This is a genomic window from Nocardia sp. NPDC046763 (assembly GCF_040645495.1).
Lineage (GTDB): Bacteria > Actinomycetota > Actinomycetes > Mycobacteriales > Mycobacteriaceae > Nocardia.
This window is the reverse complement of record NZ_JBEYYI010000001.1, coordinates 396190-452252: the sequence shown is the minus strand read 5'-3', so window position 1 is coordinate 452252 and position 56063 is coordinate 396190. Positions and strand designations below refer to the sequence as shown.

Annotated in this window: 54 protein-coding genes and 2 pseudogenes (2 of these 56 only partly in view); 27 read left to right on the top strand and 29 right to left on the bottom strand. The window is 68.0% G+C overall.

The genetic code is table 11. The features are described from left to right. The 3 genes from ABZ909_RS02150 to ABZ909_RS02140 form a co-directional block, all read right to left on the bottom strand. Positions 1–559, bottom strand: partial view of a hypothetical protein gene (locus tag ABZ909_RS02150; protein ID WP_356995758.1) — the 5' portion only. 293 nt of this gene lie to the left of the window's left edge; the window shows 559 of its 852 coding nt (coding positions 1–559); its start codon is at positions 557–559; its stop codon lies off the left edge, out of view. Between the two features lie 233 nt (positions 560–792). Next, complete coding sequence (gene ychF, locus ABZ909_RS02145) at positions 793–1887, bottom strand: redox-regulated ATPase YchF (RefSeq protein WP_356995757.1); 1095 nt, start codon at positions 1885–1887, stop codon at positions 793–795. A gap of 63 nt (positions 1888–1950) precedes the next feature. Further along, a complete protein-coding gene (locus ABZ909_RS02140; protein WP_356995756.1) occupies positions 1951–2580 on the bottom strand; it encodes a TIGR03086 family metal-binding protein in 630 nt (209 codons plus the stop codon). Between the two features lie 100 nt (positions 2581–2680). Here ABZ909_RS02140 and ABZ909_RS02135 point away from each other — a divergent pair, with 100 nt between their 5' ends. Continuing rightward, entirely contained in the window at positions 2681–3628 is a 948-nt protein-coding gene (locus tag ABZ909_RS02135) for a transcriptional regulator (RefSeq protein WP_356995755.1), read from the top strand. A 54-nt stretch (positions 3629–3682) separates the two neighbouring features. Here ABZ909_RS02135 and ABZ909_RS02130 read toward each other — a convergent pair whose 3' ends face one another. From ABZ909_RS02130 to ABZ909_RS02120, 3 genes are all read right to left on the bottom strand, one after another. Further along, positions 3683–4018, bottom strand: a complete 336-nt coding sequence (locus tag ABZ909_RS02130; protein WP_356995754.1) for a PIN domain nuclease — start codon at positions 4016–4018, stop codon at positions 3683–3685. A 71-nt stretch (positions 4019–4089) separates the two neighbouring features. Then, complete coding sequence (locus ABZ909_RS02125; RefSeq protein ID WP_356995753.1) at positions 4090–4308, bottom strand: type II toxin-antitoxin system VapB family antitoxin; 219 nt, start codon at positions 4306–4308, stop codon at positions 4090–4092. A 70-nt stretch (positions 4309–4378) separates the two neighbouring features. After that, a complete protein-coding gene (locus ABZ909_RS02120; RefSeq protein WP_356995918.1) occupies positions 4379–4507 on the bottom strand; it encodes a hypothetical protein in 129 nt (42 codons plus the stop codon). 324 nt (positions 4508–4831) lie between these two features. Here ABZ909_RS02120 and ABZ909_RS02115 point away from each other — a divergent pair, with 324 nt between their 5' ends. Further along, positions 4832–5773 (top strand): acyl-ACP desaturase, encoded by a 942-nt coding sequence (locus ABZ909_RS02115; RefSeq protein WP_356995752.1) that lies wholly within the window; start codon positions 4832–4834, stop codon positions 5771–5773. A gap of 54 nt (positions 5774–5827) precedes the next feature. Here the strand turns inward: ABZ909_RS02115 and ABZ909_RS02110 are convergent, their stop codons facing one another. Genes ABZ909_RS02110 through ABZ909_RS02100 form a run of 3 tightly spaced genes read right to left on the bottom strand, consistent with a single transcriptional unit; the run spans position 5828 to position 8855 of the window. Continuing rightward, entirely contained in the window at positions 5828–6667 is an 840-nt protein-coding gene (locus ABZ909_RS02110) for a carbohydrate ABC transporter permease (protein ID WP_356995751.1), read from the bottom strand. After that, complete coding sequence (locus tag ABZ909_RS02105) at positions 6664–7560, bottom strand: sugar ABC transporter permease (protein ID WP_356995750.1); 897 nt, start codon at positions 7558–7560, stop codon at positions 6664–6666. The genes ABZ909_RS02110 and ABZ909_RS02105 overlap by 4 nt, the downstream gene beginning before the upstream one ends. After that, entirely contained in the window at positions 7557–8855 is a 1299-nt protein-coding gene (locus ABZ909_RS02100; RefSeq protein ID WP_356995910.1) for a sugar ABC transporter substrate-binding protein, read from the bottom strand. Before ABZ909_RS02100 ends, ABZ909_RS02105 begins: the two co-directional genes overlap by 4 nt. Before the next feature lie 325 nt (positions 8856–9180). On the opposite strand from ABZ909_RS02100, the gene ABZ909_RS02095 reads away from it, so the two are divergent. The 5 genes from ABZ909_RS02095 to ABZ909_RS02075 all read left to right on the top strand — a co-directional run bounded on the left by ABZ909_RS02095 (position 9181) and on the right by ABZ909_RS02075 (position 14185). Further along, positions 9181–11508, top strand: coding sequence for a carbon starvation CstA family protein (locus ABZ909_RS02095; protein WP_356995749.1), 2328 nt, complete (start codon positions 9181–9183; stop codon positions 11506–11508). A gap of 7 nt (positions 11509–11515) precedes the next feature. Further along, the gene (locus ABZ909_RS02090; protein WP_356995748.1) at positions 11516–11755 is read left to right on the top strand and encodes a YbdD/YjiX family protein; all 240 of its coding nucleotides are present in this window, start codon (positions 11516–11518) and stop codon (positions 11753–11755) included. 67 nt (positions 11756–11822) lie between these two features. Continuing rightward, the gene (locus ABZ909_RS02085; protein ID WP_356995747.1) at positions 11823–13325 is read left to right on the top strand and encodes an Ada metal-binding domain-containing protein; all 1503 of its coding nucleotides are present in this window, start codon (positions 11823–11825) and stop codon (positions 13323–13325) included. After that, positions 13322–13840, top strand: a complete 519-nt coding sequence (locus ABZ909_RS02080) for a methylated-DNA--[protein]-cysteine S-methyltransferase (RefSeq protein ID WP_356995746.1) — start codon at positions 13322–13324, stop codon at positions 13838–13840. Before ABZ909_RS02085 ends, ABZ909_RS02080 begins: the two co-directional genes overlap by 4 nt. 72 nt (positions 13841–13912) lie before the next feature. Further along, on the top strand, positions 13913–14185 hold the full coding sequence (locus ABZ909_RS02075) for a DUF2277 domain-containing protein (RefSeq protein WP_356995745.1): 273 nt from the start codon (positions 13913–13915) through the stop codon (positions 14183–14185). 39 nt (positions 14186–14224) lie between these two features. On the opposite strand, the gene sigJ is transcribed toward ABZ909_RS02075, so the two are convergent. Next, positions 14225–15115: an RNA polymerase sigma factor SigJ gene (gene sigJ / locus ABZ909_RS02070; protein ID WP_356995744.1), complete on the bottom strand. Its 891-nt coding sequence runs from the start codon at positions 15113–15115 to the stop codon at positions 14225–14227. A 136-nt stretch (positions 15116–15251) separates the two neighbouring features. On the opposite strand from sigJ, the gene ABZ909_RS02065 reads away from it, so the two are divergent. Beyond that, on the top strand, positions 15252–15836 hold the full coding sequence (locus tag ABZ909_RS02065) for an NAD(P)H-dependent oxidoreductase (RefSeq protein WP_356995743.1): 585 nt from the start codon (positions 15252–15254) through the stop codon (positions 15834–15836). Between the two features lie 10 nt (positions 15837–15846). Further along, positions 15847–16314, top strand: coding sequence for a nuclear transport factor 2 family protein (locus tag ABZ909_RS02060; protein ID WP_356995742.1), 468 nt, complete (start codon positions 15847–15849; stop codon positions 16312–16314). A 54-nt stretch (positions 16315–16368) separates the two neighbouring features. On the opposite strand, the gene ABZ909_RS02055 is transcribed toward ABZ909_RS02060, so the two are convergent. Further along, positions 16369–19719, bottom strand: a complete 3351-nt coding sequence (locus ABZ909_RS02055; RefSeq protein ID WP_356995741.1) for an SMC family ATPase — start codon at positions 19717–19719, stop codon at positions 16369–16371. 421 nt (positions 19720–20140) lie between these two features. Further along, positions 20141–21259: pseudogene (locus tag ABZ909_RS02050) on the bottom strand (exonuclease SbcCD subunit D); the annotation flags it as partial. Between the two features lie 324 nt (positions 21260–21583). Here ABZ909_RS02050 and ABZ909_RS02045 point away from each other — a divergent pair. Continuing rightward, entirely contained in the window at positions 21584–22726 is a 1143-nt protein-coding gene (locus ABZ909_RS02045; RefSeq protein WP_356995740.1) for a DNA recombination protein RmuC, read from the top strand. 296 nt (positions 22727–23022) lie between these two features. Further along, on the top strand, positions 23023–24180 hold the full coding sequence (locus tag ABZ909_RS02040) for a DUF6542 domain-containing protein (protein WP_356995739.1): 1158 nt from the start codon (positions 23023–23025) through the stop codon (positions 24178–24180). 137 nt (positions 24181–24317) lie between these two features. Here ABZ909_RS02040 and ABZ909_RS02035 read toward each other — a convergent pair whose 3' ends face one another. Further along, positions 24318–25334, bottom strand: a complete 1017-nt coding sequence (locus ABZ909_RS02035; protein ID WP_356995738.1) for a 4-hydroxy-3-methylbut-2-enyl diphosphate reductase — start codon at positions 25332–25334, stop codon at positions 24318–24320. 114 nt (positions 25335–25448) lie between these two features. Here ABZ909_RS02035 and ABZ909_RS02030 point away from each other — a divergent pair, with 114 nt between their 5' ends. The 3 genes from ABZ909_RS02030 (at position 25449) to ABZ909_RS02020 (ending at position 27991) form a co-directional block, all read left to right on the top strand. Next, positions 25449–26144, top strand: a complete 696-nt coding sequence (locus ABZ909_RS02030; protein WP_356995737.1) for a lipid droplet-associated protein — start codon at positions 25449–25451, stop codon at positions 26142–26144. A 322-nt stretch (positions 26145–26466) separates the two neighbouring features. Further along, entirely contained in the window at positions 26467–27696 is a 1230-nt protein-coding gene (gene xseA / locus ABZ909_RS02025) for an exodeoxyribonuclease VII large subunit (RefSeq protein WP_356995909.1), read from the top strand. 70 nt (positions 27697–27766) lie between these two features. Continuing rightward, entirely contained in the window at positions 27767–27991 is a 225-nt protein-coding gene (locus ABZ909_RS02020) for an exodeoxyribonuclease VII small subunit (protein ID WP_040861248.1), read from the top strand. Between the two features lie 3 nt (positions 27992–27994). Here ABZ909_RS02020 and ABZ909_RS02015 read toward each other — a convergent pair whose 3' ends face one another. Next, complete coding sequence (locus tag ABZ909_RS02015; protein ID WP_356995736.1) at positions 27995–28339, bottom strand: DUF4440 domain-containing protein; 345 nt, start codon at positions 28337–28339, stop codon at positions 27995–27997. Between the two features lie 48 nt (positions 28340–28387). Then, entirely contained in the window at positions 28388–28969 is a 582-nt protein-coding gene (locus ABZ909_RS02010) for a DUF4245 domain-containing protein (RefSeq protein ID WP_356995735.1), read from the bottom strand. Positions 28970–29097: 128 nt separating this feature from the next. On the opposite strand from ABZ909_RS02010, the gene glpX reads away from it, so the two are divergent. Together glpX and ABZ909_RS02000 are read left to right on the top strand one after the other, a co-directional pair. Beyond that, positions 29098–30129 carry a class II fructose-bisphosphatase gene (glpX, locus tag ABZ909_RS02005; protein ID WP_356995734.1) on the top strand — a complete coding sequence of 344 codons (1032 nt, stop codon included), beginning with the start codon at positions 29098–29100 and terminating at the stop codon, positions 30127–30129. 155 nt (positions 30130–30284) lie between these two features. After that, complete coding sequence (locus ABZ909_RS02000; protein WP_356995733.1) at positions 30285–31691, top strand: class II fumarate hydratase; 1407 nt, start codon at positions 30285–30287, stop codon at positions 31689–31691. Positions 31692–31754: 63 nt separating this feature from the next. Here the strand turns inward: ABZ909_RS02000 and ABZ909_RS01995 are convergent, their stop codons facing one another. Beyond that, on the bottom strand, positions 31755–32939 hold the full coding sequence (locus ABZ909_RS01995) for an FAD-dependent monooxygenase (RefSeq protein ID WP_356995732.1): 1185 nt from the start codon (positions 32937–32939) through the stop codon (positions 31755–31757). 105 nt (positions 32940–33044) lie between these two features. Here ABZ909_RS01995 and ABZ909_RS01990 point away from each other — a divergent pair, with 105 nt between their 5' ends. Together ABZ909_RS01990 and ABZ909_RS01985 are read left to right on the top strand one after the other, a co-directional pair. Beyond that, positions 33045–33773, top strand: coding sequence for a TetR/AcrR family transcriptional regulator (locus ABZ909_RS01990; RefSeq protein ID WP_356995731.1), 729 nt, complete (start codon positions 33045–33047; stop codon positions 33771–33773). A 74-nt stretch (positions 33774–33847) separates the two neighbouring features. Beyond that, a complete protein-coding gene (locus ABZ909_RS01985; protein WP_356995730.1) occupies positions 33848–34270 on the top strand; it encodes a limonene-1,2-epoxide hydrolase family protein in 423 nt (140 codons plus the stop codon). A gap of 108 nt (positions 34271–34378) precedes the next feature. Here ABZ909_RS01985 and ABZ909_RS01980 read toward each other — a convergent pair whose 3' ends face one another. The 4 genes from ABZ909_RS01980 to ABZ909_RS01965 form a co-directional block, all read right to left on the bottom strand. Further along, entirely contained in the window at positions 34379–35236 is an 858-nt protein-coding gene (locus ABZ909_RS01980) for an acyl-ACP desaturase (protein WP_356995729.1), read from the bottom strand. 115 nt (positions 35237–35351) lie between these two features. Continuing rightward, positions 35352–35873 carry an esterase gene (locus ABZ909_RS01975; protein ID WP_356995728.1) on the bottom strand — a complete coding sequence of 174 codons (522 nt, stop codon included), beginning with the start codon at positions 35871–35873 and terminating at the stop codon, positions 35352–35354. Between the two features lie 194 nt (positions 35874–36067). Beyond that, positions 36068–37411 carry a PhoH family protein gene (locus tag ABZ909_RS01970; protein ID WP_356995908.1) on the bottom strand — a complete coding sequence of 448 codons (1344 nt, stop codon included), beginning with the start codon at positions 37409–37411 and terminating at the stop codon, positions 36068–36070. Positions 37412–37699: 288 nt separating this feature from the next. Further along, positions 37700–38086: a DUF488 family protein gene (locus tag ABZ909_RS01965; protein WP_356995727.1), complete on the bottom strand. Its 387-nt coding sequence runs from the start codon at positions 38084–38086 to the stop codon at positions 37700–37702. Positions 38087–38108: 22 nt separating this feature from the next. Here ABZ909_RS01965 and ABZ909_RS01960 point away from each other — a divergent pair, with 22 nt between their 5' ends. After that, positions 38109–38381: a hypothetical protein gene (locus ABZ909_RS01960; protein WP_356995726.1), complete on the top strand. Its 273-nt coding sequence runs from the start codon at positions 38109–38111 to the stop codon at positions 38379–38381. 178 nt (positions 38382–38559) lie between these two features. Next, complete coding sequence (locus tag ABZ909_RS01955) at positions 38560–38868, top strand: glutaredoxin domain-containing protein (protein WP_356995725.1); 309 nt, start codon at positions 38560–38562, stop codon at positions 38866–38868. A gap of 95 nt (positions 38869–38963) precedes the next feature. On the opposite strand, the gene glyA is transcribed toward ABZ909_RS01955, so the two are convergent. Both glyA and ABZ909_RS01945 read right to left on the bottom strand, forming a co-directional pair. Continuing rightward, positions 38964–40259: a serine hydroxymethyltransferase gene (gene glyA, locus ABZ909_RS01950; protein ID WP_354833434.1), complete on the bottom strand. Its 1296-nt coding sequence runs from the start codon at positions 40257–40259 to the stop codon at positions 38964–38966. Between the two features lie 572 nt (positions 40260–40831). Then, positions 40832–42031 carry a DUF885 domain-containing protein gene (locus tag ABZ909_RS01945; protein ID WP_356995724.1) on the bottom strand — a complete coding sequence of 400 codons (1200 nt, stop codon included), beginning with the start codon at positions 42029–42031 and terminating at the stop codon, positions 40832–40834. Positions 42032–42404: 373 nt separating this feature from the next. On the opposite strand from ABZ909_RS01945, the gene coaA reads away from it, so the two are divergent. Next, on the top strand, positions 42405–43337 hold the full coding sequence (gene coaA, locus ABZ909_RS01940; RefSeq protein ID WP_354833430.1) for a type I pantothenate kinase: 933 nt from the start codon (positions 42405–42407) through the stop codon (positions 43335–43337). Between the two features lie 193 nt (positions 43338–43530). Here the strand turns inward: coaA and ABZ909_RS01935 are convergent, their stop codons facing one another. Together ABZ909_RS01935 and ABZ909_RS01930 are read right to left on the bottom strand one after the other, a co-directional pair. Further along, on the bottom strand, positions 43531–44136 hold the full coding sequence (locus ABZ909_RS01935; protein ID WP_356995723.1) for a hypothetical protein: 606 nt from the start codon (positions 44134–44136) through the stop codon (positions 43531–43533). A gap of 80 nt (positions 44137–44216) precedes the next feature. After that, positions 44217–44996 carry an isoprenyl transferase gene (locus tag ABZ909_RS01930; protein WP_356995722.1) on the bottom strand — a complete coding sequence of 260 codons (780 nt, stop codon included), beginning with the start codon at positions 44994–44996 and terminating at the stop codon, positions 44217–44219. A 142-nt stretch (positions 44997–45138) separates the two neighbouring features. Here ABZ909_RS01930 and ABZ909_RS01925 point away from each other — a divergent pair, with 142 nt between their 5' ends. The 3 genes from ABZ909_RS01925 (at position 45139) to ABZ909_RS01915 (ending at position 48180) form a co-directional block, all read left to right on the top strand. Beyond that, the gene (locus ABZ909_RS01925) at positions 45139–45846 is read left to right on the top strand and encodes a hemolysin III family protein (RefSeq protein ID WP_356995721.1); all 708 of its coding nucleotides are present in this window, start codon (positions 45139–45141) and stop codon (positions 45844–45846) included. A gap of 58 nt (positions 45847–45904) precedes the next feature. Next, positions 45905–47479 carry an adenylate/guanylate cyclase domain-containing protein gene (locus ABZ909_RS01920; RefSeq protein ID WP_356995720.1) on the top strand — a complete coding sequence of 525 codons (1575 nt, stop codon included), beginning with the start codon at positions 45905–45907 and terminating at the stop codon, positions 47477–47479. A 224-nt stretch (positions 47480–47703) separates the two neighbouring features. Next, a complete protein-coding gene (locus ABZ909_RS01915) occupies positions 47704–48180 on the top strand; it encodes a hypothetical protein (protein ID WP_356995719.1) in 477 nt (158 codons plus the stop codon). A gap of 26 nt (positions 48181–48206) precedes the next feature. Here ABZ909_RS01915 and ABZ909_RS01910 read toward each other — a convergent pair. Continuing rightward, a pseudogene (locus tag ABZ909_RS01910) lies at positions 48207–50318 on the bottom strand (thioredoxin domain-containing protein). Between the two features lie 488 nt (positions 50319–50806). Between ABZ909_RS01910 and ABZ909_RS01905 the strand changes: the two are divergent. Beyond that, positions 50807–51769: an acyl-CoA desaturase gene (locus tag ABZ909_RS01905; protein WP_356995718.1), complete on the top strand. Its 963-nt coding sequence runs from the start codon at positions 50807–50809 to the stop codon at positions 51767–51769. Positions 51770–51825: 56 nt separating this feature from the next. On the opposite strand, the gene ABZ909_RS01900 is transcribed toward ABZ909_RS01905, so the two are convergent. From ABZ909_RS01900 to ABZ909_RS01890, 3 genes are all read right to left on the bottom strand, one after another. Beyond that, positions 51826–52815, bottom strand: coding sequence for an alpha/beta hydrolase (locus tag ABZ909_RS01900; RefSeq protein WP_356995717.1), 990 nt, complete (start codon positions 52813–52815; stop codon positions 51826–51828). A gap of 5 nt (positions 52816–52820) precedes the next feature. Then, the gene (locus ABZ909_RS01895) at positions 52821–53663 is read right to left on the bottom strand and encodes an alpha/beta hydrolase (protein WP_356995716.1); all 843 of its coding nucleotides are present in this window, start codon (positions 53661–53663) and stop codon (positions 52821–52823) included. 86 nt (positions 53664–53749) lie between these two features. Then, positions 53750–53992, bottom strand: coding sequence for a hypothetical protein (locus ABZ909_RS01890; protein ID WP_356995715.1), 243 nt, complete (start codon positions 53990–53992; stop codon positions 53750–53752). Between the two features lie 131 nt (positions 53993–54123). Between ABZ909_RS01890 and ABZ909_RS01885 the strand changes: the two genes are divergently transcribed. Then, entirely contained in the window at positions 54124–54318 is a 195-nt protein-coding gene (locus ABZ909_RS01885) for a hypothetical protein (RefSeq protein WP_356995714.1), read from the top strand. A 514-nt stretch (positions 54319–54832) separates the two neighbouring features. Next, entirely contained in the window at positions 54833–55531 is a 699-nt protein-coding gene (locus ABZ909_RS01880; protein WP_356995713.1) for a hypothetical protein, read from the top strand. Between the two features lie 10 nt (positions 55532–55541). Here ABZ909_RS01880 and ABZ909_RS01875 read toward each other — a convergent pair whose 3' ends face one another. Next, positions 55542–56063: the 3' portion of a helix-turn-helix domain-containing protein gene (locus tag ABZ909_RS01875; RefSeq protein WP_356995712.1), read on the bottom strand. The gene runs 501 nt beyond the window's last position; the window shows 522 of its 1023 coding nt (coding positions 502–1023); the start codon falls outside the window, past its right edge; its stop codon occupies positions 55542–55544.

Genomic DNA, 56063 nt, shown 5'->3' with positions numbered 1-56063 from the left:
CTCCGACTGGAAACCAAACACCTTTCTGACCCGGAGAGTCCGGAAACGATACGTTAAAGGTTGCATCCGGCGGTTCGCTGTCGAACGCTTTTACGTCGACACCCAGAAGACTTATCAGATATGCCCAATATCCGCGCCCAGCTCCTATTTCAAGCAAGCCGCCTTGTCTGCATATATCGGAAATCCAAGCCAACGTATCCGGCGACGGTATGGCATAGGCATACACTTCCTGAAGCGCCATCTGCGCGAACGCCAAACGAGGGCTTCCTTGAGGGAATCCACCGTTTACTTCTCTCCGATTATCCCGTTCGTTTGGCCCAGCGTTAACTAGGGGTGCGACAATTTCCCAATAAGGATTTACGCTTTCACCGCCAGCCAAATAGTGAATCAAGCGAATATCGAAATTGTTGTCAATATCGATATTTCCCGTTCCGGGTATATTTGGAGCCGTGGACAAATAATCAGCCAGCTTGGGAAACTCAGTCTTTAGCCGCTGTTCGTTGCCAAGGAGCGAGGTGAGCTCCTCCCGACGGTCCGGTGAGAGCGCAAACTCAGTCATGACAGCCATTCTGCCCGTAGAGCTTTCACTCAGGCCACCAAATGCACGAGTGCCTATGTCCTAATCTCCAGAGACGACTCATTGCACCACCGTCGGCCGAGCACGCACGCATACCGGACTACCCGGCTGACCGAACCGGCCTTCGGGCGGCGCCGACGAAACGGCTGAGCCCCCACCCAGACACCGGGTGGGGGCTCAGCAGAGTCTCTACCAGCAGCGATACGCGCGCTGCCCTACTTCTTCGCAGAGGCTAATCCGCTTCGGAACTCGACGACGTCGCCGTCGGCCATAACGTAGTCCTTGCCTTCCATCCGGACCTTGCCGGCGGACTTGGCGGCGGCCATGGAGCCGGCCTCGACGAGGTCGGTGAAGGCGACGATCTCGGCCTTGATGAAGCCGCGTTCGAAGTCGGTGTGGATGACACCGGCGGCCTTGGGGGCGGTGTCGCCCTGGTGGATGGTCCAGGCGCGGGCTTCCTTGGGACCGGCGGTGAGGTAGGTCTGCAGGCCCAGGGTGTGGAAGCCGGCGCGGGCCAGGGCGTGCAGGCCCGGCTCGGTCTGGCCGATGGACTCCAGCAGTTCGAGGGCGGATTCCTCGTCCAGCTCGAGCAGTTCGGCCTCGACCTTGGCGTCGAGGAAGACCGCGTCGGCGGGGGCGATGGCGGCCTTCAGCTCGGCCTTCTTGTCCTCGTCGGTGAGGATCGACTCGTCGGCGTTGAAGACGTAGAGGAACGGCTTGATGGTGAGCAGCGAGAGTTCCTTCAGCAGGTCGGTGTCCAGCTGGTCGCGCGCGGCGAACAGGGTCTTGCCACTGTTGAGGATCTCCTGCGCCTGCTTGGCGGTGTCGGCGACCGGCTTGCGGTCCTTCTTGACCTTGGCTTCCTTGTCGAGGCGGACCACGGCCTTCTCGAGGGTCTGCAGGTCGGCCAGGATGAGCTCGGTCTCGATCACCTCGATGTCGGACAGCGGGTCCACCTTGCCGTCGACGTGGATCACGTCGTCGTCGGCGAAGACGCGCACCACCTGGCAGATGGCATCGGCCTCACGGATATTGGCGAGGAACTTGTTGCCCAGGCCCGCACCCTCGGAGGCGCCCTTCACGATGCCCGCGATGTCGACGAACGACACCACCGCGGGGACGAGGCGCTCGGAGCCGAAGATGCCGGCCAGCGTGTTCAACCTCGGGTCCGGCAGCGGCACCACACCGACATTCGGCTCGATGGTGGCGAACGGGTAGTTCGCGGCCAGCACGTCATTGCGCGTCAGAGCGTTGAACAGCGTCGACTTTCCGACGTTGGGCAGGCCGACGATTCCGAGGGTGAGACTCACGAGAGTGGGAGTCTACCCGGACCGGCGGCCCGCTCCGTCACCGCAGGTCCGGGGGCCGGTCCGTCAGGCCCGGGGGTGGCGGCCAAGGTAGGCCAGCAGTTCGTCGGCCACCGGGGTGCCGGTCGCGGGCAGCTCGGTGACGACGGGCGCGTAGACGCCGTAGTCGCGCAGCGGCTCGACGAGGCCGCGGGCGGCGGTGAGCAGGTGCCCGGCCAGTTCGTCGGTGAGCGGCGAGGGCTGCCCGGTGCCGATGGCGATGTCCCAGGCGTGCACTGCGGCGTCGAGCGCGCACATGACCGCGGCCACCGGGGTGGGGAGCTCGCCGTGCGGCAGCGGGGTGGGCACGGTCTCGGTGCCGTCGGTGACGGTGGCCCAGGCGGTGGCGGTGGGTTCGATTGCGGCGGAGACCAATTCGACCGCGCCGCCGTCGATGTGGCCGGAGGGCTCGAACGGGTTGTAGGCGGGACCGTCGCCGATGCCGAGGGATTTGGCGTAGGCCAGCTGATCACCGGCCGCGTGCTGAACCACCTGCGTCACAGTCCATTCCGAGCACGGGGTGGGGTTGTCCCACTGGTCCGCGCCCACGCCGGCCACGACCTCGGCGAGCGCGCGGTGCGATGCCGAGAGGACCTCGCGCCAGGCCGGGGCGAGGACGGTGGCGGGCGAGTTGTCGGTCTTCGGGTCGGCGTTCATTGTTCTTGCCTCTCAGGTCGTTTCGATCCGTTGAGATAAAGGTACGACCCGATTAGGCTGGTTTTCTTCCTAATCATCCGGCCGGACGAAGGGGTGCCGTGTGACCTCCACCACAACCCGTTTGCTGCGCCTGCTGTCCCTGCTCCAGGAGCGCACCCTCACCGGCCGCGAACTGGCCGAACGGCTCTCCGTCACCGACCGCACCCTCCGCCAGGACATCGCCCGCCTGCGCGAACTCGGCTACCCGGTGCACGCCGCCCGCGGCCCGGTCGGCGGCTACCGCCTCGGCCAGGGCGCCACCATGCCCCCGCTGCTGCTCGACGACGACGAGGCCGTCGCCGTGGCCGTCGCCATGAACGTGGCCGCCGACGGCAGCACAGGCATCGCCGACATCCACGCCAATCTCGAACGCGCCCAGGCGAAAATGGACCGCATCCTCCCGAAACGCCTGCAACGCAAGGTCACCGCATTGCGTTCCGTCACGGACATCGGCCCCGCCGTCACCGGGTCCCGGGAACCCGACGCGCCCGTCCCCGCCGAAACCCTCGCCACCCTCGCCACCGCCATCCGCGCCGCCACCACCCTGCGCGCCGACCGCGCCGAACTCGAGCCCTACCGTCTGATCAGCTGGCAGCGCCGCTGGTACCTGGTGGCCTACAGTCTCGAATCCCACTCCTGGCAGGCACTCCCGGTGGCATCTATCACCGAAATTCTGCCCGGCACACGCCATTTCGCCCCACGCCCACTCCCCGACTCCGACCTCGTCGCCTTTGTCCTGCGCGAAATAGCCTCCACCGGTTGGCAAGTCCACGCCCGCGTCACCGTCCTGGCCCCTGCCGAAACCGTCATAGCCCGCATCAACCCGACAGTCGGCGTAGTCGAACCGCTCGACGACACCTCCTGCCTCCTCCTGACCGGAGCCGACCACCTGGAAACCATCGCCATCTACCTCAGCATGCTGATGATGGACTTTCGCGTCACCGACCCGCCCGAACTGGTCGCTCATATCCGCACTCTCGCCCACCGCTACGCGGCCGCGACGCCGTAATCGCGGACAGGACTGCACTATCGCTTCGCGACGAGGTCGTGCGGCGAGCTCGGACTATGGTTCGGTAACGAAAACGACTGGCTGGCCGGTAATTCGCGCGATGGACTTGAAGTCGCGATCGTCGCACAGCATCGTGAGCCGATGATGCTCGGCGGTCGCGGCGATGAGCAGGTCGACCGGTCCGGCCGACCGGTGGATTCCCTGCTCGGTCATCAGCTGTTGAACGGTCTCAGCACGCTCGTATGCGCGATCCGGCATGGCTACCCAACCGAACAAGTCTCGGAGCAGACGTTGCTTTCCGAGCCTGTCCGCCAATGAGCGTGCTGAATAGAGAAACTCGAGTTCGACAGCCGGACAGGTTGCGATGACGCCCGCCGTCAGCCGATCCATCCATGCTCGACGGAGCTTGTCCTACAGAATTCGGAAGAGGCCCGCTGTATCGATGAGATAGACGGCAGGGGTCACTTGCGGTAGGCCGCCTTGTTGTCGAGAAACTCGTCGAAGTCGCCGCGATCAGCCATCTCTCCGAGCCTGGCGAGGGCCCGGATACGAACCAGCCGCTGTCCGACCTCGCGGAGCGCGGCGTTGACCGTGTCTTTCTTGGTCTTGGTACCGAGGACCTCGGCAGCGATTGCCAGAGCTTCCTCATCGATCTCGATCGGGGTCTTCGAACCGGCCATGAGACGCCTCTAGACATCCAGGAACTCCACCTCGGATATCCGAGGACTACCAGCATTGCCGGCTTGACGGTCAGTAGCCTCCGAGGGCCCGACCGAACCACATGCCACGAGCCCGGAAGAAGGCGGATGTGAGGTACCCGGCCGTGGCGGCGTACACGCTGTAGTCGAACCACTCGGTGGCATTGTCCGGGGCACTCACGGCGACCGATCTTCGCAGCGGAAAGCCGGCCCTGTTCGGTTCCGTCGCATCTCGCACGAAACAGACCGATAACAACGCACATCATCCGCAAACTGCGGAGGCCGCGTGAGCCCTTCTCACCCGCTCTCACCAGCACGAACACCGCGATCGGGATTATCGTCACAAATGCGGCAAATTCGTCTCAACGGCCCGATCGATGAAGCCGGATACCCACCAAACTCATCTCGTCCGTCTAGGGTGTAGGCGCGGCGATGCCGCGCAGTCAGTGATGCATGAACAGCCGGTATGTTCCGTGGCTTTTCCACCGAATCCGAAAGGCGCTGCATGGCTAGGGACTTGACGCAATTCGAATTACTGACGGAATTGGAGCCGGTTGTCGCGGCCAATATCGACCGGCATCTGTCCACGGCGAAGGACTGGTGTCCGCACGACTATGTGCCCTGGAGCGAGGGGCGCAACTTCGCGGCCATGGGTGGCGACGATTGGGAGCCCGAGCAGTCACGGCTCTCCCAGGTCGCCAAGGTCGCGATGATCACGAATCTGCTGACCGAGGACAATCTGCCCTCCTACCACCGGGTGATCGCCGAGAACTTCTCCCAGGACGGCGCCTGGGGCACCTGGGTCGGCCGCTGGACCGCCGAGGAGAATCGCCACGCGATCGCCATGCGGGACTACCTGGTGTGCACCCGCGCTGTCGACCCCGTCGCCCTGGAGAACGACCGGATGGTGCACCTGACCCGCGGCGTTCACGCGCCGGAGGGCTTCAGCGGCGTCCTCGATCAGGTCGCGTACGTGACCTTCCAGGAGTTGGCCACCCGGGTCAGCCATCGCACCACCGCACGGGTCTGCGACGACCCGATCGCCGAACGGATGCTGCAACGCATTGCGGCCGACGAGAACCTGCACATGATGTTCTATCGCAACATCACCGGTGCCGCCTTCGACGTCGCTCCCGACCAGGCGATGGAGTCGGTGACCAAGATCGCGAGGACCTTCTCGATGCCGGGCACCGGCATGCCGAACTGGCGTCGCAACGGCGTCTTGATGGTCAAGCATGGAATCTACGATCTGCGCCAGCATCTGGACGAGGTCCTGTTGCCGGTCCTGCGCATCTGGAACATCTTCACGCGCACCGATTTCACCGCGCGCGGCGAACGCAGTCGCGAAGAACTCGACGTGTACCTCGAGAAACTCGGTCGCGACGTCATCCGGTTCGAAGAGCAACGCGAACGCATCCTCAGCCGCGAAGCGGCACGGGTCGGCTGACCGGTAGGTCGAGCATGCTCCGAGCGCATGCTCGACCGTCGACCGGCCTGTGTATCAGCGACCACCCAGGCCGGAGAGAGCTATGCCGCGGATAAAGGCGCGCTGGGCGAGCGCATAGAGCAGCAGCAGTGGCAGCAGGATGACCGTGGCCGCGGCCATGAGCAGCGGCCAGTTGGTCGAGTACTGCCCCTGGAGCCGGACGAGACCCAGGGTGGCGGTCGCGTAGTCGTTGCGTTGAATCATGATCAGGGGCCAGAGGAAGTCGTTCCAGACGGTGATCCAGGTGAGGACCGCCAGGACCATGACCGCCGGTTTGGTGTGGGGCAACAGGACTCGCCAATAGGTCTGCCACGGGGTGCAGCCGTCGAGAATGGCCGCTTCCTCCAATTCGATGGGGAGGGTGCGGAAGAACTGGCGCATCAGGTACGTGCCGAACGCGCTCCCGAAGAGACCGGGCACGATCATCGACCAGGGGGTGTCGATCCAACCGAAGGCCCGCATGAGCAGGAACTGCGGGATGACGGTGACGGTGAGCGGGACCATGAGGGTGGCCAGGTAGCCCACGAACAGAACCTCGCGGCCGCGGAAACGCAGGCGGGCGAAGGCGTATCCGGCCAGAGAGCAGAAGAAGACCTGGCCGGCGGTCACACAGCCGGCGTAGACGACGGTGTTGAAGAGCATGCGGCCGAGCGGGATGGCGTCGAAAGCCTCACGGTAGTTGGACCATTGGGGGTGCGACGGCAGCGGCGCCGAGTCGGTCAGCTCACCGTCGGACTTCAAGGAGGCCGAGACGGACCACAGGATCGGGGTCAGCGCGCACCACGCCACCACGATCAGCGCCAGGTAGGTCAGCACCCCGGCGACCAAGCGCCGCGCTACTCCGCCGCGACTCACAACTCCACCTCGGATCGGCGGGCCAGCCACTGCTGAATCAGGGTGAAGGCCAGCAGGATTGCGAAGATCACCCAGGCCAGGGCCGACGCGTAGCCGACCTCGTAGAAGCGGAAGGCGTTCTGGAACAGCATGATCCCCAGGACGTAGGTGCCGGTCTCGGGGCCGCCATTGCTGCCGGTGAGGGCATAGGCCTGGTCGAAGGCCTGGACCGAGTTGATGACGGTGATGACAAGGACGAAGGAGAGCGCGCCGCGGATCAGCGGGATGGTGATCGAGCGGAAACGGCGCCAGGCATTCGCGCCGTCGATTTTCGCTGCCTCGTACAGATTTTCGGGGACGCCCTGCATGGCCGCGAGCAGGATGACGGTGGCGAAGGGCACCGATTTCCACACCGTCACCAGGCTCAGCGAAACCATGGCCCACTGCGGATCGGTCAACCACGGCACCGGGCCGAGGCCGATCCAGCCCAGGAGGATATTGGCGAGCCCGTCATCGCTGGCGAAGATGAAGCGGAACACCACCGCCATGGCGACGGTCGATGCCACCAGCGGCAGGAACGCCACGGTCCGGAACACCCCGACACCGCGTAGTTTCCGATTCAGCAGCCCCGCGATCGCGAGGCTGACCGCCACCGTCGGCACCAGGGTCAGGATCGTGAACACGGCCGTATTCCGCAGGGCGATATAGAAAAGCGGGTCCTCGGAGAACAGCCGCCGATAGTTCGCCACACCCACGAACCGCGGCGGGCTGAACAGATCCCAGGAGTGGAAGCTCAGATAGAGCGAAAACCCCAGCGGGAACAGCAGAAACACCAGGATGGCGGCCAGATTGGGTGCCACGAAAAGCCTTCCGGCGCGCGCCCGCCGCCGCTGCAACACCCGCCCACCCCTCATACCGCAGCCCGCAGTAGCTGATCGATATCGGCGCTGGTCTGCCCGCCCAGCGAGTCCGCTGTCGCCGCACCCCGCAGCACTCGATTGCAGCCGCGCTCGAGCAGTGCTTCCACCTTGCCCCACACGGGCGTCACGGCCAGCGGACGCGAATTCTCCGGCCCCTCGGTGAAGACCTCGAGATTGCGCAGTGTCGGATGGGCCGCGGCGAATCCCGGTGACTGCATGGCCGATCGCAGGACCGGTACGAACAGACCCGACTCCGCGATGATGGCCTGCCCCTCGGGCCCGGTCGCGAACTTCACGAATTCCCAGGCCTGTTCGCGCCGCGGACTGCTCGCCGCGATGGCCAGTCCGGTGCTGCCGATATCGGTGATCGCGCCCGGACCCCCGTCAGGCCCGACCGGCAGCACCGTGACATCGAAGTCGAGGTCGTCGTGCCCGGTGAACTCCGAGTACAACCAGTGGCCGCCCATGAGCATGGCGGCCCGCCCGCTGCGGAACAGATCCTGCGCCGAAACCGATTGCCGGTCACCGACACTGGGCGCGACCCGGTACCGCACGGCCAGGTCGGCATAGAACTGGAACCCGGCCGCGAACCGCGGATCCCCGAGATTGACGCTGGTGGGCCGAACCGGCGGACTGAACCATTCGGCGCCGTTGTTCATGCCGAAGCAGGCCGCCGAGAAATAGGGCACCCAGGCGTCCACGAATCCCCATTGCCCGGTGCGCCCGTCGGAGTCGCGACGGGTGAGCGCCCGCGCGGCCGCCAGGAACTCCGCGAAGGTCCAGGCCTCGGACCAGTGGGTGGGCGGGCGAATCCCGGCCTCGGCGAACAGCTTCCGGTTGTAGTAGAGGAACACCCCCGACCACTGCTCCGGCAGCGCGTACTGCCCGCCGTCCCAGACGAAGGTGTCGCGCAGTGTGGCGTACCCGTCCGCCCGCAGCCGGGCGGCGTAATCCGGCTCCCGGTCCAGGAATTCGCGCAGATCCACCAGCACACCCCGATCGGCGAGCCCGGCGTAGAGCAGCTCCCACGCCATCAGCACGTCCGGGCATTTGCCGCCCGCGCAGTAGGTGAGCATCTGCTGCAGGGGATCGGGCCCGGACATGATGGTGCGGATCCTGATATCCGGTCGCCGCCGGTGGAATTCGTCGATGATGCGCAGCCGCGCCCGGGCTTCCTCGGGCCGCGCCTGGAAGAAGAAGGTGACCGCGTCGTCGCCCCCGCCCGCGCAGCCGCCTGCGGCCAGCAGCGCCGCCAGCGCGGCCGAGCGCAGCAGGCTACGCCGATCCATTCCGCCGGGCCGGGCTGCCCATTCGCTCGCCAAAGATATATCTCCGTGAACTAAACGAACTAAAGGACCACAGTGACGCAGATCTCGAACCAGCATGGCAGCATACGGGGAGCAACCTGCGACACGCGGCAAACACGCGAAATCGCGGGAGTTCGGCCGGCTCGCACCACCCCCGCGGGTCGGCCGCAGCGTCCCCCGGGCCACCCGTACCCGGCGATACGACACCAGGTGAACAGCTGCTCGAAGCCGGTTCACCCGCATGTCGGTTGGGCTACGTTGTGACCATTTAAGTTAGAAGCCGCAGTACCGCAGGGAGAGTTGTCGCATGGCGACCATCGAATACCTCCGGACGGATCCCGACCTGCCTCCGGTAGGTGTCGTGGACCGGACGCCCATGACGCCCGCGAAGAAGGGCATCTTTCTCGTCATAGCCGTGATCGGCGCAATCGCCTGGGCCATCCTCGCTTTCATGCGCGGCGAGAACGTGAACGCGGTGTGGATCGTTATCGCCGCCCTCTGCACCTACATACTCGCGTACCAGTTCTACGCCCGGCTCATCGAATACCGGATCACCAAGCCGCGCGATGACGTCGCCACTCCCGCCGAGGAGATGGAGAACGGCAAGGACTACATGCCGATGGACCGCCGGGTCCTGTTCGGCCACCACTTCGCCGCCATCGCCGGCGCCGGCCCGCTGGTCGGCCCCGTGCTGGCCGCGCAGATGGGCTACCTGCCCGGCACCGTCTGGATCATCGTCGGTGTGGTGCTGGCCGGTGCGGTGCAGGACTACCTGGTGCTGTGGGCCTCGGTGAAGCGCCGCGGCCGGTCGCTGGGCCAGATGGCGCGCGACGAACTCGGCGTGGTCGGCGGCGTCGCGGCCATCATCGCGGTGCTGGTGATCATGATGATCCTGCTCGCGGTGCTGGGCATCGTCGTGGTGAATGCCCTTGCCGCGACCAAGAATCCGGCCACCGGCGCACTCGAGGGCGGCAGCCCGTGGGGTGTGTTCTCCATTTCGATGACCATCCCGATCGCCCTGTTCATGGGCCTGTACCTGCGCTTCTTCCGGCCCGGCAAGGTCGGCGAGGTGTCGCTGTTCGGCTTCGTGCTGCTACTGGCGGCGATTCTGCTCGGCAACCCGGTGTCCCAATCCGGTTGGGGCCGCGACCTGTTCACGCTGTCGGGCACCACCATCGCCTGGATGCTGATCATCTACGGCTTCATCGCCTCGGTGCTGCCGGTGTGGCTGCTGCTGGCTCCGCGCGACTACCTGTCCACCTTCATGAAGATCGGCACCATCGGTCTGCTGGCCATCGGCGTGCTGGTCACCATGCCGGTGCTGCAGGCCCCCGCGGTCTCCCAGTTCGCGTCCAACAGCAATGGTCCGTCCTTCGCGGGCAGCCTGTTCCCGTTCCTGTTCATCACCATCGCCTGTGGCGCGCTGTCCGGCTTCCACTCGCTGGTGTCCTCGGGCACCACGCCGAAGCTGCTGGAGAAGCAGTCGCAGGCGCGCATGATCGGCTACGGCGGCATGCTGATGGAGTCGTTCGTGGCGGTCATGGCGATCATCGCGGCGTCGATCCTGGATCAGCACCTGTACTTCGCCATCAACAGCCCCGGCCTCACCTCGGCGCAGGCGGCGGCCGACAGCGTGAACAAGCTCGGTGTGGGCGGCAGCCCGATCGACGCGAAGTACCTGAACGACATGGCGCAGGGCGTCGGTGAGTCCCGGGTCTTCTCGCGCACCGGTGGCGCGCCCACCCTCGCCATCGGCATGACCGAGGTGATGCACAAGTTCATCGGCGGTACCTCGCTCAAGGCGTTCTGGTACCACTTCGCCATCATGTTCGAGGCGCTGTTCATCCTCACCACCATCGACGCCGGCACCCGTGTCGCGCGGTTCATGCTCTCGGATTCACTGGGCAACCTGGGCGGGGTGGCCAAGAAGTTCCGGGATCCGTCGTGGTGGCCGGGCGTGTTCGTCTGCTCCGGCGTGGTCGTGGCGGCGTGGGGTTCGGTGCTGCTGATGGGTGTCACCGACCCGCTGGGCGGCATCAACACCCTGTACCCGCTGTTCGGCATCTCCAACCAGCTGCTGGCCGCGATCGCGCTGACGGTGGTGCTGGTGATCGTGGTCAAGAAGGGTCTCGTGAAATGGGCCTGGATTCCGGCGCTTCCGCTGGTCTGGGACCTCATCGTCACCATGACGGCCTCGTTCCAGAAGATCTTCTCGGGTGACCCGAAAATTGGCTACTGGACGCTGCACTACAACACCGTCGACAAGCAGAACGCCTACATCGCCGCGCGCGATTCGGGGCAGCTGCCGAAGGGCGTCAAGGACGTCGCCGCGCTGAATCAGCAGATCCACGATATGGACAAGATCATCCGCAATACCTTCGTCCAGGGCACGCTCTCCATCGTGTTCGCGGTGATGGTGCTGATCGTGGCGCTGGTCGGAGCCTGGGTCTGCCTGCGCGCCATCCGCGAGGGCGGCGGTGAGACCACCGAATCGCCGGAGGTGCCGTCGAAGATCTTCGGCCCCAGCGGTTTCCTCGCCACCAAGGCGGAGAAGGAGGTCCAGCAGGAATGGGACACCCTGATCGCCGAGGGCAAGATCCGCGCGCCCGGCGCGGCCACGGTGAGCAGTCATTAGCGCCCCGATGAGTAACCCCGAAGCCCCGCTCGCCGCAGGTCCGCTGCGGCGGGCGGGGCTCGCCCTCGTCCGGTCCGTGAAAGCCGTTGCCTGGTGGTTCAACTCGATCCTCGGCGGCAACGACTACGCCCGCTACGTCGATCACCTGCGGCTGCACCACCCGGGATGCGAGATTCCCAGCGAGCGCCAATATTGGCGCGATCGCCATGCGGCCGCGACCAAGAACCCGGCAAATCGCTGCTGTTGACACGAGTGGCGGTTTTCCGCCAACATCCATGTCCGATACCCGCTAGCAGAGGTCGGCCGGGACTGACATGGTGGTATGCGTGAGTGCGAACGACTTGGATTTCGAGCGTTGCTACCGCGCCGTGGCAACCCGGGACGCCCGGTTCGACGGGCAGTTCGTGACCGCGGTGCGCACCACCGGAATCTATTGCCGCCCTTCCTGTCCGGCCATCACCCCCAAGCGCACCAACGTCACCTTCCTGCCCACCGCGGCTGCCGCACAGCAGCACGGCTTCCGAGCCTGCCGCCGGTGCCTGCCCGACGCCGCGCCCGGCTCGCCACTGTGGAACACCCGCGCGGACCTGGCCTCACGCGCCATGCGCCTGATCGGCGACGGGGTCATCGAACGCGGCGGCGTGCCCGCCCTCGCCGATGCCCTCGGCTACTCCCAGCGCCAGCTCACCCGGGTACTCACCAGCGAGCTCGGCGCCGGCCCACTGGCACTGGCACGCGCCCACCGCGCGCACACCGCCCGGCTGCTGATCCAGACCACCCGGCTGCCCATGTCGGACATCGCGTTCGCGGCCGGATTCGCCAGCATCCGGCAGTTCAACGACACCGTGCGCGAGGTGTTCGCGGTCAGCCCGACCACGCTGCGCGAGGAATCCCGGCGTCGCAACGGCGACACACTCCCGGCCACCAACGGGCTGCTCACGCTGCGACTCCCCTATCGCGAACCGCTGGACAAGTCGTGGCTGGAATGGTTCCTGTCCGCCCACACCGTCCCGGGGCTGGAGCTGTGGGAGAACGGCGTCTACAGCCGCAGCCTGCGAACACCGCACGGCCACACCACCATTCGGCTGTCCATCCAGCCCGGTCACGTGCGGGCGTCGCTGTCGCTGCAGGACATGCGCGACCTCGCGCCGACTGTGGCCCGCATCCGGCACCTTCTGGATCTCGACGCCGATCCCATCGGGATCGACGAGGCCATGGCCATCAGAGTAACGGGAAGCCCACCGCGCCCGGGCCTTCCAGGCGCCGTATTACCCGCCGGCATCCGGGTCCCCGGCTGCCTGGACGGCCCGGAGCTTCTGCTGCGCACCATGATCGGGCAGCAGATCTCGGTGGCCGCGGCCAACACCCACACCGCGCGACTGGTACAGGGCCTGGGCGAGACCATCGCCGGGCCGATCCCCCACCTGTTCCCCACCGCCGAGGCCATCGCCGAACGTGGCTCGGAGGTCCTGACCGGGCCGAGCCGGCGCATCGAGGCCATCGTCGGCGCGGCCAAGGCGCTGGCCACCGGCGACCTGGTACTGCACTCCGGCCGCACCGCCGGTGAACTGCGCCGCGACCTGCTGGCCCTGGACGGGGTCGGCCCCTGGACCGCGGACTACGTCACGATGCGCCTGCTCGCCGATCCGGACGTGCTCCTACACTCCGACCTGATCGTGCGCCGCGGCGCGGGACTGCTCGGCATCGACCTCACCGATACCGCCCGCTGGTCGCCGTGGCGTTCCTACCTCACCATGCACCTGTGGAAACACGCCCTCGCCCACCCGGCCGAGGCCAACCGGAGGACCCCGCAGTGAGCTCCGAAACCCCTACCGTCACAGCCGATTACGCCACCGTCGCGACACCCGTCGGTCCGTTCACCGCCATCGTGGACGCCGACGGCGTGGTCCTCGCCTCCGGCTGGACCGCCGATCCGGAGGAGCTTCGGGCGCTCATCCACCCCGGCATCCGGCCCGCCGCGCTGCGCGGACGCGACACCCTCGGCGCTGTCACTCGAGCCGTCACCGACTACCACGCCGGTGACCTCACGACCATCGACGGCATCGCCGTCCGCCAGGTCTCCGGGCCGTTCCTCACCCACGCCTGGGAGATCCTGCGCAAGGTGCCGGCCGGAGCCCCCGTCACCTACACCGACTTCGCGGCCGCCTCCGGGCGGCCCGCCGCCACCCGGGCGGCGGCCAATGCCTGCGCCCGCAATGCCGCCGCGCTCTTCGTGCCCTGCCACCGGGTGATCCGCACCGACGGCAGCCTCGGCGGCTTCCGCTACGGCCTGCCGATCAAGCGCTGGCTTCTCGACCACGAGTCGGCCTGAGGCCCCTCGCCCACGGGGTCCACACCCGAGCGTGCCCGGGCCGCGTCGGTGCCCGGGCGTACGGTGGCAACCATGTGCCGCAACATCCACACCCTGCACAACTTCGAGCCGCCGGCCACCCCGGACGAGGTATACGCGGCCGCCCTGCAGTACGTCCGCAAGATCAGCGGAAGCACCAAACCCTCCCACGTCAACCAGGACGCCTTCGACCTGGCGGTGGAGGAGATCGCCGCGGTCACGGCCCGCCTGCTGGAGAACCTGACCACCACCGCCCCGCCGAAGAACCGCGAAGTCGAGGCGGCCAAGGCCCGCGCCCGCGCCGAAGTGCGTTTCGTGGGCCGATAACCGAATCGGCCGGAACAGCGTGCGGATGCGCTGTTGAGTTCAGCCGGCTGTCCAGGGCCTCAGTTTCTCCGGGTTCCGGATCACCCAGATGCGAGTGATCCGGCCGTCTGCGATATCGAACGCGTAGACCGAGACGATGGTGCCATCGAGCTGCGCGACCAGGCCGGGCTGGCCGTTCACCGTCCGCTCCAGCAGGGTTACCGCGGGGCCGTGGGTGGCGATTTCCATCCAGGCGTGAGCGACCTGCTCGCCGCCGTTGATAGGGTCGGGGAAGGACAGTGCTAGGCCGCCTCCGTCGGCCGTAGCGATCGCCTGCGGGTCGAGCAAGCCGATCAGGGCCTCGATATCCTTTGTCTCCCAAGCCCGTTTGAAATCCCGGACCACCTCGGTGCGCACAGCACTCGACGGGCTCCGCGAAGTATCGATGCGGCGGCGGGCGCTGGAGGCGAGCTGACGGCAGGCTGCGGGGGTGCGCCCGACGATGTCGGCGACCTCGGCGAAGGAATAGCGGAAGACGTCGTGCAGGATGAACGACACCCGTTCGGCCGGTGTCATGGAATCCAGCACGACGAGGAAGGCCATGCTGATCGACTCGTCGAGGGTGACGCGGTCGGCGGGGTCGACGGAGGCGAGACCAACGAACCATTCGGATCGGTCGGGGACCGGCTCCGGAATCCATTCGCCCACATAGCGTTCCCGCCTGGCGCGCGCCGAGCCGAGCAGATCGAGGCAGATCCGGCTGGCGACCGTCGTCAACCACGCGCCGGGCGCCGCCACCTCCCGCCGCTGCCGCTCGGACAGCGCGTACCAGCGGGCGTAGGTCTCCTGCACCACGTCCTCGGCCTCGGACAGGGAACCGAGCAGCCGGTAGGCGAGATTGATCAGCTGACGGCGTTCATCGATCACCCCGGGCAGGTGCGGGTCGGTCATGTTCGGCTCCTTCGGTCTGTGCGTACCCCACCGAAATCGACGAATCAGCGACCCGATTTGTGAGGCGGCCTGACATTCCGGACTGCTGTGTCGTCGGTAGATCCGAGACAGTTTCAGCAAAGCAGGAGTTCCGGAAATGATCAGAATCGGCATCATCCTCGGCAGTACCCGACCCAACCGCAAGGGTCCGCAGGTCGCCCGATGGGTTCTGGACTCGGCATCGCAACGCGGCGACGCCGAGTTCGAACTGATCGACCTGCGCGACCACCCGCTCCCGCATCTCGACGAGCCCGTGCCGCCGATTTTCGGCCCGTCGGTGCACGCACATACCCGCGACTGGGCCGAACGGATCGCCCAATTCGACGGCTTCGTGATTGTGACCCCGGAGTACAACAGCGGCGCCCCCGGGGTGCTGAAGAACGCCCTCGACCACCTCTTCGCGGAATGGACCGACAAGGCAGTCGGATTCGTCTCCTACGGCGCGGGCGGCGGTGCCCGCGCCGTGGTGCAGCTACGGGTGGTCTGCAGCACGCTGGGCATGGCCGATGTCGGCTATCAGGTCGCGATCTCGATGCTCACCGATTTCGAGGACCACACCACCTTCACACCCCGAGACCATCATGCCGCCGCCCTGACCAAGACGCTGGATCAGCTCATCGCCTGGAGTGGTGCGCTCGCCCCGCTGCGAGCCGCCGCCGAAACCACTCTCGTCAATTCCTGAGGAGTCGATCATGACCACACCCAACGACTTTCAGTCACGCACCGGCCGCATCGAAGTGGATGAAGTCGAGATTCGCCGGAACATCGACAAGGTGGGCGAAGGACTGCGGGCCAAGGACCTCGACGCTCTGAGACAGCTGTACACGCCCGACGTCGTGTCCTTCGATGTCGAGCCGCCGCTCCAGCATGTCGGGATTGCGGCGAAACTCGAGAACTGGGCGAAAGTCTTCCTGTTCTTCGAGAGTGTGACCTATGAGGTTCGCGACCTGACGTTCACCGTAGGCCACGATGTGGCATTCGGGCATGCCTTCGCTCGTCTCAGCGGAACGCTGAAAAACGGGACCACAACCAGCGGAATGTGGGTCCGGGTCACGTACGGCATGCGGAAGATCGACGACACCTGGTTGATCGCGCACGATCAGGTATCGGTGCCGTTCGACATCTCGAGCGGCAAAGGCGTGGTCGACCTCGAGCCCTGACGGGTCGGGGGTGCCGGGTGCCGTCGCTGTCCGGGCTTTCGCCCTCCCGAAAACTCATGCGCCGACGGAGGTTTCGAGGCGGGAGCCGGTGCGGCCGCGAATGACGTGCAGGCGGCTGGGGATGCGCTGGCGCATTTCGTCCACATGGCTCACCACCCCGACCACCCGGCCGCCGGAACGGAGCTCGTCCAGGACGCCCATCACGGCGTCGAGGGTGTCGGCGTCGAGGCTGCCGAAGCCCTCGTCGATGAAGAGGGTGTCCATGACCAGGCCGCCGGATTCGGCCGACACGACATCGGCCAGGCCGAGGGCCAGGGCCAGAGAGGCCATGAAGGTCTCGCCGCCGGAGAGGGTTTTGGCCGGACGGATTGCGCCGGTGTAGTCGTCGCGAATATCGAGGCCCAGGCCGCCGCGGCGGCCACGCGGGCCCGCGGCATCGGTGTGGACGAATTCGTAACGGCCGCCGGACATCCGGCGGAGCCGCACCGAACCGGCCAGCGCCACCTCTTCCAGGCGGGCGGCCAGCACGTACGAGCGCAGGGACATGCGGCGGTTGTTCTCGCCGCGGCCGGACACCACCTCGGCCAGGCGGGCCAGCTCGTCGTGGGAACGCTGGAGCGGAGCGATGCGATCGACGGCCGCCCACAGCTGTGCGCACAGGCCCTCCAGCTGGCCCAGTCGCCGGTCCGCTTCGGCATTCGCGGCGACGGCCCGGTTCAGCTCCGATTCCGCCTGCGCCACTGCGGTTTCCATCCCGCCGGGATCACCGGGTTCGACCTCCCCGACGGACTGGATCTCAGGTTCGGCGAGCACGGCCTCGGCGTGCGCGCGAGCCCGGTCGGCGGCCACCAGTTCGTCCTCGATGGCCGTCTGCTGCGCGACGGTCCGGGAGGCGGCGTCGACCGCGCGGGCGTACTCGCCCAGCACGCCGTAGTCCGGCCCGGACTCCCCCATCACCGACGGCGCGGAATCCACCAGACCCGCGTCGTAGGAGAGCTTTTCGACCCGGACGGCGGCCGCCGCGACCTGCTCGCGGGCGGTGGCCACCTCGACGCGCGCGGACCGCACCGCGGTGGCCTCCTCGACCAGCGCCGCCAGACGGGCCCGGCGGCGGTCGACCGTGCCGTCGGCGCCGGCGGCCGCGCGCAGCCGCTCGGTGAGTTCGGCCAGCCGCCGGTCGGTGGCGACGATCCGCTCCGTTGTTGCACTGGACCGGCTTTCACATTCCCGCACCTCGTCCTGCAGACGAGTCTGATCCGCGCGCAGCGTGCTCAATTCGGCGGTCAGCCCGTCCACGAGCCCCGCGATGCCCTTTGCCCCGGTGTACCGCCCGGTCGAATCGTCCAGTGCGGCGGCCAGTTCCGCCTTGTCCACATCACCGCCCCGCTCGACCAGCACCTCGACCGCCCGCTCCAGCTCGGCGACCAGCTGCCCGGCCCGCTCCCGCTCGGCCTCGGCCTTCCGCTCCGCGGCCAGCGCCGCGTCCTCGTCGGCCTTGGACACCACGTGCTCGGCGGGCCGCGCCGGATCCGGATGCGCGAGGGACCCACACACCGCGCACGGCTCACCGGCTGCCAGGCCCTCCGCCAGCTCCGCCGCCATCCCGGCCATGCGCTGCTCCCGCAGTGCCTGCGTACGCTGCCACGCCTCGGCGTGCCCGGTCCGCGCGCGCTCGAAAGCGGTTCCCGCCCCGGCCAGTTCACCGCGTCGCCGCTCCAGCTCCACCGCGGCGGCGGCCGAGGTACGCAACCGCTGGCACTCGGCCTCCAGTCCGGGCAGCGCGGCCGCCGCATCCGCGGCGCCCCGCAACCGGACCTCCACCGCCGCAACGGCTTCCGGCAGCTCCCGCAACCGCTGAGCCAGCTTGCTGGCCTGGGCATCCAGATCGGCCTGCTCGGTCCGCAACCCGGCCAGCTCGCGCGTCAGCCGAGTCGCCGAATCCGCATCCGCCCGAACCTCATCGAGCGCCCCCACCTGTGCGCTCCACCGCTGTACGGCCGCCTCGAGGCCCGAGGCACGGCCCTCGAGCATCGCCGGTCCAACGTCCGCACCCGGCCGGCGTTCCGGGGCCGAGTGGACATCAGGTGCGATACCGCCCGCACCACGGGTTCGCCCCGGATCACCGTCGGCCCAACGATCGCCGGAGCCGGCGAGCGACTCGACGCCGTTGCCGTCGTGTATCCGGTCACCGGGGCCGGAGTCCCCGGCGTCGAACGAGCCGGTGACGGTGAGATCTCCAGCGTGACCCGGGTCGGCGGCGATGTCATCGAGGTCGGCGGCAAGGTCGGTGCCGGTGAGTTCCACGGCCGCGAGATCGTCTGCGGCCCAGGTTGTTCCGGGGAGTTCCGCGCTGGCCGGTTCGAGGAGGCGATCGGCGAGTTGCTCGGCGGCGCGGGTGGCGTCGTCGGTGCGGCGGCGCAGGGTGACGGCGGCGGCGCGGGCCTCGGCCAGGGCGGCGGCGACGGGTTCGGCGCGGCGGGCCCGGTCGAGTTCGGACTGGCGCGCGGCGCGGTGGTCGGCGGTGGCGGCGAAGTCGGCCAGCTGGGTGTGGGCCGCGGTACTGCGGCGGAAGAGTTCGTGGCGGCGGCGCTCCGCCTCGGCGGCGGCGCGGACACCGGCCGAATCCTGCTGGCGCTGCCGCAGATCGGCGGCCGACTCGGTCACCAGGGTGCGGGCGGCGGCCAGCAGGGACCGCGACCAGCCGACCGACTCGAGGAGCCCGGCCGTCTCGGTAGTGGGCAGACCCGCGGCCGTGCCGACCTGGGCGATGAGACGGTCGATGCTGTGCTTGCGGGCATCCAGATCGGCGGAGCTCGCGCGGCGCTTGTCGACCAGCCACTGCTCGGCCGTGCCGAAACGCTCGGTGTCGAAGAGCTTTTCGAGCAGCTTCTCGCGATCCTCGTTGTCGGCGCGCAGGAATCGCGCGAAGTCACCCTGCGGCAGCAGCACGACCTGGAAGAACTGGTCGGCGCTCATGCCCAGCAGGCGCAGCACCTCGTCGCCGATATCGGGAATTCGGGACAGATTCTGGCCCCGCCCGTCCAGCCACTCCAGCGTGGCGGCCGCGTTCTCCTTCACCCAGCCCGACTTGGCGCGCTTGCTCGGGCGCTGGAATTCCGCCGACCGGTTCAGGCGCAGCCGCCGGCCACCGACCGTGGCCTCCAGCAGCACCCGGGGCGGCGTCTGCTCGTCGGCGTGGTCCGAATGCAGCCGCTTGATATCGCCACGCGCTCCCGGCACGCTCCCGTACAGCGCGAACGCGATGGCGTCCAGCACCGTGGTCTTCCCCGCCCCGGTCTGCCCGTGCAGCAGGAACAACCCGTCCGCACCGAGCTCGTCGAAGTCCACCACGGCCGTCTCGGCGAACGGCCCGAACGCGGTCAGCTCCAACCGATGCAGCCGCACGTAGCACCCCCTTCCCGCAACGCCACTCCCCATCCAACTACCCGGCACCCACCGCCCACCGCGGGACACGCCGAAACACTCAGCGCCCCAACGCTCATGCGGTCATCCCGCCGGCCACTTCGCCCGATTCGCCCGGCTCCAGCCCGAAGTCACCCAGATCGAACAAACCGAGCGCCGCATCGGCCTCCGCCGCATCCACCCCGCGCACCGACCCATCGAACCCGGCCGCACTCACCACCCGCGCCGCAACCTCGGCCCCGCCGCCTCCGACCGAGTCGGCACCGTCCGAGCCCACCGATCCACGTCCGGCGTCCGTACCCGGCGCATCGGCATCATCGAGCACGGCGACCAACGCGCCCGCCCCGGCCGGGGCGGCTGTGGCCGGAGCGGGAAGGCGTAGGGGGGCATCGGTTTCGCGGGTGGCGGCGGCGAGAGCGCGTTCGAGCCAGGTCATTTCGCCGGGGGTGGGGGTGCCGCGGACGTCGGAGAGAAAGCTCTGCGCTATCTCGGTGTCGCGGCGGCCGTGCACGCGTTCGCGGTAGCGGAGTTCCGGGTTACCTTCGGGGCGTTGCCATTCCACGTGGACGGCGTGCGGGAAACGCTCGCGGAGGCGGCGCAGCGCGTCCACCGGGCGCGCCTCGTCGGTGAGGGTGGCCGAGACATAGTGTGATTCGGCTTCGGCGTGCTCCGGCGCTTCCAGCAGGGATTCCAGGGGCCCGGTGAGTTGCGAGAGGCCGCGCACCACCGGGAGTTCGTGGCGCTGGACGGCGGACAGGCCCGCAACGTCGATGTCCACGATCCAGACCGCCTTGCGGTGCGAGCGCTCGCCGAACGAATACGGCAGCGGCGAACCCGAATACCGGACGGACTCCGACAGCGTCTGCGGCGAGTGCAGGTGACCGAGCGCCACATAGTCGATCCCGGCAAAGGCCGACAGCGGCACCGTCTCCACGCCCCCGACCGAAATGGACCGCTCCGACCCGGTGGCCTCGCCGCCCACCACGAAGGCATGCGCCAGCACCACCGACCGCGCCCCCGCCCGCCCGGCGAGATCGGCGCGCACCAGGCTCATGGCCGCGTCCAGGATCTCGGCGTGCGAACGCGCCTGCGGCACGCCCAATTCCGCCCGGGTGATCTCCGGCTCCAGATAGGGAATGCCGTAAAAGGCAATATCGCCGAATTCATCGGACAGCACGATCGGCCGCGCCACATCCGCGATCCGGCAGCGCAAATGCAATCCGCCCGCCGCCGCGAAACTGCCGAGCGCACCGAGCCGAGTCGGCGAGTCATGATTACCGGAGGTGGCGACAATGGTTGCCCCCGCCGCCCGAATTGCCTCGAATCCGCGATTACATACCGCAATCGCATCCGCACTGGGAATGGAACGGTCGTACACATCCCCGGGCAGCACGACCACATCCACGCCCTCGGCCGCCACCAATTCCGCCACGGCCCGCAGTGAGCACTCCTGATCGGCCAGCAGATCGACGCCATGAAAGGTGCGCCCGATATGCCAGTCGGAGGTGTGCAGGATCCGCATGCCGCAAGACGCTATTAGATCCCCCCGACAACCCGCGCGACACCCTCGCGAGTCGCGTCGAACACGCCGCGCGTATGCCAGGGCGACAACTGATTTCGCAACGGTCGGGGTAACTCACCGGGTACGCCCGGAATCGGGTCGGCACCCAGCCGCCGGCACGGACGGCCAACGGTCGACGGCTCCGAGCCGCCCGCTGAAGTGCCGGAGAGGCGGAATTGTCTCCGAGCGGCCCGCTGAAGCCCCGGAGAGACGGAACCGTCCCGACCCGCCGCTGAAGTCCCGGAGAGGCGGAATTGTCGGTGGTCTCCGGCACTATCTCTGGCCATGACCGCACCGATGCTGTTCGCGCTGCTGCTGGTGTTCGTATCGGGGCTGGCCCTGGGCTGGCTCGGGCATGCCGCGCGCGCGGGACAGCGGGCGGCGGTGGCCGAGGCTCGGCTGGCGGCCATGCGGGACAACGAGCAGCTGTTGCGGCAATCACTCGGCGCGGCCAGCGACGACGCGGCCCGGCGGCAGTCCCATGCCATCGGCGCGCTGGTCGATCCGCTGCGGGAGGCGGTCGGCAGCCTCGACCGCCACCTTCGCGAGGTCGAGCACAACCGCATCAACGCGTACTCCGGCCTGCGCGAACAGGTCGCGGGCATGCAGCGGATGTCACATCAGTTGTCCACGCAGACCGGTCAATTGGTGGCCGCGCTGTGCGCGCCCCAGGTGCGCGGCCGCTGGGGCGAGATCCAGCTCGAGCGCGTGGTCGAGCTGGCCGGCATGGCCCGGCACTGTGATTTCGACACCCAGGTCACCCAGCGCGGCGACACCGTGGTGCGCCCGGATCTGGTGGTGCGCCTGTCCGCCGGCCGTCAGATCGTGGTGGACGCCAAGGTGCCCTGCATCGCCTTCCTGGACGCCGCCGGCACCGAGGACCCGCGCGAGCGCGAGGGCCACCTGGCCCGCCACGCCCGGCATCTGCGCAACCACGTGGATCAGCTGGCGGCCAAGGAGTACTGGGCGGCCTTCGATCCCTCCCCCGAGTTCGTGGTCCTGTTCGTGCCCGGCGATCCGTTCCTGGACGCGGCCCTCACCACCGACTCCGGGTTGCTCGAGTACGCCTTCGGCCGCAATGTGGTCCTGGCGACGCCCACCACACTCATGGCCCTACTGCGCACGGTCGCGCTGGGCTGGCGGCAGGAGGCGCTGTCCGCGGATATGGCGGTGATCCAGCAGCTGGGCCGTGAGCTCTACACCCGGCTCGGCACCACCGGCCGCCACCTGGACCGGCTGGGCGCGCAGCTGGGCAAGGCGGTCGACGCCTACAACCACACCGTGGCGTCGGTGGAGTCGCGGGTCATGGTGACCGCCCGGAAGCTGCACGACCTGGAGATCGCCGACGCGCCGGTCCCCGAAGTCCGCAGGGTCGAGAGCTGGCCGCGCGCAGTCGGCTTCGCAGACGCGATGGATCGCGAAGGATGAGGTTGGACACATGAGCACGCCATTCAGAGCCCGGTCGGCAAGCACGCAGAGGTTCGCGGCGCAGGCGCGGGGCGGCGGAGCGCTCGTTCTGGACTGTGCTCCGCCTCCCCGCGCTTGGAGCGGGGGAGGGAAGCGGAGGAGTGGAGGAGGGAAGACCGAGACCTTCGCTCCACCTCCCCGCGCTTGCGCCGCGAACACGCCCGGAGCGGAGCGGAGAGCAAATTAGACAGAGCTTCCGCATACCCGCGTGATGTCGCCTGCCTCGCGAAACACCGATATGCCTTAGTGTGCTTGACGTGGCAGTTACCCAACGCGAGCGAACCGAGGTGCCCCCGTCGCACCGTTCGATCCTGCCGTCGGTTCCCGGCGTCCCGGCCGGAGCCGCGGTGCTGATCGCTGTGACGTGCACGTTCATCGGTCTCCTGATCGACGCTCAGAGCACGGGTACTCGACCACAGGGCAGCGAACTCACCGGTTCCTTCACCGCGCTGTACATCGCCGGATGTGTGGTGGCCGTGCTCGCGGTCCGCTACCGCGGACTGTTCACGACGCTCGTGCTGCCGCCGCTGCTGCTGTTCGTCGCGGTGCCGCTGGCCTACCAGTTCCTATTCGGGTCCGCCGGCAGTCTCAAGCTGAAGGACATCCTGCTGAATCTGGCCATCCCGCTGGTGAATCGGTTCCCCACCATGGCGCTGGCCACCGTGATCGCGCTGATCGTCGGCGCGATCCGCATCGTGCTGCACCACCGCGAGACCAAGGCCGGCGCGACCGGCGAACCGCGCAGGACCCGGGCCACCCGCCCCGGCAGCACCCGTGCCCAGCGCACCCGCTCCGCCGGCTCCAAGGACCCCGCCAGACGCCGCTCCCGGCCCGGCGCGGACACCGCCGAAGAAGGCGACACCCCCGACTCCGAGACGGCCCGGGCGCCCCGCCGCGCGGGTGCCCGGGTCGCGGCCGGGCCGCCGCGGGTAGGCACCGGCCGGCAGGCCGGCGAAGGCCGCCGCCGTCGCGCCCAGGATCCGGATCAGGTCGCCGCCGAGCGCACCCCGCCCGCCACTGAAGGCCGCCGTCGCGCCGCGCGCCCGGACCAGTCCGGCGCCGCCACCGCCGAGGGCCGCCGCCGGGCCCAGTACGCCGAGCAGCCGTCCCGCACCGGCGACCAGCCCGGCCCGGGCGAGCGCCGCGCCGCCCCGGCCGATCGCTCCCGGAACGGGGAGCGTCGCGCCACCCCGCCGGCACCGGAGGCCGCCCAGGGCGAGGGCCGCCGCCGTCACGCGCAGAGCCCCGAGCAGGCCGCGGGTCGCGGCGCCGAACGTCATGCCGCTCCCGAACGCAATCCGGCCCCCGCCGCCGAGGGTGGCCGCCGCCGCCGCGCGCAGCCGGGTGAACTGCCGCCGCACCCGCGTCCGAATGTGCGCTACCGCGAACGTGATTCGGGTCGCATCGAACGCTGAATCCCCGGCGACATTCGAGCGACTCGCACCGTAGATTTCCGGCAATCGGAAATTCGGCACGAAATAAGATCATCCGGACAGCAATTCGCGCCCTCCACAACGAATGTGGAGGGCGCGAATGCGTTCCAGAACGATTACTACGCGCGCGCGGTGCGAAGTTCGCGCGGCAGCGAGAAGACCAGCGTCTCATTGGCGGTCGTGACCGGAACCACCGCACCGAAACCGTGTTCGGCCAGCAATTCCAGCACGCCCTCCACGAGAATCTCCGGAACCGAGGCGCCGGAGGTGACGCCGACCGTGCGAATTCCCTCCAGCCAGGTGGCATCCACCTCGCGGGCATAGTCCACCAGGTGCGCGGCGCGGGCGCCGGCACTCAGCGCGACCTCCACCAGCCGGACCGAGTTGGACGAGTTCCGGGAGCCGACCACGATCACCAGATCGCATTCGGGAGCCATGGCCTTCACCGCGGTCTGGCGGTTGGAGGTGGCGTAGCAGATGTCGTCGCTCGGCGGATCCTGCAGCATGGGGAACTTCTGGCGCAGGCGGTTGACCGTCTCCATGGTCTCGTCCACCGACAGCGTGGTCTGGGAGAGCCAGATCACCTTGTTCTCGTCGCGCACGGTGACCGAGTCGACGGCGTCGGGGCCGTCCACCAGCTGCACGTGATCGGGCGCCTCACCGGCGGTGCCCTCGACCTCCTCGTGACCCTCGTGGCCGATGAGCAGGATGTCGAAGTCGTCGCGGGCGAAGCGCTTGGCCTCCTGGTGCACCTTGGTGACCAGCGGGCAGGTGGCGTCGATGGTGTGCAGGTTGCGCCGGGCGGCGGACTCGTGGACGGCCGGGGAGACGCCGTGGGCGGAGAACACCACGAGCGCGCCCTCGGGCACCTCCTCGGTCTGGTCGACGAAGACCACACCGCGCTCGCGCAGCGTTTCCACCACGTGCCGGTTGTGCACGATTTCCTTGCGGACGTAGATGGGCGCGCCGTGCTTTTCGAGCGCCTTCTCCACCGTTTCGACCGCTCGGTCCACACCGGCGCAGTAGCCGCGCGGTTCGGCGAGCAGTACTCGCTTCTCTTGTGGGCCCTGTGGCGCGTCGGCAGCAACCGCCGCGGACCCGACGATTCCGACGTTCAAAGGGATAGCCGAGGACATGCCCCACAGAATACGTGTGCGCTCCGGTGCGCATTCGCGCGGAGGTCAGGGTCACAATCACTTTTCACGGCTTTTCGCCTTTGCATCACACGGCGTTTCGGGCAGGCTAGGGGCATGTTCCGACCTCCGTTCCTGGCCCGGGTCGCCGCCGGGGCCGCCGTCTATGCTCTCGAGGAAACTCGTCGGCTACCGACGACCGCGATCAATTTCCCGATCACCGCGATCAGCCAGGTGCTGCAGACCACCATGCACCTCCAGCAGTTCGTGACCAGCCTTGCTCTCAAGGGCGACGCTGTTTTCGACCGTTTGCTCAACCAGCCCGAAGAACAGCCCGCCTGGGCCACCTTCGATGAGGACGAGGCAGACGAGCAAACTCCGAGCTTCGCCGGCGAATCGGGACGGCAGAGCCGTTTCGACCTCTTCACCGAGCCGGACCCGGCCGTCGCGGAGCCTGCCCCGGCCGTGGTGGAGCCGGTCGCGGCCCCCGAACCGGTCGCGGTCGAGACCGAACCGGTGCCCGCCGAATCGGCCGCGCAGGAGGCAGCCGAACCGGAGGTCACCGAGACCGACTCGCCCGCAACGGCTTCCAAGGCGGCCACCAACGGCCACAACACCGGCGCCGTCGCCGAGCCCGAAGTGGCGGCCCGCTTCGACTATTCCGCCATGACCATTGCCCAGCTTCGCGCCCGCCTGCGCCAGCTGACCGTCGATGACCTCGCGGCTCTCCTCGCCTACGAGCAGGAGACGCTCGACCGCGCCCCGTTCGTCACCATGCTGACCAACCGCATCGCGACCGTACAGGCGAAGTGAACCCGACTCTCGGGAGCTTTCAGGGGTTTCGCCCCTGAAACCCCTCGAGACTGCGGGCTCCGCTCCGGACCCCGGCACAAACGTCGGGCATCGGCCCCGGAACTCCGCCACCATCACATCGGCGGTCCTCGACCAGCGCCGGCCGCTCGGGCTACCACCCGGGTGGTCGGCGTTTCTTTTCACCGGCGATTCGCGCGCCGGGGCAGCGCGCGAATCCCGTGTCGGCGGGCAGTGCGTGCCGGGCGTCGGTGGGCACTGACAGAATCGTGCGGTGAGCACCGATACGACGCCGCGGCCGCCGAGCTCGTCCGCCGAGAACCCGATGCCGGTGCGGACCGTCGCGGTGAAGGTGGCGCAGTGGATCGACCGGCTGGGGGCGGTCTGGGTGGAGGGGCAGATCACCCAGATGAATGTGCGGCCGGGGACGCGGACGGCTTTTCTGGTGCTGCGGGATACGGCGGCGGACATGTCACTGTCGGTGACCTGTGATCCGGAGCTGCTGCGTAATTCGGCGGTGCCGCTGCAGGAGGGCAGCCGGGTCGTCGTGTACGGCAAGCTGTCGTTCTTCACCGGGCGGGGCACGGTGTCGTTGCGGGTCACCGAGATTCGGCCGGTGGGCATCGGCGAGCTGCTGGCCCGCATCGAGCGCTTGAAGGCGCTGCTGTCGGCGGAGGGCCTGTTCGATCCGCGGCTCAAGCGCCCGATCCCGTTCCTGCCCAATCGGATCGGCCTGATCACCGGCCGCGCCAGCGCCGCCGAGCACGATGTGGTGACGGTGGCCACGCAGCGCTGGCCGGCGGTGCGTTTCGAGATACGCAATACCGCCGTGCAGGGCCCGACCGCGGTGCCGCAGATCCTGGAGGCCGTCGCCGCGCTCGACGCGAATCCCGAGGTGGATGTGATCGTGCTGGCGCGCGGCGGCGGCAGCGTCGAGGATCTGCTGCCGTTCTCCGATGAAACCCTGTGCCGCGCCATCGTTTCCGCCAAAACACCGATCGTGAGCGCCATCGGCCACGAGCCGGACAATCCGATCTCGGACTATGTCGCCGACCTGCGGGCCGCCACCCCCACCGACGCCGCCAAGCGCATCGTTCCCGACGCTGCCGCCGAAACCGCGCTGCTGCAGGAACTTCGGTCCCGTGCGAACGCGGCCCTACGCGGCTGGGTGGACCGCGAGGCCCGCGCCCTGACCCAATTACGTTCCCGCCCGGTGCTGGCCGACCCGCTACGTCTGCTCGATCAGCGCCACGACGAGGTGGAGCGGCTGCGCGCCGGCGCCCAGCGGGCCGTGGACCACCTGCTGAACGGTGAGTTCACCACCACCCGGCACCTGCGCGAAAAACTCTCCGCGGTGGGCCCGGCCGCCACCCTGGCCCGCGGTTACGCCGTGGTGCAGCGGGTGAACGGCAAGGACCGCGAGGTGGTCCGCGCCATCGAGGACTCCCCGCCCGGCACCCAGCTCCGCATCCGGGTGGCCGACGGCGCCATCTCCGCCGCAGCCCTCGGCGCCCAATCCCTGGCTCCCCGCCCGACTCGGAAGGACACGGCGTGAGCGGTCAGGCCCGGAAGCGGCAGCGAAGCGTAACCATGGAGCGCCCCGCCCACGCCAGAAAGGACACCGTATGACCGACGACGAACGCGCCGAGATCGCCACCTTCGGCTATGAGCGCGCCCGCGATGAACTGGTCAATGTCGTCAAGATGCTCGAGCAGGGCGGCATGGATCTCGACGACTCGCTGGCCCTGTGGGAGCGCGGCGAGGCCCTCGCCTCCCGCTGTGAGCAGCATCTGGCCGGCGCCCGCAAGCGCGTCGAGGACGCCCTCGCCCACCGCACCCAGCAGGAGTGACCGCTAGGCGACGACCGTGCCCTGGTGGAAAACGATCTGCCAGTCCGGGCCGACGCGCCGCCAGACGGTCGCGCGCCGGCTGACCCGGTCCAGCCGGCGCAGTAGATAGGTCAGCAGGTAGAGGTCGGGAGCCAGTTCTTGGCACCGGAATTCGCTGGTCTCCCAGACGTCCTCCGACGGTGTCCGCTGTCGCTCGGCCAGTACCTCGAGCACGAGGTCGCGGTCGTAGCGCTGCCCGGACGCGCCGATCTCCCAGAATTCGTCGGCGACCATGGCCGCGAAGTCCACGCCATGCTCGGGGCGGTGGAAGATCGGCTCCCGCCAGCGCAATTCGTCGAGAACGTTCATGTCCTCATCGCAGCGGATGCCCGCGCCCCGGTCGAGCGATTTACGAAATCAGCTGCGTGGCAGCGGCTGCGCCTGGCCGATGGCGGTGGCGAGGGTGCCGAAGGCGGCGGCATTGCCGGCGCCCTTGATGAGCACACGGACGTCGCCGAAGTCACTGATCCACGCGGGCTCGGAGCCGGGCTCGGCGTAGACGCTCCACATGTGGTCGCCGTAGCGCTGGGTTCCGGTCCCGGTCTTGGTGGGCGCGTACTTCTTGGCGAGGGCGTCGACGGTCGCGTTCGACTGCGTCAGCTGCATGTATGTGCCCTGAGGGGTGATGAATCCGACAGTGCTGGTGTCACCGCCACCCGTCCCGGCGATGGTGTCGTGGCTGCCCGAGTTCGGAGTCCATTTGTCCGGATCTGTGTCCGGCAGGGCCGGCAGGCGGATCGGGAAGGACAGGTGGCGCGCGTCGTCGGTGAGCGCGGCCTTCGCATCGAAGTTCGGAATGTTGCCCTGGGTCGGACCGCCGGTGGAGAACGAGCACTGGCTCGCGATCCCGGCGATGACCAGGCAGATCAGCACCAGCGGAGCGAGCGACCAGATCAGGTCCTTGTAGTCGTTCTGACTGCGCGGCTTTTGGTACGACACGCACTCAGTATCCACGGGACGCGGGTGCGACCGAGCTCACGGTCTCGGGAAACGTAAGTACGTGCCGGGGGCCGCAAACCGCAATGCGACAATTTACCCAGCTTTTAGACAACAAGGAGGCTCTCGTCATGACCGCATCCAGCCGCCGCGAGGCACCGGACCGCAACCTAGCGCTCGAGTTGGTCCGGGTCACCGAGGCCGGCGCCATGGCCGCTGGCCGCTGGGTCGGCCGTGGTGACAAGGAGGGCGGCGACGGTGCGGCCGTGGACGCCATGCGGCAGCTGGTCGCGACGGTCTCCATGCGCGGCATCGTGGTGATCGGTGAGGGCGAGAAGGACGAAGCGCCCATGCTGTACAACGGCGAGCTGGTCGGCGACGGCACCGGCGCGGAACTGGATTTCGCGGTCGACCCGATCGACGGCACCACCCTGATGTCGAAGGGTTCCCCGGGCGCGATCTCCGTGCTGGCGGTCGCCGAGCGCGGCGCCATGTTCGATCCCTCGGCCGTGTTCTACATGGAGAAGATCGCCGTCGGCCCCGACGCCGCCGATGTGATCGACCTATCGGCCCCGATCGCGGAGAACCTACGCCGGGTCGCCAAGGCCAAGAACTCCTCGGTCTCCGACCTGACCGTGTGCATCCTGGACCGCCCCCGCCACGCCGAGCACATGAAGGCCGTGCGCGACGCGGGCGCCCGTATCCGCCTCATCTCCGACGGCGACGTGGCCGGCGCCATCGCCTGTGCCCGTCCGGAGTCCGGCGTCGACATGCTGATCGGCATCGGCGGTACCCCCGAGGGCATCATCGCCGCGGCCGCCATGCGCTGCCTGGGCGGCGCGCTGCAGGGCAAGTTGGCCCCCAAGGACGACGCCGAGCGCCAGAAGGCCATCGACGCCGGCCACGATCTGGACCGCATCCTGAACACCACGGACCTGGTCTCCGGTGAGGACGTCTTCTTCAGCGCCACCGGCGTCACCGACGGCGACCTGCTCAAGGGCGTCCGCTACTACGGTGGCGGCGCGTACACCCAGTCCATCGTCATGCGCGCCAAGTCCGGCACCATCCGCATGGTCGACGCCTATCACCGGCTGACCAAGCTGCGCGAGTACGCGTCGGTGGACTTCGTCGGCGACGAGCACGCCACCCCGCCGCTCCCCTGATCCGAGCGAAACAGCTTGCCGCCCCGGTGGATCCGTCCACCGGGGCGGCGCTGTCTCCGGGGGCCGGCGGCGATGTCCTATTCCCGCAGGCGCTGTGCGGATTCCCTCAGGCGTGGCACCCCCACGGGGTGCGCGGCGGGCATAGGGTCGGGTTCATGAGCGAGGAGACGCAGTACCGCATCGAACACGACACCATGGGCGAGGTCCGCGTCCCCGTCGACGCGCTGTGGCGGGCGCAGACCCAGCGGGCGGTGGAGAACTTCCCGATCAGCGGGCGCGGCCTGGAGCGCGCGCAGATTCGCGCACTCGGTCTGCTGAAGGCTGCCTGCGCGGCCGTGAATCGCGATCTGGGTCTGCTGGACAAGGCCAAGGCCGACGCCATCATCGCGGCGGCGGCAGAAATCGCCGACGGCCGCCACGACGACCAGTTCCCGATCGATGTCTTCCAGACCGGTTCGGGCACCAGCTCGAACATGAACGCCAACGAGGTGATCGCGAGCATCTCCGCCCGCGACGGCGTCACCGTGCACCCCAACGACGACGTGAACATGTCGCAGTCGTCCAATGACACCTTCCCCACCGCAACGCATCTCGCGGCCACCGAGGCCGTGATCAAGGATCTGGTCCCGGCCCTGGATCATCTGCGGCTGGCGCTGCTGGACAAGTCCCAGGAGTGGAAGTACGTGGTCAAGTCGGGCCGTACCCACCTGATGGACGCGGTCCCGGTCACCCTGGGCCAGGAGTTCGGCGGCTACACCCGGCAGGTGAGCGCGGGCATCGAGCGCCTGCTGGCCACCCTGCCCCGGGTGGGCGAGCTGGCCATCGGCGGCACCGCGGTCGGCACCGGATTGAACGCGCCGGCCGGTTTCGGCGCGAAAGTCGTTGCGGAGCTGTCCCGGGTGACCGATCTGGATCACCTGTCGGAAGCCCTCGATCACTTCGAGGCGCAGGCCGCCCGCGATGGCCTGGTGGAGTTGTCCGGTGCGCTGCGCACGGTCGCGATCAGCCTGACCAAGATCGCCAACGATATTCGCTGGATGGGTTCGGGCCCACTCACCGGCCTGGCCGAGCTGCAGCTGCCGGACCTGCAGCCGGGTTCCTCGATCATGCCGGGCAAGGTGAATCCGGTACTGCCGGAAGCGGTTACGCAGGTGGCCGCGCAGGTCATCGGCAATGATGCCGCGATCGCCTGGGGCGGCGGCAACGGCGCATTCGAATTGAACGTCTACATTCCGATGATGGCCCGCAATGTGCTGGAGTCGATTCGCCTGCTGGCCAATGTCTCCCGCCTGTTCGCCGACAAATGCATCAGCGGCCTGGTCGCCGATGTGGACCGGCTGCGGCGGCTGGCGGAATCCTCGCCGTCGATCGTGACCCCGTTGAATTCCGCCATCGGTTACGAGGAGGCCGCGGCGGTTGCCAAACAGGCGCTGAAGGAGCACAAGACGATCCGGCAGACGGTCATCGATCGCGGTTTGATCGGCGACAAGCTCTCGGTCGAGGAGCTGGATCGCCGGCTGGATGTGCTCTCCATGGCGCAGGTGGATGGAAAGAACGAATAAGGCGTCGCACTCGGCGTGCGGCTCAGCGGGTGTGGCGGTGGCTGCCACACCCACGCCAGGGGTTCAAGCGGCCCCGACCATGTCCGGGTAGTTCTTCAGATCGATGTCGTTCTTGGCGTTCTCGGCGTACTTCGCCATCATCTTGAAGCCGCGCGAACGCACGAACCAATTGCGAAGGCGCAGACCGCGTGCGGTCCGGGGCGCCAGGAATCGGCCCGGGCTCGCATCGTCGGACTTGCGCAGCAGACGCTTCATGACCTCCTCGTAGCGAGCGAATGCCACCGTGTGATCGCCGTCGGCCGCGGCCAATTCACCGGCCAGCACATAGGCCCCGACAATCGCCGAACCGGTGCCGAATCCATTCAGGGTGTGACCATGCGCGGAGTCGCCGACCAGCGCCACCCGACCCGACGTGAAATGCTGCATCGATACCTTGGCGATGGCGTCCAGGTAGAAGCCGTCCAGGCGCGGGAGTTCGGCCAGCATGCGCGGCACCTCCCAGCCCATTCCGGCGAAATGATCGGCGACGATGCGGCGTTGCGCATCGAAATCGTCACGCGAGTAATCGATTTCGGGCGAGGCGAACAGGTACATCTGCGCGGCCTTGTTACCGCCCGTCATGGCGAGCCGGCCCGGGGTATTGCAGCCGAGGGACCTGGCGCGGGACCGATTCCCTTCCGGCATGTCCTCCCAGACCGAGGCTCCCGCGATGGCGTAGTAGTAGCCGTCGTGCGTGACGAAGTCCGCCTCCGGCCCGAAGGCCAGCTTCCGCACCCGTGAATGGATGCCGTCGCAGCCGAAGACCAGATCGAAGACTCGCGCGGGCGCGTTCTCGAATTCGACGTAAACCCCGTCGCCGGTCTCCCGCAGCGCGGTGACGGTGTCGCCGAAGAGGTATTCGCACTCCCCCGCGGTCCGGCTGTAGAGGATCTGGGCGAGGTCGCCGCGCAGGATCTCGATATCGCCGCCGAGGAACTCCCCGGCCAGCACGGCCTGCTCGACGCCGTTCTGGTCGACCAGCACCCAGTCGGTCTTGCCGGTCTGCCGCCGCTTGATGTCGTCCAGCACGCCCATGCGCTCGAGCACGGTCATGTGGGTCTGGCCGGTGAAGTCGATGGCCTGGCCGCCGGCGCGCAGTGCGGGCGATTTCTCGACCACGGTCACCCGGAAACCGTAGCGGTGCAGCCAGTAGGCGAGGGCGGGACCGGCGACGCTGGCTCCGGAGATGAGGACGGTGGTGTTGCGCATGGCGGTGACTCCTTCGATAACTGCGTCCCTCGGACGCCGTTGGTGTCAAAAGCGTACGATGGACGCAGTTTCACGTCAAGCCCGGAATCCGGAAGGATGGCGACCATGCCGGCACCGACCACCCTCGAACTGCTCTGGGGCTCCCCCGACCGCCCTCGGCGCGGGCCCAAGCCGTCCCTCACGCTGGAGCGCATCGTCGCCGAGGCCATCGACCTCGCCGACGCCGAAGGACTGGCCAACCTGTCCATGGCCCGGCTGGCCGAACGCCTCGGCTGCGCCAAGATGGCGCTGTACCGCTACCTCCCCGGCAAGACCGAGCTCATCGCGGTCATGCTGGACACCGCCATCGGCGTGCCACCGGAAAACACCACTGCCTCTTCGGATTCCGATCCCGAACCCTGGCGCACCTATCTACGCCCGTGGACCGAGACCTTCTTCACCCGCGCCGTCGCACACCCCTGGGGGAACGAAGCGGCCACCGGCGTCCGCCCGATGGGCCCGAATGAGCTGGCCTGGCTCGATTCGGCCGTCGGCGCGCTGGACGGCACCGGCCTGACCGCGGCCGAGTGTTTCGACACCGTCGTGCTGCTACTGGGTCACGCCCGCGGCATCGCCCAGCAGACCGCTACGGCGGGTGAGGATCTGGAGGGCGAACTGGCCCGGGAGCTCGGCGCGGTGCTGTCGGCGCAGGCACAGCGCTTTCCGCACGCCGCGGCCGCCTTCGCCGAGACCATGTCCGGCAGCGCGGCCGAGACCGGTCGCGACAATGCCCTCACCTTCGGCATCGACCGCATCCTGGACGGCCTGGCCGCGCTCATCGCGACCCGCGTGTAGCCGCCGCGAACGGACACAACGGTAGTTGCCGCGGATATCTGTGCCATGGCCCGGTTTCGGCCTACGCTCGGCTCATGCCAGAGCTACCCGAGCTGAAACAGGATCCGGTCACCACGGTGCGCGAGTTCTTCGCGGCAATGGAAATGAAGATCGTCGGCGAAGCCCTGGAGCTGGTCGATCCCGGCATCGTCTGGAAGAACACCTCGCTCCCCGACATCCGCGGCGTGGATCGCGTGCGCTGGGTCTTGAATCTGCTCAACAGCCCCCGCTACGGCTTCCGCGCCGACATGCATCACATCGCCGCCACCGAGGACGGCACGGTGCTCACCGAACGCACCGACTATCTGCGCATGGGCCCGGTCGAGATCTCGTTCTGGGTCTGCGGCACCTTCGAGTTCCGTGACGGCCGCATCACGCTGTGGCACGACCACTTCAGCTGGGAGAACTTCCTGCGCGGCACGGTCACCGGCGTCGTGCGCGCACTCCTTCCCCGCTGAGCCGACTCCCCCGGCAGAAAGCACGACGCCCGCCACGTTTTCGCGGCGGGCGTCGGCATCGAACCGCGCACTGGGCACGGGATCAGGTTCTGCGGGACAGGGAAACGCTCAGGGACGCAGGTGGGCCAGTTCGGCGCGCGCCTTCTCGCCTTCCTCACCGAAGTCGGTGCGGGTGAAGATCTTCCACTGCTCGAGCAGGGGCGTGAAGACCAGTGCGGCTTCGTTAGCGCGGTCGTAGATGCCGGCCTCGGCGAGGACCTCGTCGCTGGTGCGGCCGTCCGCGAGCTGCACCACCGGGACGTGGAAGTCGGCGATGCGGTCGGCGATGGCGCGCACGGTCTGGTCGGGGGCCAGGTCGAGCGCGGCGCCGACCAGGTTGGCGAAGAAGACGGCCTGCAGTTCGTCGTCGGCGGCCAGCCGGTCGGCGATGGTCGCGACCATGACATTGTCGGCCAGGCGCGCGGTGGTGCGGTGCCGGACGGCGGCCGCGGTCTCTTCCAGCGCCCAGGCGGCCAGCACATCGGGCAGGTGCATGGCGGGGCGGCGGAAACCGGTGGTCATGTGCGCCATGCGCATCCGCTCCAGCGCGACCGGGTCGACGGCGCGGGTGACCATCAGGTAGTTGCGGATGAGGATCTCGTGCCGGTTCTCCTCCGCGGTCCAGCGGCCGACCCAGCGCCACCACGGTCCGCTGCGCAGGTACTTGCCGACCTCGCGGTGGTAGGCGGGCAGGTTGTCGGCGATCAGCACGCCCACCGTGAGCGCGGTCTTGTCGACCTCGCCGAGGTCGGATTGCGCCGGTTCCCAATCGGTTCCGCCGAGGAACTGGAAATTGCGGCCGTCGTCCCACGGCACATAGTCGTGGGGCTGCCACTCGGGGGCGGCGGCGATGTGCCGCCCGAGGTTGGTCTCCACCTCTGCCGCGAGCGATTCCAGCAGTTCCCGATCGGAGAAAACGTTCTGCACGCGAACAACCTAGCGGCATCGGGGCAAACGTGGGGGTCCTTCGGGCGGTATTCGAATCCGCTATGGCCGCAGCCGGGTCCGGGACGCCGTCACCGGGCGGCCCGGACCGGCCGGGCTACTTCTCGGTGACCGTGGTCTCGTTGTCCACCCAGGCGATGGAGCCACCGCTGAAATCGCTCTGCTTGCCGCCGGTGATGTCGTATTCGTCGCTGGCCGGGTAGCCGAGCTTGCCGCTCGCGCCGCCCTGGTCGTCCCACGCCTTGCGGATCTCACCCCACACCACATGGGTGCCCAGGGTCGGGCTGGAGTAGATTGCGCCGCCGTTGAATTCCTGCACCATGCCGCCGTCGGGCGCGTCCTGGGCAGGGCCGGTGGGCATGCCGAGAGTGCCGGTGGCGCCGCCCATCTGGTTGTACTTCTCGAGAATGCCGCCGACGACGGTGATCTCGGCGCCATCGCGGGTGGCCATCTTGGTTTCGGCGGCGTGGGTGTCGCCGGCCGGCGCGGCCGCGGTGGTGGTCGAGGTCGTTGACGACGCTGAGTTCTTGTCGTCGTCCTTGCTGCAGCCCGCGCCGAGTGCGGTGACGACCGCAAGCGCCGCGATGATGCCAGCCGTGCGTCGTACGAAGTGGTGCATTTTCCATCCTCCCGCGAATCCTGACCGACAACTCGGTTACGATCCGGCGAATCGGACAGCACTCACCGAAGGGGGATCCGAGCTGGAATTACAGCGAAACGTACCCCACAACATGTGAGTTCACACACATGCCAAAGAATTGCCCGGCCGGAGGCGCGTCGCTCTCCGACCGGGCAGAACCTAACTACCGGGCGTCAGGAATTGGGCCCGAATTCCTCCAGCATCTCGGTGACCAGCGCCGCGATCGGCGACCGCTCACTGCGGGTCAGGGTGACGTGCGCGAACAACGGGTGCCCCTTGAGCTTTTCGATCACGGCGGCCACGCCGTCGTGCCGGCCCACGCGCAGGTTGTCGCGCTGTGCGACGTCGTGGGTGAGCACCACCCGCGACCCGCTGCCCAACCGGCTCAGCACCGTGAGCAGCACATTGCGTTCCAGCGACTGCGCCTCGTCCACGATCACGAAGGAGTCGTGCAGCGAGCGCCCGCGAATGTGGGTGAGCGGCAGCACCTCCAGCATGCCGCGCGCCTGCACCTCCTCCATCACCTCCGGGCTGGCCAGCCCATCGAGGGTGTCGAAGACGGCCTGCGCCCACGGCCCCATCTTCTCGGTCTCGGAGCCCGGCAGATAGCCGAGCTCCTGTCCGCCCACCGCGTAGAGCGGCCGGAACACCACCACCTTCCGATGCGAGCGGCGCTCCAGCACCGCTTCGAGCCCGGCGGTCAGCGCCAGCGCGGATTTGCCGGTGCCGGCCCGCCCACCGAGGGAGACGATGCCGACGCTCTCGTCGAGCAGCAGATCCAGCGCGATGCGCTGTTCGGCCGAGCGCCCGTGCAGCCCGAAAGCCTCGCGATCACCCCGCACCAGTTGCACCCGCTTGTCCGGCGTCACCCGCGCCAGCGCGCTGCCGCGCGGGCTGAGCATCCGAATTCCGGTGTGGCAGGGCATGTCCCGAGCCTCGTCGAGATCGATGACGCTGTCGGAGTAGAGCTTGTCGACGGTGCCGGTGGCGACCTCCAGTTCCACCATGCCGGTCCAGCCGGAGGTGACGACGTCCTGCGCGTGGTACTCGTCGGCCCGCAGGCCGACCGCGCCGGCCTTGACGCGCAGCGGAATGTCCTTGGACACCAGCACGACTCGCTGCCCTTCCGCGGCCAGGTTGAGCGCGCAGGCCAGGATGCGGGAATCGTTGGTGTCCGTGCGGAATCCGACGGGCAATACGGTTGGGTCGGTGTGGTTCAACTCCACCTGGAGTGTCCCGCCCTGGGTGCCGACCGACACCCGCTGATCGAGCCGACCGTGTGCCAGACGCATGTCGTCCAGCATGCGCAGTGCCTCGCGAGCGAACCAGCCGAGTTCGTGGTGATGACGTTTGGCCTCGAGCTCACTGATCACCACCAGCGGCAGCACCACATGGTGCTCGCCGAAGCGGGTCAGCGCCCAGGGGTCGGACAACAACACCGACGTGTCGACTACGAATGTTTTCGCCGGTCCGGAATCGGCCGACTGCGAGGCGTGAACTCCCGGTGTCGTGGTCAGCGGGCTCTGGTCAGAGCCGGCGTCCCTGCTGGGAGCGTTGACGGAGCGTGCATCAGTCACGGTGGGCTCCTTTGCCACTCGCGCGACACCGCGCGAGCGTTCTCGCTGGGCCGGTCAGCCTTGGGGTCGTACGACCCGAGGGCCGGGTGCCGGCCCCCTCGCACTGAGTTGCTCAGTCACGATCAGGACCTCCCGTACGAGCCACACCTACGCGGCCCGCACTCCCGACGCTACCGCCGAAATCGCGATCCGGCTTCCGGACTGCGGGGCGCATTGGTGAAGATCGCGTTAACGCGAGTCCGCTCTGTGTGTTTCATCCAATTCATCCAGCAGCACGGGAACATGGCTGTGCTCCGCCTCTTTGGTGGCCGTGACCAGCGTCAACGGGGCGGTTGCGGCCTCCGACCGCAGGCGCGCCAGCCCCTCCTGCGCTGCGTCCGCACCGAGCTCGATCCGATACCTGCGCTCGAACTCGGCGCGGCGTGTCTCCGGTGCGGCGTGATACCACCTCCGCAGCTCGTTCGACGGCGTCACGTCCTTGGCCCATTCGTCTATGGCCGCTTGCTGTTTGCTGATGCCGCGCGGCCAGAGCCGGTCCACCAACACCCGGCGGCCGTCGTCCGCATCGGGATCGTCGTACACCCGCTTGACCCGGTACCTGGGTTGCTGTGTCATGCCCTCCATTACAGTCGATGTCATGGCCGAAACTGCGGATCTGGCAACGCTGCCCACCAAGGAATTGCACGACCGCGCCGTGAAGCTGGCAGCCCGGCGCGGCGACATCAAGTTCCTGTGGCAACTGCTCAAAGCGATTCCCGGCGCCGAGGTCGCGGCCGGCAATCAGGGCGAGGGCGAGGTCGACATCTGGAACACCGCCGCCCTGCTCGACGACTACTTCCACGCCGGCGAGGGCAAGGTCGGCGAGGCGCTGCGCCCGATGTATCTGGACTACCTGAGCAAACACGCCTGAATCAGGAACCGTCGGGCGTGCCGGGCAATCCCGTCGGCACGGCACGCACGACGGACTCGAGGCCGAATCACCTGCACCGCTTGGCAATTCTCGATTCCGAGGCGCCGACTCTCAGCCCCGGCGTCACGCCCGCCCCGCCGGCGTGGTGGTGGCGGCCGCGCGGACCTAGACTCCGATCATGACCACCGACGCCACCCCGGAACTGGTCGTCTACCGCCGCCCGGGTTGCCCCTACTGCTCCCGCATGCGCCGAGTGCTCAATCGCCACGGCATCGTCCACCGCGAGATCGACATCTGGCAGGACCAGGAGGCGGCCGCCTTCGTCCGCTCGGTGGCCGACGGCAACGAGACCGTCCCCACGGTCGTCCTGCGGGACGGCGACTCCGAACGGAACTGGGTGAACCCGCATCCCAAGCAGCTGATCGCCACCGTGACCGCGGACGCTCCGAGCCTCACGGGCGGCCCGCGCAAGTTCTGGTCGTTCTAGCCGGGAAACATTGGCGGGCAACGAGTCTCGCCGCGACGAAGAAGGCCCGCCGCGATCGTCGGACCGCGGCGGGCTCTCGGTGGTCTCGGCGGGCGTCAGCCCAGCAGGCGCCAGTCCTCCAGGCCGTCGTACAGCGGGAAGTCCTGCGCCAGCGTGGAAACGCGCTGACGCAGCGAGTCCAGGTCGGCGGAGCCGGTGAGGGCGGCGGCGATGATGTCGGCGACCTCGGTGAACTGCTCGTCGCCGAAGCCGCGGGTGGCCAGCGCCGGGGTGCCGATGCGCAGGCCGGAGGTGACCATCGGCGGGCGCGGGTCGAACGGAACGGCGTTGCGGTTCACGGTGATTCCGATTTCGTGCAGCAGATCCTCGCCCTGCTGGCCGTCCAGCTGCGAGTTGCGCAGGTCCACCAGCACCAGGTGCACGTCGGTGCCGCCGGTGAGCACGGTGATGCCCTTGGCCTTGGCGTCGGGCGCGGTCAGGCGCTCGGCGAGGATCTTGGCGCCGGAGATGGTGCGCTCCTGGCGCTCCTTGAACTCCGCGCTGCCGGCGATCTTGAAGGCCACGGCCTTGGCGGCGATGGCGTGCATGAGCGGGCCGCCCTGCTGACCCGGGAAGACCGCGGAGTTCAGCTTCTTGGCGAACTCCTGCTTGGCCAGGATCAGGCCGGAGCGGGGGCCGCCCAGGGTCTTGTGCACGGTCGAGGACACCACGTCCGCGTGCGGTACCGGCGACGGGTGCAGCCCGGCCGCAACCAGACCGGCGAAGTGCGCCATGTCGACCCACAGGTAGGCGCCGACCTCGTCCGCGATCTCACGGAAGGCGGCGAAGTCCAGGTGCCGGGGGTACGCCGACCAGCCGGCCACGATCACCTTCGGGCGGGTGTCGCGGGCGATCTTGCGCACCTCGTCCATGTCGACGCGGTGGTCTTCCTTGGCGACGCCGTAGGCGTGCACCTCGTACAGCTTGCCGGAGAAGTTCAGGCGCATGCCGTGGGTGAGGTGACCGCCGTGCGCCAGATCCAGGCCCAGCAGCTTCTCGCCCGGGTTCATCAGCGCCATCAGCACCGCGGCATTGGCCTGCGCGCCCGAATGCGGCTGGACATTGGCGAATTCCGCGCCGAACAGCTCCTTGACGCGGGCGCGGGCCAGATCCTCGACGATGTCGACGTTCTCGCAGCCGCCGTAGTAGCGGCGACCCGGGTAGCCCTCGGCGTACTTGTTGGTGAGCACGCTGCCCTGCGCCTGCAGCACCGCGCGCGGCACGAAGTTCTCCGAGGCGATCATCTCGAGGGTGTCGCGCTGGCGAGCGAGTTCGCCGCCCATCGCGGACGCGACCTCGGGATCGAGTTCGGCGAGGGACTGGCTGTTGACGGAGGCGCTCGTCTGGGTCACGCCGCCGAGTCTATTGGCCGCTTCCGCCGCGCCGATCCGGGGGTTCTCTGTGTCGTTCATCGCGCACCTCCGTTGTCCGGGTACCCCGAATACGGTTCGGGGATCGCCAGGCACCCAGGCGCGCGGTGCCGGACTTCGGTGCTTCCCGGTGGTTGCTTCCACCTCGAGTGCGCCAGTCGCGGTTCGCCCATCCTATCCGCCGGTCGGCCGGAATGATCCGCCGCCTGCCGTGCCGAGATCGATCCCGCCCCGGAAATTGGGGGCAGAGGAATCATCGGCGCAGGGGAAACGACCTAATTGCGGGTTGAGGTGGACATCACTTCGAAATCAGGCTATGGCGGAGCAACAAATCTCTGTAAGGTGACGCAACGCTGGCCTCTTTGGGCCAGTGTCCTTGGCCCATCCCAGCTTTCGAGGTATTCATCACCATGACGCTGTTCAACATCGCGACCGGCAGCCCCACCGACTTCCTCTTCACCATCCTGAAGACCCTGTGCACCATGTCGAGCGGCGGCGCCTCCTGCGCCACCTGGGGCGCGTAAACCGCGGTCACGACGTTCGGGGAGTACCCCTCACAGCCGGCGGATCGCGCCGGGTGTGAGGGGTTCGTCCAAGAGACGGCGAAAACGCTCGGACCGATCTTCCGGATCGGTTGCCCGGTCCAGCCACCCTCCCAGCAATCGATACCCCTCCACATACGTGGAGATATAGGCCCGCCACAGCGGCGATGACAGGAATCGCAGCGATTGCGCGGCCCGCTCCGGGGTGACCAGACTCCAGCGCTGCAGAAATTCCGACACCTCGCCGGCGTCACGCCGGCGATCGTGCAGCAGCAGCGCGGCATCCTGGCGCACGCTCATCAGATTCGCGGACGCGTTCGAAATCCTTTCGGCGCGTTCGCCATCGAAGCGCAGCCCCAGGTCCGCGTAGATCTCCTGCGCCCAGCGGCCCCAGCCCGGGCCGACGATCGACTTCAGGGCCAGATCGGCCAACCCCTCCGCCATCAGGCACTGCGGGGTGTTCACCAGGAACAGCGTCTGCTCGGCCTGCCCCGCACCCACCAGCCCGGCCTCTTTCCGGCAGTGCTCGGTGTGATGACCCGGGTAGGACTCGTGCGCGATCAGCTGCGGCAACTGCGACATGTGCTGCTTGAGATCGGAATTGATGGCCACCCGGGATTGGTAGTTGCCCAGGTAATAGTTGAAGCCCGACCACGGCTTGTCGCCCACCACTTCGTATTCCACGTGCTCGTTGTCCGGCAGCGGATAGCGGTCGCGGACGAGTTCCCGCAGCGCGCCGGAGAAGGCCGCCACGCATTCCTTCAGGCGTTCGGGCGGAATCTCGTCCTGGCGGCGGTGCAAGGTAATGCGGTCGAGCAGTTCGCCGTCACCCGGCAGCACCTCGTCCAGTTGCCGGTGCGCCTCGCGGTAGTTCTCGGTATCGGCGGGGGTGATATCGACGTCGAAGTAAGCGCGGACCTCGTCGACGAAGTTGATCTCCTCCCCGGCGAATTTGCGACCCGAGCATTCCATTGCCCGCAGGTGCGCCTCCAGGAATTCGACGCGTTCCGCGGGGAGGCCCGCCTCGGGCAACTCCTTGCGCAGCGCGGCGGCCCGGTGCGCGATGTCGCGCGGCTCCGGCGCGACCGCGTTCTCCACCTCGCGGCGCAGGGCGGGATCGCCGGTATAGGCGTCCACGAAACCCTCTTCGAGCCGGTCGAATGCCAGACCCAGCCGCAGATATTCGGTGACCAGTGGATGCGCTCTGTTCAATTTGCCCTCCGCTTCGCTCCGGGCGGGTTCGCGGCCCGGGAGGTCTCGATTCTTCCCTCCCTCCGCTCCCCCGCTCCACTCGGTCCAGAATCGAGACGGGCCGCGAACCATTATGTGCTTCAGCCGGCCGTATCAGCCTGTCGTGCAACCTCACCGGACACACCCGGGGACTGAGATGTTGCCCATCTCACTCAGGTTACCGACGAGTAGCAACACCTGGTGTTCACCCGGATGTTGGAGCCGAGCACAATTCGGCTATGCGTGGAGTGTTGGCCGGATCGCCGGGCACGGCGACGATGCGGCTTCCCGAGAGCTGTTGTTGCCGACCGGCCCGAATGCGGGGACACGAGTCTCGAGTGCGGGGACACGAATAATGGCGCGGATGAGCGAGCCCAGCCCCTATGTGGAATTCGACCGCAAGCAGTGGCGCACCCTGCGCAAGTCGACTCCCCTGGTGCTCACCGAGGAAGAACTGATCGGCCTGCGCGGTCTGGGTGAGCAGATCGACCTCGAGGAGGTGGCCGAGGTCTACCTCCCCCTGGCCCGTCTCATCCACCTCCAGGTCGCGGCCCGGCAACGCCTGTTCGCCGCCACCGCCACCTTCCTCGGCGAGACCCACCCGGATCGTCAGGTGCCGTTCGTCATCGGTGTGGCAGGCTCGGTGGCCGTCGGCAAGTCCACCACCGCGCGTGTGCTGCAGGCGCTGCTGGCGCGCTGGGACCACCATCCGCGGGTGGATCTGGTCACCACCGACGGATTCCTGTACCCGACAGCCGAACTCACCCGGCGCGGCATCATGCATCGCAAGGGCTTCCCGGAGTCCTACGACCGGCGCAAGCTGCTGCGCTTCGTCACCGAGGTGAAATCCGGTGCGCACGAGGTGTGCGCACCCGTCTACTCGCACATCGCCTACGACATCGTGCCCGGCGAATACCACTGCGTGCGCCAGCCCGACATTCTCATCGTCGAGGGCCTGAACGTGCTGCAGACCGGGCCGCGGCTGATGGTGTCGGACCTGTTCGACTTCTCGGTCTATGTCGACGCCCGCATCGAGGACATCGAGAACTGGTACGTGCAGCGCTTCCTGTCGCTGCGCAAGACCGCCTTCCAGGATCCGAATTCGCACTTCCACCACTACGCGAACTTCAACGACCAGGAAGCCACCAACCAGGCCAAGGAAATCTGGCACAACACCAACCGCCCGAATCTGGTGGAGAACATCCTGCCGACGCGCCCGCGCGCGACGCTGGTGCTGCGCAAGGACTCCGACCACTCCATCAATCGTTTGCGGCTCCGGAAACTCTGAGCTCCCCCCGCCTCCCCGAGACTTCAGCGGGCTCCCCCGCCTCCCCGAGACTTCAGCGGACAGCTTGGTGCCGTCGGCAGTTTCGTATCCGTGCCGGCGGCTGGGAGCCGAACCTATTTTGGCCGTACCCGGCGAGTTACCCTCGCGTCACGAAATCAGCCGTCACGTTGGTTCATAGCTTCCAGGCGTTGGTTCATAGCTTCCAGGCGGCGTCGAGTCTCGCGGCGACGTCGATATCGGTGGCTGCCTGGATGTGCGGTTTGCAGATCTCCGTGGTGATGTAGCGGGCGACGAAGCGGCGGATCTCGTGATCGACGCTGGCGAGAATGCGCAGCAATTCCCCGCGGCGGGTCGCGCTGGCGACATTGATGCGGACATTGCTGGGCTGCGGCTCGGCGATTTCGATGAGCACCCGGAGGGGCTCCGCGGTGCGGACGGTCAGGTGCAGGTGAACGGTGCCGTCCACCCGGAACGGATACCGATCCACCGCCAGGTCGATGAGCAGGTCGACCTTCAGCGGGATCACCAGGTCGAACGAAATCAGGTCGTCCACTTCGCGATTCAGCCGTGACTGCCCGAGCCGCACGGTGGCCGAGAGTTTCGCGAGCTTGCCGGGGCCCGCCCCGATCGGCCCGAACTCGAACGCCTCCCCCGTGAGCTTCTCGAACGCCCCGGTTATCCGCTCGGTGGAGGCGGCGTACTCCAGGAATCGGCGGCCGAAGTCCTCGTAGCTGATGTACGGCACCGCCACGACCTGGCTTTCGGCCGGGCCACTCAGCCCTTCACGCAGCTCGCTCATACTCCCCGACGGTACGGTAGCGACCGTCCCGCGAACACGGAAGCCATTGCACTGCAATGGAACCGTTGATTCGCTGTGTTCTACGCCCCGAAGCGGCGGTGCCGCGCCGCGTAATCGCGCAGGGCGCGCAGGAAATCCACGCGCCGGAATTCCGGCCAGTACGCCTCGGTGAACCAGATCTCCGAATACGCGCTCTGCCACAACAGGAATCCCGACAGCCGCTGCTCACCGGAGGTGCGGATGACGAGATCGGGGTCGGGCTGGCCGGAGGTGTAGAGGTGCTGGCCGATGGCGTCGACGGTGATGGACTGGACCAGATCCTCGCCGGTCTCGCCCGCGTCCATCTCCTGGCGGACCAGCGAGCGCACCGCGTCGGCGATCTCCTGGCGGCCGCCGTAACCGATCGCGACATTCACGTGCACGCCGGTGCGGCCCTCGGTGCTCTTGGCCGCCTCGCTCAGGCGGCGGGCCATCTCGGCGGGCAGCTGGTCCAGGGCGCCCACGATGCGGACGCTCCAATTCTGTTCCGGCGCAGACAGTTCGTCGACGACGTCGGTGATGACCTCGAAGAGGGTCTCCAGCTCGTCGGAGTCGCGCCGCAGGTTCTCGGTCGAGAGCAGGTACAGGGTGACCATCTCGATGCCGGCCTCGCCGCACCAGCCGACGAGCTCGGCGATCTTCAACGCGCCGACGCGGTGACCGTGCGAGATATCGCTGAACCCGTTCTCCCGGGCCCACCGTCGGTTGCCGTCACACATCACGGCCACATGCCGCGGATGTTGTTTGCCTGCCAGCTGCTTGGCCAGCCGTGCCTCGTATATGCGATATGGGAGTCCACGCACCTGACTCGCAACCTTCACGGCCGCAACCCTACGCCCCCGGAATGGATGGCGGAGCGACCGGGACACATGAGCGAAACACCGGAGGCCGTTAGTGACGGCACCCACAGTGCGGGCACCCATCCACTAACCTACGCTACCGTAGGTTACCGAGGAGGAACTTATGTCCGACACTGCGCCGCACTCCGCCCCGGTGGCGGACGTCCTCGATACCGTTCGGGAAGAGCTGGCGCTGATCAAGCCACGCATGCGCGGGTGGATCCACGCCTGGGCCGTGGGTGTGGCCGCCATCGCCGTGATCGTCCTGGTGTCGGTGGCGAGCTCGGTGTCGGCGAAGGCCGCCTGGTCGACGCTGGTCTACGGGGTCACGGTGTGCGGGGTCTTCGGGATCAGTGCGACCTATCACCGGGTGAACTGGAAGACCGCGCGGGCCCGCATGTGGATGAAGCGGGCGGATCACTCGATGATCTTCCTCTTCATCGCGGGCAGCTACACGCCGTTCGCTCTGCTCGGCGTACGCGGCAGCGCGGGCACCGTCCTGTTGGCCATCGTGTGGGCGGGGGCGCTGGCCGGGGTAGCACTGAAGATGCTGTGGCCCACGGCCCCCCGATGGGTGGGGGTGCCGCTGTATCTGCTGCTCGGGTGGGCCATCGTCCCGGTGGCCGGGACGCTCATCCACCATGCCGGCTGGACGCCGGTGCTCTTGCTGCTCGCGGGCGGCATCGCCTACAGCGTGGGCGGGATCCTGTACGCGTCGCGCTGGCCGGACCCGTGGCCGGAGGTCTTCGGGCATCACGAGTTCTTCCATGCCGCAACGGTGGTCGCGGCGCTCTGCCACTACGTTGCCGTCTGGTTCGTGCTGTTGCGCTGATCCGAGCAATTACTCACAAACGTGCAATCTGGGGCGAAAGGTCTCTAAAGTCTGCGACGTGACCAGCAGACTCATCCTGTGGGCGCTGCGTGCGCCGGGTGGTCTGTCTGCGGTCGTCATGGCGTGCAATCTCGGCGGTCTCGCGGTGATCACCACCGAGCTGTTCCTGAGCGGTTTCCTGAGCCGGCTCGGACCGGATTGGATGACCGCCTTCATTCAGGTGTCGATCTATCCGGCCCTCGGCGCGCTGGTCGGCATCATGCTCGCGGTGCGGGACCGTCACCATTACTTCAGCTGGCTGGACCAGCGCCGGCCGCCGACCGAGCTCGAGGCGAGACGGCTGCTGCGCCTCCCGATCGCGATCTCGGGACGGGCGCTGGCCATCTGGCTGCCGGGCGTGTTCGTGGCGGCCGCCGTCTTCGCGCATGCCACCGAGGACCGCAGCTTTCCGGTGGTGCTGTCCATGTTCACGCTGGGCGGGCTGGAGTCGGCGGCGCTGACCTACCTGATCGTGGACCGGCTCATCCGGCCGACCATTCCGGTGGTGGCCGAGGTGCTGGACGAGACCTCGCACTGGAGCAATACCGTGCTGGCCCGGGTGCTGGTCACCTTCGCGGTCGCGGGCGCGGTGCCGCTGGGCATGGTGATCACCGTGCTGGCGGACCCGTCCACCGATGCCCAGGACCGCATTCGAACCGGCATCTACATGGCCATCGTCGGGCTGTCCGCGGGCGTGGTGGCGACGGCCGCGCTGGCGCGCGCGGTCGCCACGCCGATGCACACATTGCGCGCCGCGCTGGATCGGATCACGCACGGCGATCTCGAGGCCCGGGTGACGATCAACAGCACCAGCGAGATCGGGCGGCTCGAACACTCGGTGAACGAGCTGGCCGCCAATCTCAGTGAGCGCGAACGCATGCGGACCGTCTTCGACCGGCACGTGGGCACCGAGGTGGCCGAGCGGGCGCTGTCGGGCAGCCCCAGTCTGACCGGCGACATGCGGGTGGCGACCGCGCTGTTCGTGGACGTGACCAGCTCGGTCGCCATGGCCACCGAGCTCGCCCCGCACGATTTCGTGGCCAAGCTGAATCGGCTGCTGTCGATCGTGGTGGCGGCGACCGAGGACAATCAGGGCCTGGTCAACAAGTTCGAAGGCGATGCGGCGCTGTGCATTTTCGGCGCGCCCATGGCGCTCGACGACAATGCCACCCCCGCGCTGCGGGCCGCCCGCCGCATCCGCGACGAGGTAGCTGCGCTGGGCGAGCTCGATGTGGGCATCGGCATCGCGCGCGGGCTGGTGTTCGCCGGCGATGTCGGCACCGACACCCGGCTGGAGTTCACCGTCATCGGCGACGCCGTCAACGAGGCCGCCCGCCTCACCACCGAGGCCAAGCTGGTGCCACGCCGCATTCTGGCCAGTCAGGCGGTCATAGACGCCGCCTGCGACGCCGAGCGCACGCAGTGGATCCTGCACGACACTCTCCACCTCCGCGGCCGCAGGGAACCCACTCCGGGCTGGACCGACGTGGTGTCCCCCGCAGCGCCCCACCGCAACGGCAGCGCCCCGAAGGCCGGCCCCCGACCGGCCGCACCCCCATCTTCGGAGTCCGTCGACCGGGCCGCGGATCGCTAATCATCGACCCGCGCAAGGGTCGCCCCTGCACCCGGCGGGACCTGGCAATACTCCGGTGAAAAACATGAACCGAACATCTCCGGGACTGTAAGACCGCCCGGGTCGGGCGGCAACGGATTAAGCACCGGCAGCACCCGTCGAATCGCGGTGTCGTACCTGAGGACTGGGCGCATGTCGTACTCACGGGGGATTCGGTGCGGACCGGGGCGCCGGACAGTAACGCTATGAATGAAATCGGCGCGTTCGAGCGGACTTCGGCGGCGGTGTGGGCGCGGCCGGACCGGGCGGTACTGGCTTATCGAGCGATCGTGGTCGCGCTGATCGCGGGCGTGGCCGAGACGTTGGGACGCGTCGCGCTCGCCCTCGATGAACCCGGGGTCCACGTGCAGGGCATCGCATTCGGGCTGCTGATGCGGGCGGCGATCTACCTGACGGTCTTCGCGCTCGCGGCCCGGATGCTGGCCGGAAACCTGTGGGCACGGCGGGTTCTCGTGGTGGGGTTGGGCACCCTCGGCCTCGCTTCACTGGCGGTGGAACCGCTGCGGGCAGTCCTGACGGCCGAGCACCCCGGTGACCTCTGCACGCACTGGACCCCGAATGCGGTGATACTCGGGCTGTTGCGCACCGCCCACATCATCGCGGTGTTGGTCGCGGTGCCCGCCGCGGTCACGGCCGGGCGCCGCGTCGACAGCGCGACCTGAACGCCGGCCGTGCCGGGCAGCGGCGATCAGGCGGTGGGCGGGGGCCGCAGTCCGGCGCGCACATCCTCGACCGTGGTGACCGGGAGATCGCAGACCGAGCCGCGGCAGATGTAGGCGGCAGAGGTGTCACGCACCGGGGGCCGGTCGGCCAGCAGCGGCTGGGAGCCGACGGGGCCGGAGACGATCACCGACCCGCCCGGGGCGGCGGCGCGGGCGGCCGCCACCAGCGTTGCGGCCCAGCCGGATTCACCGTCCGGTCCATCCACCACGGCCACCTGGATCGGACCGCGCAGGGCGGCCTCGGCGACGGCGAGCCAATGGCCGGCCGAGCGGGGTGCGCGAGCCAGCAGCACCGCGCCTCGGGTCAAAGTGTGATCGGCCAACTGCCGGTAGCGGTCGGCTCGCACGGGGTCGGTGAGGGCGGCTGCGGTGAGCAGTGCCTCCGCCAGAACCGAAGTGCCGGAGGGGGTTGCGCCGTCCAGCGGGTCACGCGGCCGGGTCAGCAGGGTCTCGGCGTCGTCGGCGGTGTCGAACCAGCTGCCGGAAATTTCCGGATCGGCGAAGTGGGTGATGGCGGCGTCCAGCAGATCCTGCGCCGCGTCCAGCCAGTCACCCTCGGCGGTCTGGTGCAACGCGAGCAACCCCAGCGCCAGCCACGCGTAATCCTCCAGCACACCCGGCGCCGCGCCGGCCACACCACCCAGTGAGGCACGGCAGACCCGACCGCCGGTCACGTGGGTGTCGAGCAGGAAGCGGGCGCACCGGACGGCGGCCGTGATCCACTCCGGATGTCCGTGTGCCGCACCGGCTTCCGCGAGCGCGACAATGGCCATGCCGTTCCAGGCGGTGACCACCTTGTCGTCCCGCTCCGGCTGCGGGCGATGGGAACGGGCGGTCGACAGATTCGCCCGGATCGCCTCGAACCGCTCGTAATCGGCCGGTTTCGGATCGCTGTACCGGGTCGGCACCGAGGTGCCGTGCTCGAAAGTGCCCGCCGTGGTGACATTGAAAACCTCTGCCGCCCAGGCACCGTCGAGCGCACCGAGCACACCGTTGAGTTCGGCGGGCGTCCACACGTACGTGGCTCCCTCCACCCCCGGCCCGCCCGGTTCCAGGTGGGTGTCCGCGTCCAGCGCCGAGGCGAAGGCCCCCTGCTCGGTACCGAGGTCGTTCAGCAGGAATTGCACGGTCTCGCGAGTCACCCGCAGCGCCAGCGGTTCCCACGCACCCGTCACACGCTCACCGGCCGACTCGTCATCCCGCCGCCGAGCCAGATGCGCGTACACGCGCAGCAGCTGCGCATTGTCGTAGAGCATCTTCTCGAAGTGCGGCACCACCCACGCCGCATCCACCGAGTACCGCGCGAAGCCACCGCGCAGCTGGTCGTAGATGCCGCCGCGCGCCATCGACTCACAGGTGAACGAAACAGCCTGCAGCACAGTCGGATTACCGGTCAGCTCGTAATGCCGGAGCAGTCCCTCCAGCAAAGCCGACGGCGGAAACTTGGGCGCGCCCCCGAACCCCCCGTGCCGCCCGTCCACATCCTTCAACACCGCACCGACCGCATGCTCGAGCAACTCCGGCCCGACCCCGATCTCCGCATCCGGCAACCCCGCGGTCTGTTGCCGCAGCGCATCGGACACCTGCGCCGCCGCCGTGTTCACCTCGTCGCGCCGGTTCCGCCAGGTCTCGCCCACCGCCGTCAGCACCTGCGTGAACGACGGCATCCCGTGCCGCGGTGTCTTCGGGTAATACGTCCCGCAATAGAACGGCTCCCTCTCCGGCGTCAGGAAGCAGGTCATCGGCCACCCACCCTGCCCCGTCATGGCCACGGTGGCATTCATGTACACCGCGTCCAGATCCGGCCGCTCCTCCCGATCCACCTTGATGCACACGAAGTTCTCGTTCATGACTGCCGCTGTGGCCTCGTCCTCGAACGACTCGTGCGCCATCACATGACACCAGTGTTTGTTCGGCCGAAGCTACCAATGGCAGGATGCGTACCCCACTGAAAGAAGAATGGGTACGTCCCGCCTGGTTGCTTCTGCCATCGCCTCCTCTCCCCACTCCTGCCAGTGCACCGGGTTTCCGGCGTGCTGGCGCAGGTAGGGCGACGTGGCACCACCTAATCGGTTCATGTCCGCCAGCCTTCCACACCGGCCAGCTTCATTCCAGACAGCAAGACAAGCGACGCGCAGCCGAGCTCGCACCGGACCGTCAGCAGCGGTAGTAGAACAGCCGCGCCGCCAACTGCGCCCTCCCCGACTCGTGCGCCATCACATGAAAAGTCCGGATCTGCGCTCCCGACATCCGGTCCGTTGACCGTCATCACACCGCAGTCCAATTCCATGTCATACCAAGGTATTACATCGAACGAGAATCCGGTTGATAGCTTCGATTCGTCACTCCCCGCCCTCGACATACCGAGCAGTTCCCACTGGGGTCGAAGCCCCGATCGGCATCGGTCGGCCGGCATCGAGGATGGGCGAAGTTGGCATCGCCGACTCAGCTCTCAGGAAGATTCATGACGAAACCAGCCTCGGTCCCCGCGTCGGTTCAACGATCATCGCGGCGTAGCGCCGACGATTACGCTCGCCTGTTGCGCCGGGTTACCGAGGCGGGACTGATGAACCGGCGGCCTCTCTACTACGCGGTCCGGCTCAGTCTCGTCGGGATCGCGTTCACGGCCGGTTGGGCGGCGTTCGTCCTTCTCGGCGACTCGTGGTGGACGCTCATGGTCGCGGCGTTCATGGCCGTGACGTGCGCTCAGGTCGCCCTCGTCATGCACGATGTCGCGCACCGCCAAGTCTTCCGGCTGCGGCGGCCCACCGAGGTAGTGGGCCGAATCGTTGGCAATGCCGGCATCGGCCTGGGGTACGGCTGGTGGCAGGACAAGCACACTCGGCATCACGCCAACCCGAACCACGAGGAACTCGACCCCGATGTCGCGCCCGACATTCTGGTCTGGTCCCAACGGCAGGCGCGGGCCAGCCGCGGGCTGCCTCGTCTGATCGCGAAAGCACAAGCCTTCCTATTCTTCCCACTGCTGATGCTGGAGGGCCTGAACCTCCATGTGGCGGGCGTCCGGGCGCTCAAAAATCGATCGGTCAAACACCGCGGGCTGGAGGGCGCGCTGCTGTTCGGCCACTTCATCGCCTATCTGGCAGCGCTGTTCGCGGTTCTGCCCGCCGACAAAGCCATCGCGTTCCTCGCTGTCCACCAAGCGTTGTTCGGCCTGTACATGGGCTGCATCTTCGCCCCGAACCACAAGGGCATGCCGACTCTGACCGGCGACGACCGCCCCGACTTCCTCCGTCGACAGGTGCTGACCTCCCGCAACGTGCGGGGCGGCGTCTTGACCGACCTCGCCCTCGGCGGACTCAACTACCAGATCGAGCACCACTTGTTCCCGAGCATGCCGAGTCCGAACCTGCGTCACGCCCAGGTGATCGTCCGCGACTACTGCTCGGAAATCAGCGTGCCCTACCACGAGACGGGCCTGATCTCCTCTTACCGCGAGGCCCTGAAGCACCTGCACAGCGTCGGCGCACCCCTCCGCACCACCGACCGAGCGCAGATCGCCGGATGAGAGTTACTACGCCGCACCGCATCTCACGCCCGAAACCCGCTCATGTCCGCAGCCCCTCACGTCGAGGTCGAAATCCATTGTTCGATAGTGGAATTGACCTCCTGTGGACGCTCGAGCCCGACCCAGTGCCCGGCGTCGAGCATGACCTCGGTGAGGTTGCGGCAGTGCTCGCGCATCGGGTGCGCCAGGGCCGATTGCGCGGTGTCGGCGACCGTGTCGTAGCGCGCTCCGATGAACAGGGCCGCTACCTCGAGGTTGCCGTCGGCGGGCGAGGTATCGCTGTAGGCGAGATTGTCGGCGTGATTGAGGTAGTAGGCCGAAGCGCCGGAGAAGCCGTTGCGGACGAACGAGGCACGCAGTTCGTCGAACAGCTCCGCGTCGAGTACCCGTTCGTCGAGCGGGAGGTCCGGGACCGCTTCGGCGCCGCCGAACCAGCCGCCGCCACGGGTCACTGTCGAGGTGACACCGGGTTTACCGGCATCGTCAGGATTCCCGCTGCGATAGAACGCCTTCAGCGTGCGCCCGGGGTCGGCGCCGAACAGCGCCGTCACGCGGTCGGAATGCCGCTCGTAGTACCGCATGTAGTCGAATTGGGCATCCGGGTACCGGTTTTCGGGGTAGATGTCGCGGTTGACGTAGCGCAGCATGTCGTCGATCCCGCGCTCGAGGGTGCGATACGGCACCGACAGGCTGACCACGCCGGAACAGATGCCCGGATGGTGCGCAGCCAGACTCCACACCGTCGCGCTCCCCCAATCGTGACCGACCCAGATCGCCCGATCACGCCCCAGATGAGCGAGCAGGGCCACCATGTCGCCGACGAGATGACGCTGCGCGTAGGCGGTCCGATCGGCCGGAATCGCCGAATCCCCATACCCGCGCATATCCGGGGCCACCACTCGGAACCCCCGGGCAGCGAAGTAGTCGAGTTGCGCCTGCCACGTCCGCGCGGTGGCGGGCCAACCATGAACGAAGACGATCAACGGCCCGTCGGAAGGACCGGCGTCCAGATACGAGAGGGAGCCGACGGAACTCCGATTCACCATCGTTGTCACCGCAGGAATTCCCGGACGTGGCGGCCGAACAGGTGGGCGTGCTGGAAGTGGAACGCGTGCCCGCTATGCGGATAGAGCACCAGGTAGGCATTCGGGATCCGTTGTGCGAGAACGTATGCCTCGTAGGAAGAGACCATGACATCGTGAATTCCGTTGGCGGCCAGAGTAGGCGCGGTGATCTCCGAGAGGTGCGGCAGCGCCGAGTCGGCCCCGGAGGCATAGGCGGCGATCGCGGCCTGCTGCGCCTTCACCGCGTCGACTCCGACCACTGACCTCGACGCGAGCAGACGCCGATCCAACCGGCGCAGCGACGCCAGACCCGCCGCGCGCGCTTCGCCGGTTTCGGGGTAGAAGAGGTACAGGAAATCCTCGTCGTCATTGACGTCCTTGCCCGCCACCTGCCACACCTTCGCCGGAGCCTTGGGTGCGTCCGGCACCGCGCCCGGACCGCACCCGGCCAGTACGAGTTTGCGCACCGATTCGGGATGTTTCAGCGCCAGCCATTGCGCCACACCGCCGCCCATCGACCAGCCCAGCACGTCGTATCGAGCGATCCCGAGCGCGGCCATGAACCCGGCGGCCGCGTCCGCCATCGCGGGAATCGAGTCGCGCGCCGTACCACCGGACGCGCCGATCCCCGGGCTGTCGAACACGATCACCCGACGCTCGGACGCCAAGTCATCGAGCAGTTCGGGGTCCCAGTGATCCATCGTTCCCCGGAAACGCTGAGTCAGCACCACCGGCGGCGCGCTCGCGGCACCCAGCGATCGATAGGCGATGTTCTCACCGCCAACGTCCACGAATTGGGTAATGGCTCCGGCAGATACCGATGTCGACATGAGGTCCTCCCGATCCGGCATGGCCCATGTGGCCACGCTTCAAGGTGTCTAACTATATATCACTATAGCCAGATCGCTGGAAGAGATCAGGCCGATGAACTCGCCGCTCCACAGGAATCTCGCCGATCCATCGGTGGTGGAGCGGCACCCTGCTCGGGGTAGCCGTTGATCTGCGCCGGTTCGACCGCCATCTCGCGGCCGATCCTGGGCCAGGCTGCCACGAGCAGGTCGGCCGCCAGGGCGGCGCCTGTGAGGGGTTGCAGTGCGGTCTGTTCGACGCCGCCACCGTCGCCCAGGAAGACGACGTCCGGTGCCAGCCGGTCGAGCAACTCGATATATCGGCATCTTTGTTTCGCGGTACCGTTCGGAAACGGTGCGCGCACCGTAAGGTGAGTGGAAGACGAAGTCGGCTCGAGTCATTCGGATTCGGTAACCCGGCTAACGGGCGGGAAGTGTTCATATGACCTCTGCGCGACAGACCACCCTCCGCCACGAGCAGAGCGAATTCAGCATGGCACGGGCCGCCGAGAAGGCCGCATGCGAGAAGCGGAACGCCATGGCCGCCCATACCGTCGCGAGTCACGCCCTCGATGCCGCGGACTGCGCACATCTGCTCCAGATGCTCGGCCTCGACGCCGGGAGCCACGAGCAGTAGCGGCCGACTACCGCGGTCGACCGTTCCGTCGGAGTCACAAGGTCTTCCGCCAGCAAATCGGATTCGCACCAGAATTCCACCACCGCATGCCTTTTCACGGACTGGCTGCGGCGGCCTCCGCGCCTCCCTAAGTCGTAATGGTATGGCCAGGAATTGTTTTCGCATGAATTCGACCAGCCACCACCGAACTCGTTCCGCCCCAACTATATTGCGAATCTTCCCGTGCAGCAGATTCGTCACGTTTGTCGGGCCCGAAATCCGGGGACCGGCCACGTCTGGATCGACGTCCTGCCCGGCTCGCTGGTGGCCGCACTCGGCACGTCGGCCGAAGGCCGACAATTTCCAGCTCGCCGCCCGCTGCTCCGGGCCGACCTCGGGACTACTCGACAGCGGCTACCCGATGCCTCGGGTCATCCGCGCCGACTGACCTGGTCCGACGGGTACCCCACCCCCGCTGGGCCGTTCGCCCGCACCGGCGATCATGCGCCCGCCCGCCGGGTGCATGATGGGGCGCATGCTTCCCACCGACCGCCTGCACCAGGTCGACCGGCGCCCCGCCGTGATCGATACGCCGCTCGGCACCGTCGTGTTCGCCGTCGCGCTCGGCTCGGAACAGGTACCGACCGGTCCAGATACCGTGTGGCGCTTGGCGAACGGCTCGCACCTGCACCGCTGGCGGCACCGGGACGCCACGGTCGATCTGCTTCTCGGCCGCATCGAGATGCCGGCCTGGGACGGCGGCGCGGCCGTACCCATGTGGGCGGGAATCTGGCAGGTGCAGGCGCATTCGGCGGTGCCCGCCCTGTCCTTCGCGGCCGAACTGACCGATCTGTCCGCGGACACGTTCTGTGGTCCCGACTCGGGTGAATGCCTCGCGGCCGTGACCGCCGAGAACGACCACTTCTCGGTGTCGATCGGCGGTCCGGATTCCGAACTGCTGGCCATGCAGGCCGCGGACGGCCGGCTGATGCCCGCCGACTGGGCGGACCAACTGCCCGCTGACGGCAACGACGACAACTCCGAATACGGTGTGCGCTACCTGGATCCGGCCGGAATCCAGTGGCGGCTACCCGGTCTCGCCACCATGGAGGTGGCCCGGCTGTGCATTGCGACCGCCTGGTGTCCCCGCGACGACGACCGGCCCGCGGCCTGGTTCGCGGTCGACATCCCCCTCGACACCGCCTACCTCCACCTCACCACCGACCGCCCCTGACCGGCGCCGGCTACCCGGAATCCGAACCGGTGGCCGCCCACCGGCGGAACTCGTCCGGGGATTGCCCCGCCTGACGGCGGAACGCCCGCCGCAGAGCCCTCGGGTCGGTGTAGCCGAGCCGGGCCGCGATCGCGTAGGTGGGGAGATCGGTGCCGCGCAACAGATCCGACGCGTGTTCGTAGCGGACCGTGCCGACCTCGGCGCGCCAGCTGGTGCCCAGCGCCTGCAGACGACGTTGCAGAGTGCGCGGGCTGACGGCGAGCCGGGCGGCGACCTGGTCGAGTTCGAGTTCGCCGCACGCCATCGCCTCGCGCAGCACCGCGCGGATCCTGCCGATCGGGCTGGGCGCGGGACGCGCACTGGCGAGCAGCAGTTCCGCGTAGCCGCGATGGATCCGGCCCAGATTCGGGTCGCCCCCGGTGGGCAGGGCCGCCGCGTCGCGGAAAGTCAGCTCGGAGTGCGGGGCCTCGAAGCAGATCCGGTTGGTACCGAACGCCTCGACGAGGTGCCGGTGATTACGTGGCGCGCGGTG

Bases quoted from the DNA above. Each gene is read 5' to 3' on its own strand.
- ABZ909_RS02140 (WP_356995756.1), bottom strand. From the start codon at position 2,580: ATGAACGCCGACCCGAAGACCGACAACTCGCCCGCCACCGTCCTCGCC.
- ABZ909_RS02130 (WP_356995754.1), bottom strand. From the start codon at position 4,018: ATGGATCGGCTGACGGCGGGCGTCATCGCAACCTGTCCGGCTGTCGAA.
- ABZ909_RS02125 (WP_356995753.1), bottom strand. From the start codon at position 4,308: ATGGCCGGTTCGAAGACCCCGATCGAGATCGATGAGGAAGCTCTGGCA.
- ABZ909_RS02115 (WP_356995752.1), top strand. From the start codon at position 4,832: ATGGCTAGGGACTTGACGCAATTCGAATTACTGACGGAATTGGAGCCG.
- ABZ909_RS02105 (WP_356995750.1), bottom strand. From the start codon at position 7,560: ATGAGGGGTGGGCGGGTGTTGCAGCGGCGGCGGGCGCGCGCCGGAAGG.
- ABZ909_RS02100 (WP_356995910.1), bottom strand. From the start codon at position 8,855: ATGGATCGGCGTAGCCTGCTGCGCTCGGCCGCGCTGGCGGCGCTGCTG.
- ABZ909_RS02095 (WP_356995749.1), top strand. From the start codon at position 9,181: ATGGCGACCATCGAATACCTCCGGACGGATCCCGACCTGCCTCCGGTA.
- ABZ909_RS02090 (WP_356995748.1), top strand. From the start codon at position 11,516: ATGAGTAACCCCGAAGCCCCGCTCGCCGCAGGTCCGCTGCGGCGGGCG.
- ABZ909_RS02085 (WP_356995747.1), top strand. From the start codon at position 11,823: ATGGTGGTATGCGTGAGTGCGAACGACTTGGATTTCGAGCGTTGCTAC.
- ABZ909_RS02075 (WP_356995745.1), top strand. From the start codon at position 13,913: ATGTGCCGCAACATCCACACCCTGCACAACTTCGAGCCGCCGGCCACC.
- sigJ (WP_356995744.1), bottom strand. From the start codon at position 15,115: ATGACCGACCCGCACCTGCCCGGGGTGATCGATGAACGCCGTCAGCTG.
- ABZ909_RS02065 (WP_356995743.1), top strand. From the start codon at position 15,252: ATGATCAGAATCGGCATCATCCTCGGCAGTACCCGACCCAACCGCAAG.
- ABZ909_RS02060 (WP_356995742.1), top strand. From the start codon at position 15,847: ATGACCACACCCAACGACTTTCAGTCACGCACCGGCCGCATCGAAGTG.
- ABZ909_RS02045 (WP_356995740.1), top strand. From the start codon at position 21,584: ATGACCGCACCGATGCTGTTCGCGCTGCTGCTGGTGTTCGTATCGGGG.
- ABZ909_RS02035 (WP_356995738.1), bottom strand. From the start codon at position 25,334: ATGTCCTCGGCTATCCCTTTGAACGTCGGAATCGTCGGGTCCGCGGCG.
- ABZ909_RS02030 (WP_356995737.1), top strand. From the start codon at position 25,449: ATGTTCCGACCTCCGTTCCTGGCCCGGGTCGCCGCCGGGGCCGCCGTC.
- xseA (WP_356995909.1), top strand. From the start codon at position 26,467: ATGCCGGTGCGGACCGTCGCGGTGAAGGTGGCGCAGTGGATCGACCGG.
- ABZ909_RS02020 (WP_040861248.1), top strand. From the start codon at position 27,767: ATGACCGACGACGAACGCGCCGAGATCGCCACCTTCGGCTATGAGCGC.
- ABZ909_RS02015 (WP_356995736.1), bottom strand. From the start codon at position 28,339: ATGAACGTTCTCGACGAATTGCGCTGGCGGGAGCCGATCTTCCACCGC.
- glpX (WP_356995734.1), top strand. From the start codon at position 29,098: ATGACCGCATCCAGCCGCCGCGAGGCACCGGACCGCAACCTAGCGCTC.
- ABZ909_RS02000 (WP_356995733.1), top strand. From the start codon at position 30,285: ATGAGCGAGGAGACGCAGTACCGCATCGAACACGACACCATGGGCGAG.
- ABZ909_RS01995 (WP_356995732.1), bottom strand. From the start codon at position 32,939: ATGCGCAACACCACCGTCCTCATCTCCGGAGCCAGCGTCGCCGGTCCC.
- ABZ909_RS01990 (WP_356995731.1), top strand. From the start codon at position 33,045: ATGCCGGCACCGACCACCCTCGAACTGCTCTGGGGCTCCCCCGACCGC.
- ABZ909_RS01985 (WP_356995730.1), top strand. From the start codon at position 33,848: ATGCCAGAGCTACCCGAGCTGAAACAGGATCCGGTCACCACGGTGCGC.
- ABZ909_RS01975 (WP_356995728.1), bottom strand. From the start codon at position 35,873: ATGCACCACTTCGTACGACGCACGGCTGGCATCATCGCGGCGCTTGCG.
- ABZ909_RS01965 (WP_356995727.1), bottom strand. From the start codon at position 38,086: ATGACACAGCAACCCAGGTACCGGGTCAAGCGGGTGTACGACGATCCC.
- ABZ909_RS01960 (WP_356995726.1), top strand. From the start codon at position 38,109: ATGGCCGAAACTGCGGATCTGGCAACGCTGCCCACCAAGGAATTGCAC.
- ABZ909_RS01955 (WP_356995725.1), top strand. From the start codon at position 38,560: ATGACCACCGACGCCACCCCGGAACTGGTCGTCTACCGCCGCCCGGGT.
- coaA (WP_354833430.1), top strand. From the start codon at position 42,405: ATGGCGCGGATGAGCGAGCCCAGCCCCTATGTGGAATTCGACCGCAAG.
- ABZ909_RS01935 (WP_356995723.1), bottom strand. From the start codon at position 44,136: ATGAGCGAGCTGCGTGAAGGGCTGAGTGGCCCGGCCGAAAGCCAGGTC.
- ABZ909_RS01925 (WP_356995721.1), top strand. From the start codon at position 45,139: ATGTCCGACACTGCGCCGCACTCCGCCCCGGTGGCGGACGTCCTCGAT.
- ABZ909_RS01915 (WP_356995719.1), top strand. From the start codon at position 47,704: ATGAATGAAATCGGCGCGTTCGAGCGGACTTCGGCGGCGGTGTGGGCG.
- ABZ909_RS01905 (WP_356995718.1), top strand. From the start codon at position 50,807: ATGAACCGGCGGCCTCTCTACTACGCGGTCCGGCTCAGTCTCGTCGGG.
- ABZ909_RS01900 (WP_356995717.1), bottom strand. From the start codon at position 52,815: ATGGTGAATCGGAGTTCCGTCGGCTCCCTCTCGTATCTGGACGCCGGT.
- ABZ909_RS01895 (WP_356995716.1), bottom strand. From the start codon at position 53,663: ATGTCGACATCGGTATCTGCCGGAGCCATTACCCAATTCGTGGACGTT.
- ABZ909_RS01885 (WP_356995714.1), top strand. From the start codon at position 54,124: ATGACCTCTGCGCGACAGACCACCCTCCGCCACGAGCAGAGCGAATTC.
- ABZ909_RS01880 (WP_356995713.1), top strand. From the start codon at position 54,833: ATGCTTCCCACCGACCGCCTGCACCAGGTCGACCGGCGCCCCGCCGTG.